This is a genomic window from Knoellia tibetensis (assembly GCF_048606415.1).
Lineage (GTDB): Bacteria > Actinomycetota > Actinomycetes > Actinomycetales > Dermatophilaceae > Knoellia > Knoellia tibetensis.
In genome coordinates, this window is the sequence record NZ_JBMBWF010000003.1 from 223,075 (window position 1) to 280,436 (window position 57,362).

The 57,362-nt window shown below is 72.6% G+C and carries 48 protein-coding genes (2 of these 48 only partly in view); 18 read left to right on the plus strand and 30 right to left on the minus strand.

What is annotated here, in order from left to right; genetic code table 11:
- Positions 1-75, minus strand: the 5' end (the start) of a protein-coding gene (acnA, locus tag ACOJV7_RS14850) for an aconitate hydratase AcnA (RefSeq protein WP_420190995.1). 2,520 nt of this gene lie to the left of the window's left edge; 75 of the gene's 2,595 nt are visible here — the first part of the coding sequence; the start codon lies at positions 73-75; its stop codon lies beyond the left edge, outside the window.
- An 80-nt stretch (positions 76-155) separates the two neighbouring features.
- Between acnA and ACOJV7_RS14855 the strand changes: the two genes are divergently transcribed.
- Positions 156-791 carry a GntR family transcriptional regulator gene (locus tag ACOJV7_RS14855; protein ID WP_420190996.1) on the plus strand — a complete coding sequence of 212 codons (636 nt, stop codon included), beginning with the start codon at positions 156-158 and terminating at the stop codon, positions 789-791.
- On the opposite strand, the gene ACOJV7_RS14860 is transcribed toward ACOJV7_RS14855, so the two are convergent.
- On the minus strand, positions 785-1,498 hold the full coding sequence (locus ACOJV7_RS14860; protein ID WP_420190997.1) for a transporter substrate-binding domain-containing protein: 714 nt from the start codon (positions 1,496-1,498) through the stop codon (positions 785-787). The two genes, ACOJV7_RS14855 and ACOJV7_RS14860, sit on opposite strands and share 7 nt — an antisense overlap.
- Positions 1,495-2,052: a hypothetical protein gene (locus tag ACOJV7_RS14865; protein WP_420190998.1), complete on the minus strand. Its 558-nt coding sequence runs from the start codon at positions 2,050-2,052 to the stop codon at positions 1,495-1,497. Before ACOJV7_RS14865 ends, ACOJV7_RS14860 begins: the two co-directional genes overlap by 4 nt.
- 156 nt (positions 2,053-2,208) lie before the next feature.
- On the opposite strand from ACOJV7_RS14865, the gene ACOJV7_RS14870 reads away from it, so the two are divergent.
- Positions 2,209-3,456, plus strand: a complete 1,248-nt coding sequence (locus ACOJV7_RS14870) for a hypothetical protein (RefSeq protein WP_420190999.1) — start codon at positions 2,209-2,211, stop codon at positions 3,454-3,456.
- Positions 3,457-3,496: 40 nt separating this feature from the next.
- On the opposite strand, the gene ACOJV7_RS14875 is transcribed toward ACOJV7_RS14870, so the two are convergent.
- Positions 3,497-3,823: a hypothetical protein gene (locus tag ACOJV7_RS14875; RefSeq protein WP_420191000.1), complete on the minus strand. Its 327-nt coding sequence runs from the start codon at positions 3,821-3,823 to the stop codon at positions 3,497-3,499.
- A gap of 65 nt (positions 3,824-3,888) precedes the next feature.
- Here ACOJV7_RS14875 and ACOJV7_RS14880 point away from each other — a divergent pair, with 65 nt between their 5' ends.
- Both ACOJV7_RS14880 and ACOJV7_RS14885 read left to right on the plus strand, forming a co-directional pair.
- A complete protein-coding gene (locus tag ACOJV7_RS14880) occupies positions 3,889-4,317 on the plus strand; it encodes a hypothetical protein (protein WP_420191001.1) in 429 nt (142 codons plus the stop codon).
- 1 nt (position 4,318) lies between these two features.
- Positions 4,319-4,753 carry a YbaB/EbfC family nucleoid-associated protein gene (locus ACOJV7_RS14885; RefSeq protein WP_420191002.1) on the plus strand — a complete coding sequence of 145 codons (435 nt, stop codon included), beginning with the start codon at positions 4,319-4,321 and terminating at the stop codon, positions 4,751-4,753.
- Between the two features lie 87 nt (positions 4,754-4,840).
- Here the strand turns inward: ACOJV7_RS14885 and ligA are convergent, their stop codons facing one another.
- The 7 genes from ligA to ACOJV7_RS14920 form a co-directional block, all read right to left on the minus strand.
- A complete protein-coding gene (ligA, locus tag ACOJV7_RS14890; RefSeq protein ID WP_420191003.1) occupies positions 4,841-7,012 on the minus strand; it encodes an NAD-dependent DNA ligase LigA in 2,172 nt (723 codons plus the stop codon).
- Positions 7,013-7,074: 62 nt separating this feature from the next.
- Positions 7,075-8,415, minus strand: a complete 1,341-nt coding sequence (locus ACOJV7_RS14895) for a nucleotide disphospho-sugar-binding domain-containing protein (RefSeq protein WP_420191004.1) — start codon at positions 8,413-8,415, stop codon at positions 7,075-7,077.
- Positions 8,412-10,316 carry a glycosyltransferase gene (locus tag ACOJV7_RS14900; RefSeq protein WP_420191005.1) on the minus strand — a complete coding sequence of 635 codons (1,905 nt, stop codon included), beginning with the start codon at positions 10,314-10,316 and terminating at the stop codon, positions 8,412-8,414. Before ACOJV7_RS14900 ends, ACOJV7_RS14895 begins: the two co-directional genes overlap by 4 nt.
- A 99-nt stretch (positions 10,317-10,415) precedes the next feature.
- Complete coding sequence (gene xdhC, locus ACOJV7_RS14905) at positions 10,416-11,258, minus strand: xanthine dehydrogenase accessory protein XdhC (protein ID WP_420191006.1); 843 nt, start codon at positions 11,256-11,258, stop codon at positions 10,416-10,418.
- 2 nt (positions 11,259-11,260) lie between these two features.
- Positions 11,261-13,705, minus strand: a complete 2,445-nt coding sequence (gene xdhB, locus ACOJV7_RS14910) for a xanthine dehydrogenase molybdopterin binding subunit (protein ID WP_420191007.1) — start codon at positions 13,703-13,705, stop codon at positions 11,261-11,263.
- A complete protein-coding gene (locus ACOJV7_RS14915; protein WP_420191008.1) occupies positions 13,702-15,222 on the minus strand; it encodes a xanthine dehydrogenase small subunit in 1,521 nt (506 codons plus the stop codon). The genes xdhB and ACOJV7_RS14915 overlap by 4 nt, the downstream gene beginning before the upstream one ends.
- A 62-nt stretch (positions 15,223-15,284) precedes the next feature.
- Entirely contained in the window at positions 15,285-15,752 is a 468-nt protein-coding gene (locus ACOJV7_RS14920; RefSeq protein ID WP_420191009.1) for a DinB family protein, read from the minus strand.
- Positions 15,753-15,843: 91 nt separating this feature from the next.
- Here ACOJV7_RS14920 and ACOJV7_RS14925 point away from each other — a divergent pair, with 91 nt between their 5' ends.
- Complete coding sequence (locus ACOJV7_RS14925; protein ID WP_420191010.1) at positions 15,844-17,355, plus strand: long-chain-fatty-acid--CoA ligase; 1,512 nt, start codon at positions 15,844-15,846, stop codon at positions 17,353-17,355.
- A gap of 105 nt (positions 17,356-17,460) precedes the next feature.
- Here ACOJV7_RS14925 and ACOJV7_RS14930 read toward each other — a convergent pair whose 3' ends face one another.
- The 3 genes from ACOJV7_RS14930 to ACOJV7_RS14940 are packed head-to-tail and all read right to left on the minus strand — an operon-like array spanning position 17,461 to position 20,107.
- Positions 17,461-18,468, minus strand: a complete 1,008-nt coding sequence (locus ACOJV7_RS14930; RefSeq protein ID WP_420191011.1) for a DMT family transporter — start codon at positions 18,466-18,468, stop codon at positions 17,461-17,463.
- Positions 18,468-19,469 carry a uroporphyrinogen decarboxylase/cobalamine-independent methonine synthase family protein gene (locus tag ACOJV7_RS14935; RefSeq protein WP_420191012.1) on the minus strand — a complete coding sequence of 334 codons (1,002 nt, stop codon included), beginning with the start codon at positions 19,467-19,469 and terminating at the stop codon, positions 18,468-18,470. The genes ACOJV7_RS14930 and ACOJV7_RS14935 overlap by 1 nt, the downstream gene beginning before the upstream one ends.
- Positions 19,466-20,107 carry a pyridoxamine 5'-phosphate oxidase family protein gene (locus ACOJV7_RS14940; RefSeq protein WP_420191013.1) on the minus strand — a complete coding sequence of 214 codons (642 nt, stop codon included), beginning with the start codon at positions 20,105-20,107 and terminating at the stop codon, positions 19,466-19,468. The genes ACOJV7_RS14935 and ACOJV7_RS14940 overlap by 4 nt, the downstream gene beginning before the upstream one ends.
- A 79-nt stretch (positions 20,108-20,186) precedes the next feature.
- Here ACOJV7_RS14940 and pdxR point away from each other — a divergent pair, with 79 nt between their 5' ends.
- Both pdxR and ACOJV7_RS14950 read left to right on the plus strand, forming a co-directional pair.
- Positions 20,187-21,605, plus strand: a complete 1,419-nt coding sequence (gene pdxR, locus ACOJV7_RS14945) for a MocR-like pyridoxine biosynthesis transcription factor PdxR (RefSeq protein WP_420191014.1) — start codon at positions 20,187-20,189, stop codon at positions 21,603-21,605.
- A gap of 240 nt (positions 21,606-21,845) precedes the next feature.
- On the plus strand, positions 21,846-22,694 hold the full coding sequence (locus tag ACOJV7_RS14950; protein ID WP_420191015.1) for a hypothetical protein: 849 nt from the start codon (positions 21,846-21,848) through the stop codon (positions 22,692-22,694).
- Here the strand turns inward: ACOJV7_RS14950 and mnmA are convergent.
- From mnmA to ACOJV7_RS14970, 4 genes are all read right to left on the minus strand, one after another.
- Positions 22,679-23,803 (minus strand): tRNA 2-thiouridine(34) synthase MnmA, encoded by a 1,125-nt coding sequence (gene mnmA / locus ACOJV7_RS14955; protein WP_420191016.1) that lies wholly within the window; start codon positions 23,801-23,803, stop codon positions 22,679-22,681. The genes ACOJV7_RS14950 and mnmA overlap by 16 nt on opposite strands.
- A complete protein-coding gene (locus tag ACOJV7_RS14960; protein WP_420191079.1) occupies positions 23,803-24,951 on the minus strand; it encodes a cysteine desulfurase family protein in 1,149 nt (382 codons plus the stop codon). Before ACOJV7_RS14960 ends, mnmA begins: the two co-directional genes overlap by 1 nt.
- 156 nt (positions 24,952-25,107) lie before the next feature.
- On the minus strand, positions 25,108-26,064 hold the full coding sequence (locus ACOJV7_RS14965) for an electron transfer flavoprotein subunit alpha/FixB family protein (protein ID WP_420191017.1): 957 nt from the start codon (positions 26,062-26,064) through the stop codon (positions 25,108-25,110).
- A 13-nt stretch (positions 26,065-26,077) separates the two neighbouring features.
- On the minus strand, positions 26,078-26,869 hold the full coding sequence (locus ACOJV7_RS14970) for an electron transfer flavoprotein subunit beta/FixA family protein (RefSeq protein ID WP_420191018.1): 792 nt from the start codon (positions 26,867-26,869) through the stop codon (positions 26,078-26,080).
- Positions 26,870-27,092: 223 nt separating this feature from the next.
- On the opposite strand from ACOJV7_RS14970, the gene ACOJV7_RS14975 reads away from it, so the two are divergent.
- Complete coding sequence (locus tag ACOJV7_RS14975; RefSeq protein WP_420191019.1) at positions 27,093-27,710, plus strand: HAD family hydrolase; 618 nt, start codon at positions 27,093-27,095, stop codon at positions 27,708-27,710.
- 83 nt (positions 27,711-27,793) lie between these two features.
- On the opposite strand, the gene ACOJV7_RS14980 is transcribed toward ACOJV7_RS14975, so the two are convergent.
- Entirely contained in the window at positions 27,794-28,597 is an 804-nt protein-coding gene (locus tag ACOJV7_RS14980; protein WP_420191020.1) for an enoyl-CoA hydratase/isomerase family protein, read from the minus strand.
- Entirely contained in the window at positions 28,597-29,121 is a 525-nt protein-coding gene (locus ACOJV7_RS14985) for a T3SS (YopN, CesT) and YbjN peptide-binding chaperone 1 (protein ID WP_420191021.1), read from the minus strand. Before ACOJV7_RS14985 ends, ACOJV7_RS14980 begins: the two co-directional genes overlap by 1 nt.
- 87 nt (positions 29,122-29,208) lie before the next feature.
- Between ACOJV7_RS14985 and glgX the strand changes: the two genes are divergently transcribed.
- The 3 genes from glgX to ACOJV7_RS15000 all read left to right on the plus strand — a co-directional run bounded on the left by glgX (position 29,209) and on the right by ACOJV7_RS15000 (position 36,357).
- A complete protein-coding gene (glgX, locus tag ACOJV7_RS14990; RefSeq protein ID WP_420191022.1) occupies positions 29,209-31,374 on the plus strand; it encodes a glycogen debranching protein GlgX in 2,166 nt (721 codons plus the stop codon).
- 90 nt (positions 31,375-31,464) lie between these two features.
- Positions 31,465-35,904: an FtsK/SpoIIIE domain-containing protein gene (locus tag ACOJV7_RS14995; protein ID WP_420191023.1), complete on the plus strand. Its 4,440-nt coding sequence runs from the start codon at positions 31,465-31,467 to the stop codon at positions 35,902-35,904.
- Positions 35,905-36,108: 204 nt separating this feature from the next.
- Entirely contained in the window at positions 36,109-36,357 is a 249-nt protein-coding gene (locus ACOJV7_RS15000) for a WhiB family transcriptional regulator (protein ID WP_035905910.1), read from the plus strand.
- 87 nt (positions 36,358-36,444) lie between these two features.
- On the opposite strand, the gene ACOJV7_RS15005 is transcribed toward ACOJV7_RS15000, so the two are convergent.
- Positions 36,445-37,926 (minus strand): sensor histidine kinase, encoded by a 1,482-nt coding sequence (locus tag ACOJV7_RS15005; protein WP_420191024.1) that lies wholly within the window; start codon positions 37,924-37,926, stop codon positions 36,445-36,447.
- 25 nt (positions 37,927-37,951) lie between these two features.
- Positions 37,952-42,850 (minus strand): NAD-glutamate dehydrogenase, encoded by a 4,899-nt coding sequence (locus ACOJV7_RS15010; protein WP_420191025.1) that lies wholly within the window; start codon positions 42,848-42,850, stop codon positions 37,952-37,954.
- A gap of 179 nt (positions 42,851-43,029) precedes the next feature.
- Between ACOJV7_RS15010 and ACOJV7_RS15015 the strand changes: the two genes are divergently transcribed.
- The 3 genes from ACOJV7_RS15015 to ACOJV7_RS15025 all read left to right on the plus strand — a co-directional run bounded on the left by ACOJV7_RS15015 (position 43,030) and on the right by ACOJV7_RS15025 (position 44,399).
- Positions 43,030-43,317: a hypothetical protein gene (locus ACOJV7_RS15015; RefSeq protein WP_420191026.1), complete on the plus strand. Its 288-nt coding sequence runs from the start codon at positions 43,030-43,032 to the stop codon at positions 43,315-43,317.
- Complete coding sequence (locus ACOJV7_RS15020; protein WP_420191027.1) at positions 43,314-43,838, plus strand: hypothetical protein; 525 nt, start codon at positions 43,314-43,316, stop codon at positions 43,836-43,838. The genes ACOJV7_RS15015 and ACOJV7_RS15020 overlap by 4 nt, the downstream gene beginning before the upstream one ends.
- Positions 43,839-43,910: 72 nt before the next feature.
- Positions 43,911-44,399 carry a DUF2505 domain-containing protein gene (locus ACOJV7_RS15025; protein WP_420191028.1) on the plus strand — a complete coding sequence of 163 codons (489 nt, stop codon included), beginning with the start codon at positions 43,911-43,913 and terminating at the stop codon, positions 44,397-44,399.
- 51 nt (positions 44,400-44,450) lie between these two features.
- Here ACOJV7_RS15025 and pruA read toward each other — a convergent pair whose 3' ends face one another.
- From pruA to ACOJV7_RS15050, 5 genes are all read right to left on the minus strand, one after another.
- The gene (gene pruA / locus ACOJV7_RS15030; RefSeq protein WP_420191029.1) at positions 44,451-46,082 is read right to left on the minus strand and encodes an L-glutamate gamma-semialdehyde dehydrogenase; all 1,632 of its coding nucleotides are present in this window, start codon (positions 46,080-46,082) and stop codon (positions 44,451-44,453) included.
- A gap of 266 nt (positions 46,083-46,348) precedes the next feature.
- The gene (locus ACOJV7_RS15035; protein ID WP_420191030.1) at positions 46,349-46,768 is read right to left on the minus strand and encodes a DUF6912 family protein; all 420 of its coding nucleotides are present in this window, start codon (positions 46,766-46,768) and stop codon (positions 46,349-46,351) included.
- Positions 46,769-46,779: 11 nt separating this feature from the next.
- On the minus strand, positions 46,780-48,210 hold the full coding sequence (locus ACOJV7_RS15040; RefSeq protein WP_420191031.1) for a WS/DGAT/MGAT family O-acyltransferase: 1,431 nt from the start codon (positions 48,208-48,210) through the stop codon (positions 46,780-46,782).
- A 109-nt stretch (positions 48,211-48,319) separates the two neighbouring features.
- Positions 48,320-49,780, minus strand: coding sequence for a CpaE/TadZ family protein (locus ACOJV7_RS15045; protein WP_420191032.1), 1,461 nt, complete (start codon positions 49,778-49,780; stop codon positions 48,320-48,322).
- Positions 49,777-50,454, minus strand: a complete 678-nt coding sequence (locus tag ACOJV7_RS15050; protein ID WP_420191033.1) for a CpaB family protein — start codon at positions 50,452-50,454, stop codon at positions 49,777-49,779. Before ACOJV7_RS15050 ends, ACOJV7_RS15045 begins: the two co-directional genes overlap by 4 nt.
- A gap of 247 nt (positions 50,455-50,701) precedes the next feature.
- Between ACOJV7_RS15050 and ACOJV7_RS15055 the strand changes: the two genes are divergently transcribed.
- The gene (locus ACOJV7_RS15055; RefSeq protein WP_420191034.1) at positions 50,702-50,914 is read left to right on the plus strand and encodes a helix-turn-helix domain-containing protein; all 213 of its coding nucleotides are present in this window, start codon (positions 50,702-50,704) and stop codon (positions 50,912-50,914) included.
- Between the two features lie 9 nt (positions 50,915-50,923).
- Here ACOJV7_RS15055 and ACOJV7_RS15060 read toward each other — a convergent pair whose 3' ends face one another.
- Positions 50,924-51,466: a hypothetical protein gene (locus ACOJV7_RS15060; protein WP_420191035.1), complete on the minus strand. Its 543-nt coding sequence runs from the start codon at positions 51,464-51,466 to the stop codon at positions 50,924-50,926.
- Between the two features lie 73 nt (positions 51,467-51,539).
- On the opposite strand from ACOJV7_RS15060, the gene ACOJV7_RS15065 reads away from it, so the two are divergent.
- Entirely contained in the window at positions 51,540-52,463 is a 924-nt protein-coding gene (locus tag ACOJV7_RS15065) for a LysM peptidoglycan-binding domain-containing protein (RefSeq protein WP_420191036.1), read from the plus strand.
- Complete coding sequence (locus ACOJV7_RS15070) at positions 52,460-53,038, plus strand: Rv3235 family protein (protein ID WP_420191037.1); 579 nt, start codon at positions 52,460-52,462, stop codon at positions 53,036-53,038. Before ACOJV7_RS15065 ends, ACOJV7_RS15070 begins: the two co-directional genes overlap by 4 nt.
- A gap of 90 nt (positions 53,039-53,128) precedes the next feature.
- Here the strand turns inward: ACOJV7_RS15070 and secA are convergent, their stop codons facing one another.
- The gene (gene secA / locus ACOJV7_RS15075; RefSeq protein WP_420191038.1) at positions 53,129-56,014 is read right to left on the minus strand and encodes a preprotein translocase subunit SecA; all 2,886 of its coding nucleotides are present in this window, start codon (positions 56,012-56,014) and stop codon (positions 53,129-53,131) included.
- Between the two features lie 182 nt (positions 56,015-56,196).
- Between secA and ACOJV7_RS15080 the strand changes: the two genes are divergently transcribed.
- Complete coding sequence (locus tag ACOJV7_RS15080) at positions 56,197-57,324, plus strand: GNAT family N-acetyltransferase (protein WP_420191039.1); 1,128 nt, start codon at positions 56,197-56,199, stop codon at positions 57,322-57,324.
- Here ACOJV7_RS15080 and ACOJV7_RS15085 read toward each other — a convergent pair.
- Positions 57,321-57,362, minus strand: the 3' end of a protein-coding gene (locus ACOJV7_RS15085) for a winged helix-turn-helix domain-containing protein (protein WP_420191040.1). Its footprint extends 1,161 nt past the window's final position; only the last 42 of its 1,203 coding nucleotides appear in the window; its start codon lies beyond the right edge, outside the window; its stop codon occupies positions 57,321-57,323. The genes ACOJV7_RS15080 and ACOJV7_RS15085 overlap by 4 nt on opposite strands.

Sequence of the window (57,362 nt, forward strand, 5' to 3'; positions counted from 1 at the left end):
GAGGTCGACGAATGCGAGCTCCCGGCCGTCATGCGACAGCCGCGAGGTCCACGAGTCGGGCGCCGTCATCGTCATCCCGCCAGCATGACGGTTATAACCTCGGCACCACAAGTCGCGTCCTTGTGCGCCTCACATGCTGGGATATCGTTATAACCATGACGAAGAGCGAAGCCGCGTACGCCGTGCTGCGCGAGCGCATCCTCGCCGGCGACCTCGCTCCCGGCCGGGTGCTCCAGCAGCGCGAGCTCGCCGTCGAGCTGGGCATCTCGACCACTCCGTTGCGCGAGGCGCTGCGTCGGCTGCTCACCGAGGGGCTCGTCGAGCTCGACTCCCACAGGGACGCGCGGATCCCCGAGCTGCGTGCGGAGCAGGCCCGCGACCTGCTCGAGCTCCGCTCGGCGCTCGACCCTCTCGCCGCCTCCCTCGCCGCCGAGAGGCGCACCTCCGACGACCTCGCCCGGATGCGCGCGGCCCTTGATGAGCTCGAACCGCTCGCGCAGGACCCCGACGCCGAGCACCTCGCGGCGCACCGCGCCTTCCACCGCGCCATCCACGCCGCGTCACACAACGCCCTGCTGGTCGCCTCGCTCGAGCAGCTCTGGGACCAGTCGGACCGCTACCGCCGGTTCGCGCTCTCCGACGGCGAGGGACCGCTCCCCCACAAGGCCGAGGAGCACCGTGCCCTCGTCGACGCCATCGCCGACCGCGACGCCGAGACTGCGGCGTCCGTCATGCGCGCGCACATCGGCACGAGCCTGGGCGCGCGGGCGGTGCGACGGCTGGGTCAGTGACCGCCGGCGGGAGCAGCGAGTCCCGGGTCCTGCCCGTGGCGGGCCAGCGCCTCCGCCACCCATTCGCTGTCGATGAGCTCGTCGACGACCTCCCGCACCCACGCGACGGTCGCGTCCTCGTGGCGGCGTGACACGGCCACCGCTTGCGGGATCTGCATGAACGCGCCGTCGAGCACGCGCAGCCCGGGGTGGGCGGCGACGTAGGCGGCGATCGGCTGCGCCACTCCGGCGGCGACCTCGAGCCCTTGCTCCTCGAAGACGTCGACGCCGTCGGCGCCGCGCACGATCTCGGCCGACGTGATCTCGCGGGTGAGGTGGAGGTCGTAGGCCGATCCCGTCTTGACCCCGATCCGTATGCCGTCCCGGTCCACCTCGTCGGCCGAGCGCAGCGGCGAGTCGTCGCGGACGGCATACGCGCCCTCGATGAGGACGTAGGGCGAGGTGAAGGCGAGCTCCTCCGCGCGGACCGGGTCGACCGCGAGGAAGCAGACGTCGGCCTCGCCGTCGCGCACGGCGTCGACCGACTTGCGCGCGGCGTCCCAGAGGACGAGCTCGACGGGGATCCCGAGCCGGCGGCCGAGCTCGTGCGCGATGTCGACGCTGATGCCCGCCGGCGACTCGGAGGAGCCATTGGTGAGCACCGCGTTGCCGAGGTTGATCGAGGCGCGCAGCGCGCCGGTCGGGGCGAGGTCGAGGGGGCCGGTCACGTCCCGATGCTCTCATCCGCGAGCGCCAGGGCGGTCGGCTCGTCGCGGACGATCTCGGGACGCCGGGTGGCCCAGTGCGCGAGCACGGCCCGCGTGCCGTCCCAGTCGGCCTCGCCACGCGGGACGCGGGCCACGAGACCCGCGTCCCCGGCGAGCACCTCGAACCGCTCGGGACGACTGGCGGCGTTGACCGGTCCGCCCTGCGGAACCCAGCGGACCTGCGTGACGCGGGCGAGGTCGAAGCGCCCTCGCGAGAAGGGGGCCTGGACGCCCTCGGCGTCGAGCACGGTGCGGTAGGTGAGGACGACGCGGATCGCCGGCGGGATGGCGACGAGCAGGACCGCCACGACGCCCCAGCCGATGACGGCCCCGAAGACGCCGAGGCCCGACCCACGCACCGGGGCCATCCAGTCCCGCTCGTGCACGGCGAGCGCCACCGGCGTGACGAAGAGGAGCCACGTGGCGGCGAGAAGCGGGGGCCCGAGCCACCTCACCCACGTCGGGGGCCGCACCACGACCGGTGCGGGGAGTCCTCCCCATTGAGCGTCCGTCACCGCCTCAGTATCGTCTGGTCGGCGAGGGGGCGCACACCGAGAGGGTGTGGCCGGAGGGACCCAGAAGAGAGAGCGCGGATGACATTTCACGTCGACACGGAGCAGATCCGGAGTCACGCGACGACGGTCGGGAGCATCCAGAGCAGCCTCGGCCTCATGAGCGACGCCGGAGCACCGGACGCCGAGGCCTACGGCGAGCTGCTCAAGCTCCTCGGCCTGCCGGGCGCCGTGTCGGACTCCGTGGACACGGTGTGGGACGCCATCAACACCTCGCACACGGGCACCGGCCAGGTCGAGTCGGGGCTCGAGCACATGGCCAACCGCTACGACGCCGACGACGACATGGCCGCCTTCATGCTCCGTCCGAGCGTGCCCGTCCTGTCCGCGCCCTCGTCCGGTGGAGGTCATGGTGGCGGTGGCGGTGCGAGCATCCAGCAGGCTCCGTTCGCGGCCGTCCCCGACGAGCGCAGCGCCCTCGCCGGTGCCGGCATCCTCGACAGCGGCTCGTCGGTCATCTCGAACCTCTGCGAGGGCAACTGGGTCGACGCCGCCCTCTCCGGCGTCTCCACCGTCCTCGACGCCGCGGCGACCGCCGCCGACCCCCTCGGCTCGCTCCTCGCCGCAGGCATCGGCTGGGCCATCGACCACCTCAACCCCATCAAGGACTGGTTCGACGACGTCACGGGCAACCCCGAGTCGGTCTCGGCCAAGGCCGAGAGCTGGGACAACATCGCCCAGGGCCTCGACTCGCTGCCCCAGACCTGGCGGCACTCGCTCAACTCGCTCTCGTGGATGACGGGCGACGCCATCTCGTCCTACAAGGCGCAGGCAGACGTGCGCATCACCACCCTGCGCCGGCTCAAGGGCAGCAGCGACGGTGCGGCCGCGGCGATGGACCGGGTGGCCTTCATCGTCACCTTCGTCCACAACTTCCTGCGCGACGTCCTCGCCTCGCTCGTCGGCGCGATCCTCAGCTGGGTCGCCGAGACCGTGCTCTCGCTCGGCACGCTCATCCCGTGGGTCATCAGCCAGATCGGCACCCGCATCGCGTCGGTCGTCGGCAAGTGCTCGCGCTACATCACCGGCCTCACGAGGTCGGGCACGCAGCTCGCGTCACTGCTGCGTTCGCTCAAGGGCTTCGGCGACGACATCCTGCGGCTGCTCAACAGGATCACGCCGAACCCCAACCTCTACACGCCGAGGCACGCAGGAGCGCCGGGCGCCCCCGTCCCCGTCGGCCCGTGGCGACCGCCGGACGGCTGGACACCGCCACGGGGGCAGCACGCCAACACGCCGTGGGACAACCTCGCCGACATCCCGCCGAACCTGCCGTGGCGCGACGGGGCCGTCAACTCGACCAACGAGTCTGTCAAGAACGCCACTCCGGACCCCGAGGAGGACTGACGCCACGGGGCGACGAGCCTCAGTCAGCGGTCAGCGGACGTCAGTGGCTGAGGATGTAGGCGAGGTCGCGGATCGGCAGGTAGGACAGCATCGCGATGACGGCGACCCAGATGGCGTAGCGGACGGCGAGCCCGGTCGTCGTGCGGCGCTCGGGGACGGGCGCGCGGAACGCCGAGAACCACCGGTGCTGCGCCATGAACGTCCAACGCCCGTTGGGCTTCCGCTCGAACGGCAGCCAGGCGTTGCCTGCCTGCACCGCCCGCACGGCGTGGAAGGCGAAGGGGAGGGCGAAGAGCGCCCACACCGTCCCGAAGAGCGCGAGAGAGTACCAGAAGATCGTCAGCGATCCCCCCGGAGCCGGCTCCATGCACGGACCTCTCGTGTCGACGACCTCCGGCGGACCTCCCGCCGCGCTGATGTCAGGATGATGCCATGAGCTCCGACGACATCGCGCAGCAGATCCTTGCGCGGATCCAGGCCCAGACGACGGAGGCCCAGGAGCGGCCCGCCCAGGTCGAGCGCTGGCGCGACGAGGTGCTGGTCACGACCGGGCGTGGGACCGCCGCCGCCGGCCGGGTCGTCGCCGAGGTCGACCTGCAGGGCGTGCTCACCGGGCTGGCCGTGAGCGACATCGTCGCCGCGCGAGGTGGCCGCGTGGCCGGGCCCGCGGTGCTCGCCGCCATCACGGCGGCGCACGAGGACGTCAAGGCCAAGGTCGGCGCCTCGTCCGCACGGATGTGGGGAGCGGACACCCCGACGACGAACGCGCTGGCCGCCGAGGTCCGCGCCGACAACCCCTCGCTCCACCCCTCCGACGACACTCCTCCCGCGGCCCGCCCGCGCACCGAAGGGACCTGGTGACGTGACGAACCTCGACCCGCACCTCTTCGAGGACACGCCCCTCGCCTCCGGCGACCTCGCCCGCCTCATGGAGCAGGCCCAGGCGGCCTTCCGCTGGCGCGCCGAGGTCGACCGGCTCACCGGAAGCGGCGAGGCCGACGGCGTGTCCGCGTCGGTGACCGGCGGCGGCGCGGTCTCCCAGCTCGACGTGAGCGACGCGGCCTGCGCGGACGGCGGCGAGGAGCTGAGCCGACGCGTCATCGCCGCGGTGCGCGCCGCGCAGGACGACCTCGCCGAGCAGATCCGGCGGTCCGCAACGCTGACCTTCGGCGAGGACTCGGCGCAGGCCCGCACGGTGACCGAGGGCAGCCTGCAGCGCTTCGGCCGCTCGGCCTCGGTCATCGAGACCGACTTCGGCGACTCCGTCCAGTGGGGCGACGGGCGCGACCGCCGCTGACACCACCTGCCGCCCCGACCGGGGTGCGACAGCGAACTCACCCGGCCGGGACGCCCCAACGTCCTGCGCGGCCGGAGGCGGGTCGCCTCAGCCCTCGCCCGGCTCGTCCGCCGGCTCCGCAGCACCGGTCTCGAGCAGGGTGACGAACCCGGCCTCGTCGAGGATCGTCAGCCCGAGGTCGCGCGCCCTGGTCTCCTTGGACCCGGCGCCGGGGCCGACGACGACGTAGTCGGTCTTCTTCGACACCGAGCCCGACGCCTTGCCGCCCCGGCCGAGGATCGCCTCCTTGGCCTCGTCGCGGCTGAACCCCTCGAGCGATCCGGTGACGACGACGGTGAGCCCGGCGAGGGTCTGCTCGACCGACTCGTCGCGCTCGTCCTCCATGCGGACGCCGTCGGCGGCCCACTGGTCGACGATCGCGCAGTGCCACTCGTTGCCCTCGCGGTCGAACCAGTCGCGCACCGACTCGGCGATGACGCCGCCGACGCCCTCGACGCCCGAGAGCTCCTCGACGCTCGCCGCGCGGATCGCCGCCATCGAGCCGAAGTGCTGTGCGAGGGCACGGGCGGCGGTCGGTCCGACGTGCCGGATGGAGAGCCCGACGAGGACGCGCCACAGCGGCTGCGACTTCGCCGACTCGAGGTTGGCGACGAGCTTGGCGCCGTTGGCCGAGAGCACGCGCCCGTCCACCACCGACTCCGGCGGGTCGGTCTTCTTCGCCGCCCGGGTGTAGAGCGGCACCCGTGCGATGTCCTTTGCGCCGAGCCCGAAGAGGGTCGACTCGTCGGTGAGCACCCCCGACTCGAGCAGCGCGACCGAGCCCTCCCAGCCGAGCGCCTCGATGTCGAAGGCGCCCCGACCGGCGAGGCCCGAGAGCCGCTCGCGCAGCTGGGCCGGGCACGAGCGGCTGTTGGGACAGCGGATGTCCTTGTCGCCCTCCTTCTCGGGGGCGAGCGGCGTGTCGCAGGCCGGGCACTCGGTCGGCATGACGAACTCGCGCTCGCTGCCGTCGCGCAGGTCGACGACCGGGCCGAGGATCTCGGGGATGACGTCGCCCGCCTTGCGCAGGACGACGGTGTCTCCGATGAGCACGCCCTTGCGGACGACCTCGGTGGCGTTGTGCAGCGTCGCGCGCTCGACGGTCGAGCCGGCGACGACGACCGGCTCCATGACGCCGAACGGCGTGACCCGCCCGGTCCGTCCGACGTTGACCTGGATGTCCAGGAGCGTGGTGTTGACCTCCTCGGGAGGGTACTTGTAGGCGATCGCCCACCGCGGGGCGCGCGAGGTCGCACCGAGCTGGCGCTGCACGGCGATCTCGTCCACCTTGACCACGACGCCGTCGATCTCGTGCTCGACGTCGTGGCGGTGCTCCCCCGTCGAGACGATGAAGGCGTTGACCTCCTCGATCGTGTCGACGACGCGGTAGTGGCTCGAGACCGGCATACCCCACGCGCGCAGCGCGTCGTAGGCCTCACTCTGACGGGTGAGCTCGAAGCCCTCGCGCCTGCCGAGGCCGTGGACGAGCATCCGCAGGTCGCGGGTCGCCGTGACCCGCGGGTCCTTCTGGCGTAGCGACCCGGCGGCGGTGTTGCGCGGGTTGGCGTAGGGCGGCTTGCCCGCCTCGACGAGCTGGGCGTTGAGCTCGCCGAACGCCTCGATCGGGAAGTAGACCTCCCCGCGCACCTCGACGAGGTCGGGCACGGGGTGGTCGTCGGTCCCCTTGAGCTCGGTCGGTATGCCGTGCACCGTGCGGACGTTGAGCGTCACGTCCTCGCCGGTGCGGCCGTCGCCGCGGGTGAGGGCCCGGGTGAGACGGCCCTTCTCGTAGAGCAGGTTGACCGCGAGGCCGTCGATCTTGAGCTCGCACAGGTAGTGGAAGCGGGTGCCGGCGTCACGCGTGACCCGCGCGTTCCACTCGGTCATCTCCGCGGGCGAGAAGGCGTTGTCGAGGCTGAGCATCCGCTCCAGGTGGTCGACCGCCTGGAAGTCGGTGGAGAAGATCGCGCCGCCGACGGACTGCGTCGGGCTTTCGGGCGTGCGCAGCGAGGGGAACTCCTCCTCGAGCGCGTTGAGTCGCTTCATGAGCGCGTCGTACTCGCCGTCGCTGATCGTCGGCGCGTCCTTGACGTGGTAGGCGAACTGGTGGGCGGCCGCCTGCTCGGCAAGGTCGGTCCACTCGTGGCGGGCCTCCTCGGGCACCTCTGCGGCGGGCTCGCCGTTCACCTCGATCTCGTCGGTCACGTCGCTCTCGCTCACGCGCCCATCCTGCCGCAGGACACCGACAGGCGCGGTCCGTGACTGGCGGTCGTTCCCCGAGGTCAGCGACCCGTCGTCGCGACGACGTCGGCCGCCGGACCGGCCGCCCCTGTCACGGCTCGGTACGCGCGCTGAGCACCAGGCGTGCGGTTGAGGTCCGCCGACAGCCGCGAGAGCCGCGACGCCGCCTCCGGGGCGAGGTGGAGCAGGCGACGGGCGGCGTGGCGCAGATCGTCGACGGTGGCGCCGTTGGGGTCATGGGCCTCCCCCAGCCCGGCCTCCTCGAGCGCCGCCGCTCCCGCGAACTGGTCCGTCGAGAGCGGCAGGAGCAGCATCGGCACCCCGGCCGCCATCGCCTCCGTCACGCTGTTGTTGCCCCCGTGCGACACCGCGAGCGCGGCCCGGCCGAGCAGGGTCACCTGCGGGAGCTCCGGGCGCACGAGCCACGACGGCGGGAGGGGTCCGAGCTCCTCGCGAGGAGTCGACCCGGATGCGAGGGCGACCCGGACGTCGAGGCCGGCGAGCGCCTCGGCGATGCGTGCCAGCACGTCGCCTCGGACCGAGAGGAAGCTGCCGAGGCTGACGTAGGCCACCGGCGCGTCGTCCCGGGCCAGCCAGTCCTCGACCTCCGCGTCGGGCTCCTCGGTCCGCACCGACGAGCCGAGGAAGGCGTGGTGGGGCAGCAGGGCAGTGCGCTCCGGCGGGTGGAGCTCGGCCGGGTAGTTGAGGAGCAGCACGTCGCCGGTCTCGGCGAACGCGTCCTCGCTGGCTGTCGCCGACGGATCGAGGGCCGACAGGACCGCGTTCCACTGGTCGGTGAACGCGTCGCGCACGATCTCGCACCGGCGACGGAGGTGGGCGAGGGCGTCGAGGTCGGGCTGCAGCCGGTTGGGCCACGCCGGTGGGAGGCCGTAGACCTCGTCACCCACCGTGAGGGCGGAGGGATGCCCGAGCACGACGTCCGCGTGGCTCACCCCGGTGCCCGAGAGGCCGAGGCGGGCGCCGAAGGCGAGGTGGTCGACGACGACGTGGTCGGGGCCGACGCGCTCGACGACATCGCGGACGTCGCGGGCCACCCTCAGCGGCTCCCACAGGAGGTCGTTGCCGCGGGCGTCGGCCTGGAAGGTGAGGGTCGGCACGGCCCCGCGCCGCGTCGCCTCGAAGAACCCGCGCAGGGCGTCGTCCTCACCGCGAGGCTGGTCCTCTGCCCGGATCACCCCGGGGTTGGAGCCCCGGCCGAGCCGGAGGTCCTCGCGCTCGAACCCGAACCGGCGCACGATCGCGTCCGTGGCGGGACCGGTGGCGACGACGACGCGATCCCCGGCGTCGGCCCACGCGGTGGCGAGCGTCGCCAGTGGCAGCAGGTGCGAGGCGTAGTCGGGGCTGATGACGAGCAGCGTCACGGCGCGACCTTGGCATAGACACCGGCGAGCGACGCAGCCATCGTCGCGATGCCGAAGTCGCGGGCGACGGCGTCCCGCACCTTCTCGGCACGCACCGGGGCGTCCGGTGACGAGGCCAGGTCCAGCGCGGACCCGACGGCCTCGGCGAGCAGAGCCGGCGACGTCGTGTCGACGAGCAGCCCGGTCACGCCGTCCTCGACGTAGGTCGCCGGACCGCCGTCGTGCGGCGCGACGACGACCAGGCCCGACGCCAGGGCCTCGAGGATGGCGATGCCGAACTCCTCCTTGAGGCTCGCCGAGACATAGACACCGCCCGGGGCGCTGAGCCCGGGGCGGCCGAACCGCACCGCGGCGAGCCACGCGGCGACGACGCCGTTCGGACGGTGGCCGGCGAGCAGCAGTCCCCGTTCGGCGGCTGTGCCGCGGGGCAGGACCTCGTCGATGCGGTCGAGCTGCTCGGCCTCGTCGCTCGAGGGGTCACCGAGGTCTCCGCCGACGACGAGCAGGTTGCACCGCTGAGCGGCCGGCGAGCTCGCCCAGGCCTCGACGAGCGTGGCCATGCCCTTGACGCGGTGCAGCCGGCCGACCGTGACCGCGAGGGGCAGGTCGCGACGCTCGGGCGGGAGCTGACCGAGGAGGTCGTCGAGCTCGATGAGCGCCCGGCGCACCGGTCCACCGACCTCCTCCTCCGACACACCCGCGACACCGTCGGCGGCCGCCGCCACCTCGGCGACGGCCCGGTCGAGAGGCTCGAGGTCGATGCCCTCCGGGACGACGACCACCGACTGCTCGTCCGGGTCGACGTGGAGCAGCGTGCGCAGGTCGTGCTCGAACCGGGGGCGGGGGAACGCGACGAGGCCCGCCGCTCCGGCGGCGAGGTCGCGCAGCAGCCGGACCCTGAAGACGAGGTGCTCGACGTGGTCGGCGTCGCCGAAGGTCGCGCGGGTGAGGGCACCCGAGGCCTCGCGGGCGGCGATGAGCGCGTGCGGATCGGGCGCGAGCGTGAGCACGGTGGGGATGCCGAGCTCGAGCGCCACCTCGGCAGCGGCCCACGAGCCCACGTCGGCCATCCGCAGGTGGAGCACGTCGACCGGCCCCGCGGCCCGCAGGGCGCGACGCAGCCCAAGACGGACCTCGCCGTGCAGCGGCCAGGCGTCGGCCGCGGACCGGACCGGCCCCGTCAGCGGGACCCCGAGGTAGTGGTGCCCCGGCGCCGAGACGTCGTCGGGCACACCCGCATCGTCACCGTGGCGCCGCGACAGCGTGAGCACCCGCTCGACCCGGGGGTCGGCGGCGAGGGCGTCGCCGAGGTGCACGAGCAGGGTGGCGATGCCGCCGGTGTCTCCTTTGCCGCTCTGCAGGAGGCTGCCGTCGACGTCGGCGTGGAGGAAGAGCTGGGCGACCGTGAGGCCGGACCGATCGCCGTCCGAACGCGTCGGCGGCCACGTGTCGTCGCGCCGCACGGGTCCTTCGACCGACCAGCCGTCCTCGGCCTCACCGAAGCCCCAGGCCTCGAGCGTCGACTCGGCGAGCACGCCCCCGAAGCCGCCCTCACGGAGCAGCTCGTGCAGCGGTTCCACGGCGTCCGCCAGCGGCCGGCCCGAGCGCAGCGCCCACGCGGCGTGCTCGCGCAGGTGGCCGACCCGCGAGTGCAGCAGCGGCACCACGAGCGCAGAGGCGAGGGCAGGTCCCCCGGCCCCGGCTGCATGCACGGCGACGATCGCGGTCACCTGGTCGGTCTCGTCGCCGATGGCGTCGGCGAGCGCGGGCACCGCCGCCTCCGCGTCACCGGTGACGGCCCGCGACACCTCGTCGACGAGCCCGAGCGCGTCGAGGATCGAGGGCGCCGCTCGGACCTCGTCGAGCATGGAGAGCGTCGGCCCGGTGCAGGTGGTGGTCACGGCCCCATGCTAGGGGAAACATTGGACAAACCTTGTACAGGCCTTCGGGCTCTTCGACGTATGCCGCGTGGCCGGCATACCTTTCACCTCACGTCACGCTCAGCGCGAGGTGCGGGACTCCTCGGGAGCCGAGGGAGCCCGGTCTCGACTCCACCGGAGGAGGAGGTCGGCGGCCACCCCCACGGCGATCGTCGCCGGCTCCTTGCCGACAAGGCCGGGCAGGCCGATCGGTGTCGTGACACGGGCAAGGTCGTCGTCGCCGAACCCGCCCTCGGTCGCGAGGCGGTGGCGCAGCCGGGCCCATTTGGCGCGCGAGCCGATGAGTCCGATCTCACCGATGCCGCTGGTCCGCAGGGCGGCGTCGACGATCGCGGCGTCCTCGGCATGGTCGTGGGTCATGACGAGGACGTGGGCGCCGGCCGGCAGCTCGCCGAGGACGAGCTCGGGCAGGACCGGCACCCGGTGGACGTGGACCCGCGCGTCGGCGTCGGCAAGCGGCGCGAGCGCCTCCTCGGTGAGGGCCTCGGGGCGGGTGTCGACGAGGTGGAGGTCGAGATCGTGCCGGGCGAGGATGCGGGCGAGCTCGTGACCGACGTGCCCCACCCCGAAGATCGCGACGACGGGAGGGACTCCCACAGGCTCGAGCAGGACGTTCACCTCCCCACCACAGCACTGCATGCCGTGCTCGAACGGCGCCTTGTCCGACAGCGACGACGTGAACGACTCGGGCGAGCGCCGACCCTCCGTGAGCATCTCGCGTGCCCGGGCGACGGCGACCCCCTCGAGGTTGCCGCCGCCGATGGTGTCCCAGGACCGCGTGCGGCCCACGACCATCTTGGCGCCGGCCTCGCGTGGTGCGTGGCCGCGCACCGACGCCACGGTGACGAGGACGCCCGGCTCCCGGTTCGTCCGGAGCTGCTCGAGGGCTCGGAGCCAGCGCACGGTCAGGCCTGCGCGAGGTCGTCGACGGCGGCCTCGGACTCGGGGCGCCGGAGGGGCGCGTCGGGGTCGGGCAGCGGCGGGGTCGGCCCGGCCCCCGGGTCCACGCCGCCGTCGGGCTCGGCACCGGCACGGGCCTCCTGCAGCGCCCAGAAGACCGCCTCCGGGGTGGCGGGACTCGGGAGGTCGACGCTCGTCCCCGGAGGGCCGAAGGCGGCGCACGCCTGGCGCAGGGCCTCCCTCACCGACAGGGCGAGCATGAGCGGCGGCTCGCCGACGGCCTTCGAGCCGTAGACCGCGCCCTCCTCGTGGGCGCGCTCGAGCAGCGCGACGTTGAGCACCTCCGGCAGGTCGGCGATGCTCGGGAGCTTGTAGGTGCTCGCCGAGGAGGTCGCGAGCCGTCCGCGCTGCCCCCCGTCGCCGGTGTCCCAGCGCAGGTCCTCGAGGGTGAGCCAGCCGGCGCCCTGGACGAACCCGCCCTCGATCTGGCCGATGTCGACGAGCGGCGAGAGGCTGTCGCCGACGTCGTGGACGATGTCGACCCGCAGGGTGCGATGCATCCCGGTGAAGGCGTCGACCTCCACCTCGGTCGCGGCGACGCCGTGGGCGAAGTACTTGAAGGGGCTGCCGCGCATGACGGTCGAGTCCCAGTGCAGACCCTCGGTCCGGTAGTAGCCGGCGGCGGAGAGCTGGACGCGCGCGAAGTAGGCCGTGTGCACGAGATCGGCCCAGGTGAGCGTCTCGTCGGTCCCCGCCGCCGAGACGACCCCGTCGACGACGGCGACGTCCTGGGCGGGCACCCCGAGCCGCTCCCCCGCGACGACGACGAGCCGCTCGAGGATCTGCTCGCACGCGTCCTTGACCGCGCCGCCGTTGAGGTCGGCGCCCGACGACGCCGCGGTGGCGGACGTGTTGGGCACCTTGTCCGTGCGCGTCGGCGCGAGCCGCACCGTGCGCAGCGGCACCCCGAGGGTCGTGGCCGCGACCTGGAGCATCTTCGTGTGCAGCCCCTGGCCCATCTCGGTGCCGCCGTGGTTCACGAGGACCGACCCGTCCTTGTAGACGTGGACGAGGGCGCCGGCCTGGTTGAAGGCGGTGAGGTTGAACGAGATCCCGAACTTCACCGGGGTGAGGGCCAGGCCCCGCCTCGCGTGCTCGTGGGTGGCGTTGAACTCCTCGACCTCGGCGCGGCGGCGGTCGAGCTCGGCGTCGACCGTCACCTGCTCCCACGCCCGTTCGAGGCGTTCCGACTGGGTGATGACCTGGCCGTAGTGGGTGGTCTGGCCGTCGGCATAGAAGTTGCGGCGCCGCACCTCGTGCGGCGCGATGCCGAGCAGGGGCGCACACCGGCCCAGGATGTCCTCGACGACGAGCATTCCCTGCGGTCCGCCGAAGCCGCGGAAGGCGGTCTGCGACGTCTTGTGGGTCCGGGCCACGCGCCCGGTGACCCTCATGTCGGGGATCCAGTAGGCGTTGTCGACGTGGCACAGGGCCCGGGCGAGCACCGGCTCGGACAGGTCGAGGCTCCAGCCGCCGTCGGAGGTGAGGGTCGCGTCGAGCGCGAGGAGGTGGCCCTCGTCGTCGAAGCCGACCCGCCACCGCGCGTGGAACCCGTGGCGCTTGCCCGACATCGTGAGGTCCTGGGTCCGGTTGAGCCGCAGGCGGACCGGCCGTCCGGTGAGCCGCGCGCCGAGCGCGGCGACGGCCGCGAACCCGTGCGGCTGCATCTCCTTGCCGCCGAACCCGCCGCCCATCCGCAGGCACTGCACCGTGACCTCGGAGCTCTGCAGCCCGAGCACGTGGGCGACGATCTCCTGCGTCTCGGTCGGGTGCTGGGTGCTGCTCTCGACGAAGACCCGTCCGTCGTCCTCGACCCGTGCAAGGGCGGCATGGGTCTCGAGGTAGAAGTGCTCCTGGCCCGCCATCTCGGTCTCGCCGTGGAAGACGTGCGCCGCGCCCGCCAGGGCCGTCTGCGCGTCACCGCGCTGCACCGTCGGCTGCGCTCCCTGGAAGCTCTCGGCGGCGATGGCCTCCGCGAGGGTGAGGGTGGACGGGAGCACGTCGTAGTCGACCTCGACCGCGAGGGCACCACGGCGGGCGGCCTCCGCACTCTCGCCGAGGACCCAGCAGACGGCGTGGCCGTGGAAGCAGACCTCGGTCGGGAAGAGCGGCTCGTCGCCCTTGGTGCCGGCGTCGTTGGTGCCCGGCACGTCCTCGGCGGTGAGCACACGGACGACGCCGGGGACCTCCAGGGCGGGTGCGGTCCGCAGCGCCGTGACGAGGGCGTGCGCGTGCGGCGCCTGGACCGGCCACGCGTGGAGCACGCCCTTGGTCCGGGGGTGCAGGTCGTCGGTGTAGAGCGCCCGGCCGGTGACGTGCAGGTCGGCGGACTCGTGTGGCAGCGGGCGTCCGACGACCGCGCCGTCGGGGCGCTCCGAGAGGCGGCTCACGGCCGGCCGTCCGCGTTCGGGGACCGGCCGGCATACAACCGCAGGAGCGACTGGCCGAGCATCGCGCTGCGGTAACGGGCGCTCGCGCGATGGTCCGAGAGCGGCGTCCCCTCGGTGGCGAGCACGGCGGCGGCCTCGTCGACCGTGGCGCGCGTCCACGGCTTGCCGGTGAGCGCCGCCTCCGTGCGCAGGGCCCGCAGCGGGGTGGGCGCCACCCCGCCGAGGCCGATCCGCACGCGCGCCACCTCCCCGTCGACGAGGTCCAGGGCAACGGCGACCGCGACGCTGGAGATGTCGTCGACGCGGCGCTTGGCCACCTTGTGGAACGCGCTGATACCCGCCAAGGGCAACGGGACCCGCACCTCACGAATGAGCTCACCGGGCCGGCGGACGCTCATTCGGTAGCCGGTGAAGTAGTCGGAGAGAGTCACGACCCGCTCCCCCTCGGCGCTCGTGAGCACCAGCGCCGCGTCGAGGGCGAGGAGGGCGGGCGCGGCGTCCCCGATGGGTGACGCGGTGCCGAGGTTGCCGCCGAACGTGGCGCCGTTGCGGATGAGGGGCGAGGCGAACTGCGGGAAGAGCTGCGTCAGCAGCGGCACCCGGCCGGCGAGCCCACGCTCGACCTCGGTGAGTGTGAGCCCGGCGCCGATCCGGACCTCGGACTCGCCCACCTCGAGACCGCGCAGCTCGGGCAGCCGGTCGACGGCGACGAGCAGCGGTGGCCGCGCGCCCTTGAGGTTGACGTCGACCCCGAGGTCGGTGGAGCCGGCGAGGAGGACCGCGTCCGGGCGGGCAGCCAGGAGCTCCAGCGCCTCTGCCAGGTCGGCAGGCCGCAGGAGCTCGGCTCCGTCGGCGTGGAGGTGAGTGTGTCGCGCGGGGGTCGGGGCCGAGCGGCGCCGCGCGGCCAGCGGGTCGGACGCATCGGGGGCGCCGAGGGCCCAGGCCGCGTCGCGGATCGGCCGGTAGCCCGTGCAGCGGCACAAGTTGCCCGAGATCGCGTGCAGGTCGAAGCCGTTGGGGCCGCAGGAGACGGCGCCCTCGACGGTCGAGCCCACTCCCTCGCCGGCGCCGGTGTCGCCGCTGTCCTGGCTGACCTCGGCGACGCGGTCGGGACGATAGAACTCGGCGGCCATCGCGCAGATGAACCCCGGTGTGCAGTAGCCGCACTGCGAGCCGCCGCGCTCGGCCAGCTCGCGCTGGACGGGGTGCAGCCGACCGGGTTCGCCGAGCCCTTCGACGGTGACGACCTCCTGGCCGTCGAGGGCGGCGACCGGGACGAGGCAGGAGTTGATCGCGACCCAGTCGGTTCCCGTCCCCTCGGCGGACGGGCGGGCGACGAGGACTGCGCACGCGCCGCACTCCCCCTCCGCGCACCCCTCCTTGGCGCCGGTGAGGCCCCGGTCGCGCAGCCAGTCGAGCGTCGTCGTGTGCGGCGTGGCGTGGTCGCCCAGCGGCACCGGCGTGCCGTTGACGGTGAGGGAGGCCGCCCCGGCCTCCGTGGGCGCCGTGGTCGTCATGATCGCCGATCCTAGTTCGCGACGCCGGTCCGGACCCCGGCTTCGCCACGCACCCCAGTCGGTCAGCGTGCCTCGGTGTCGGAGAGGAGCACGTCCCGCGTCACCTCGAGCTGGCCGAGGTGCTGGGCGAGCTCCTCGTAGACGTGGAGCAGGACGTCACCCTGCGTCGCGTATGCCGTGCCGTCCCGGTCCGTGGGCGGGTTGACCGGCGCTTCGGTCGGGTTGCAGGCGAGCACGTCCTCGTGGAGACGGGTCCGCCCGGCCTCGAGCAGCGCGAGCGCCTCCTCGACCGTCCCGCTCGCCGTGAACTCGGCGTCGCGGTCACGCGGCACGACGATGCCGCGGTTGACCGTGCGGCCCCAGCGGCCCATGACGCCGACGACGTGCGCGACGAGGGCGAACGCCGAGTTCGATCCCGCGAAGCCGGGGGCGACCGCGTTGACCCGGGAGTCGCCCAGCTCACGGGTGAGGACGGCATACGCGTCGAGGGCGGCGTCGCAGAAGTCGAGGTAGGAGTCGCGGGTGATCACGCTCAGGAGTCTTTCAGGCTGCGCTCTCCCCACGCGACGGTGCGGCGGACCACAATGGCCGACGACCCCGTCACGGCAAAGGAGCCAGCCCATGGGCAGCGCAGAGTCCAACCTCGTATCGCACCTCGTCCGCACCGCCACGTCGAGCCCGGACCGCCCGGCGCTCAAGGTCGAAGGGCAGGACGTCACCTACGGCCAGCTCCATGGCATGGCGGCGAAGCTCGCAGGAGCGTTGCGCGCCAACGGGATCGAGCCCGGAGACCGGGTCGCGCTCATCCTGCCGAACGTGCCGGCGTTCCCCGTCGCGTTCTTCGGGACCCTCCTCGCGGGCGGTGTCGTCGTCCCCATGAACCCGCTGCTCAAGGCGGGCGAGATCGACTTCTTCTTCACGAACTCCGGCGCCAAGGTCGCCTTCGTCTGGCCCGACTTCGTCGACGAGGCGACCAAGGGCGCCGCCAACTCGGGCACGACCATCGTCCCGTGCGGTCCGTTGGGCCCGGTCGAGGGCTCGTTCGAGGGCGGCGAGCCGATCGCCGAGCCCACCGAGCGCGAGGGCGACGACACCGCGATCATCCTCTACACGTCCGGCACGACCGGCCGGCCCAAGGGCGCCGAGCTCACCCACGACAACGTCTCGCTCAACGCGATGCGCTGCGCCGAGGTCATCCAGCAGATCACCCCCGACGACGTCATCATGGGCTGCCTGCCCCTCTTCCACGTCTTCGGGCTCGTCGTCGGGCTCAACGCCGCCGTCCGGGTCGGCGCCTCGCTCGCGCTCATCCCGCGCTTCGACCCGGCGGCCGCCATCAAGGTCATCGGCGACGAGAAGGTCACCGTCATGCAGGGCGTCCCCACGATGTATGCCGCGATCCTCAACCACCCCGACTCCGACTCGCTCGACGCCTCGTCGCTGCGCACCTGCGCCTCCGGTGGCTCGGCGATGCCGCTCGAGGTGATGAAGGCCTTCGAGGAGAAGTTCGGCTGCGTCATCCTCGAGGGCTACGGCCTGTCCGAGACCTCGCCGGTCGCGTCGTTCAACATGCCCGACCGCGAGCGCAAGCCCGGCACCATCGGCCTGGCCATCCCCGGCTGCGAGATGCGCATCGTCGACCTCGACGGCGAGGAGGTGGCCAACGGAGAGGTGGGCGAGATCGTCATCCGCGGCGACAACGTCATGAAGGGCTACTGGGACAACCCGCAGGCGACGGCCGAGGCCATCCCCGACGGCTGGTTCCGCACCGGCGACCTCGCGACCCGTGACGACGAGGGCTACTTCACCATCGTCGACCGCAAGAAGGACATGATCCTGCGCGGCGGGATGAACGTCTACCCGCGCGAGGTCGAGGAGGTCATCTACCAGCACCCCGACGTCCTCGAGGTCGCCGTCGTCGCCATCCCCGACGACCTCCTCGGCGAGCAGGTCGGTGCCGGGGTCGCGCTTCGCGAGGGATCGACGGCGACGCCGGAGGACATCATCGCCTTCACCAAGGAGCGGATCGCCGCCTACAAGTACCCCCGCCAGGTGTGGCTGCTCGACGAGCTCCCCAAGGGTCCGACGGGCAAGATCCTCCGGCGCGAGGTCAAGGCCCCGAGCACGACCTGACGAGCGTCCCGGGCGAGGTCCGCCCGCGCCGGGTGTCGGGGATCCGGGGCCACGATCACGTGCGTGGCCCCGGATCTCCGACACCGGAGGGCGGCAGGCTGCGGGTCAGGCGGGCCGACCGGCCGGTGCCACCTCCGGTTGCGGCGTCGCCACCCGTCGCGCCGGGGCGTTGATGACGGCAGCCGCCGCGAGGACGATGACGAACCCGACGACCTCCCACACGCCGAGCGCCTCACCGAGGACGAGCACGCCGAGCAGCACCGAGACGATGGGGATGAGGTACGTGATCGTCGAGCCGACGACCGGCCCGGCGCCGCGGACGACGTCGAACTGGAGGATGTAGGCCGCACCGGTGCCGACGATGCCGAGCGCGAGGATGCAGAGCAGCGGCAGCCACGCCCACCCGCCGCCGTCGCTGCCCGCCTCGATCGTCGACGTGCCGAGCCGCGCGGTGTCGTAGGCCCAGATCGACCCAATGCCGCCCGGCTGCAGCGCTCCCCAGACGAGGGTCACCGGCAGCATGAGCAGGCATCCCATGAGGAGGGTCGCCGCCGGTTGGCTCAGCCCGCCGAGGTCGGCGCGCGCGAGGAAGCGGCGGTTGTAGGTCCAGCCCAGGCCGTAGCAGACGCCGCCGGCCAGGGCCATGCCGAAGCCGACGAGGTCGGGCCGGGCCGAGGTCCACGGCTGCATGATCGTCACGACACCGAGGAAGCCGATGACGACCGCGACGACCTTGGGGCGGGTCGCACGGGCACCGGGCAGGAAGGCCATGGTCGCGAGCACGGTGGCTATCGGCGTCGTGGCGTTGCCGATGCCGGCGAGGGCCGAGCTGACGCGCGTCTCGGAGAGCGCGAAGAGCGTGAACGGGATCGTCCCGAGCAGCAGGCCGGTGACGACGAGGTGCCCCCACACCCACCGCTCGCGCGGCAGCGAGCCGCCGCGCATCCACAGCAGCGTGAGGATGGTCGCCGCGCCGGTGACGAGGCGCAGCGCCGCGATCTGCACCGCCGAGAGCGACTCGAGCCCGACCTTCATGAGGAGGAAGCTCGAGCCCCAGATGAGGACGAGCGCGAGATACTTCGCCTGCCACGGGACCCTGGGCGCGGGTGACATCAGTCCTGCTCCTTCTCGGTGAGCTCGCGGGCGGTGGCGACCGCCACCCGTGAAACGTCGACGGCCCCCCGGGGTGTGAGTGCGGGCAGCCCGCAGGCCGGAGTCACGGTGACGTCGGCGAGGGTCGCGGCCGGCAGCCCGACTCGGGCGAACCCGTCGACGACCCGGGCCGTCGCGGTCCGGACGGCGTCGGCGGCGGACGCCGGTGCCGTCGTCGGCACGACCCCCGCCCAGAGCCGGGTCCCGGCCTCGACCACGCCCGCGACCTGCTCCCAGCGCTGCGGGGAGGCCTCGGTGAGGTCGAGCGCGACAGCGGTGACCCCGGTCGACGCGAGCACCTCGACCGGTGCGGCCGGGTGGCACGAGTGCAGGACGACGTCACCGTCGTGCGCCTCGCGCACCTCCCGTATGCCGTTCGCCACCTCGACGCGGTCGACCGCCCGCAGCCGGCCGTAGCCGGAGGCGGTGGGCAGCTCGCCGCGGAGCACGGCGACGACCGACGGCTCGTCGACCTGCACGGTGAGGACGGCGCCGGGCACGAGGCGCTGCACCTCGGCGACGTGCCGGCGCAGCCCCTCGGCGAGCGAGGCGACGAGGTCGCGTCGGGCGCCCTCGTCGGTGATCGAGCGCTCCCCACGGTTGAGCTCGATCGACGCCGCGAGGGTCCAGGGCCCGGCGATCTGGATCTTGAGCGGGCCGGCATACCCGTCGTAGGCCTCGGCGAGCTCGTCGAGGTCCTGGCGCATGAGCGATCGCGCGCGGGCGTGGTCGCGGCCCGGCCGGTCGGTGAAGCGCCAGCCCGACGGCTGGAGGTCGACGGCGAGGTCCGCGAGCAGCACCGCGGACCGGCCGATGACGTCGGATCCCGGCCCGCGGGCGGGCAGCTCTGGGAGGTAGGGCAGGCCGAGGCCGTCGGCGTCGGTGAGCAGGTCGCGCACCGTGACGACGGCCTCGCGTGCGGACTCCCCCGGCCAGGAGCCGACTCCCGATACGTGTGTCACGCGAGAACTCTCGCACCCGCGAAGTCACGCACCGACGCGGGGACCTCGGCCGCGACGGAGGTCGGAGCGGCCTGCGGCGCGAGCGCCACGGTGCGCAGCTCGACGACCCCGTGCCAGGCGTCGGTCTCCTGGTCCGGAGGACTCGCGGTGCCCGTGCGCGTCTTGGCGAGAAACGCGCCCTCGGTGATCGGCAGGGACATGACGAGGGTCTTGGCCATCTCCTGCCGGGTCATCGGGCGCACCTCGGTGGTGCGGCCGGGCAGGATCCGCTCGGACAGGGTGTCGAGGGCGGCCGCGCGCTCGTCGTCGGGCAGCGGGGAGAGGTGCCCGTGCACGACGGCCGAGCGGTAGTTCGCCGAGGAGTCGAAGGTCGTGTGGCCCACCACGAGCGCGTCGACGGCGATGACCGCGAGGGCGGCTGGAGCGCCCGCGGCGACATGGCGCAAAGCGCCCGCACCGGTGCTGCCGTGGAGCAGGATGCGGTCGCCCTGCCGCGCGAAGAGCATCGGCACGACCCACGGCCGGCCGTCGACGACCGTGCTGAGGGTGCCGGCGAGCACGTCGTCGAGGATGGCGTCGAGGACGGCGCGCTCGGTGCTGCCGCGCTCCTTGTGCCGGTGCAGGGCGAGATGGCTCATGCGCACTATCGTCGGCGAGAAGTGGACCTCTATCCAGAACCACTATCACCAATGGTGCAGGACCAGTATGGTGCCGGGCATGCCCCGCTCCGCCCGCTCGGTCGACCTGCCGCTCGTCCTCGACGACGGCGACCGCCCGCTTCGCCACCGGATCGCCGACGCCCTCGTCACCCAGCTGCGGGAGGGACGCCTGCGCCCGGGCGACCCGCTCCCCTCGACACGCGTCCTCGCCTCCGAGCTCCGGGTCTCGCGCGGTCCGGTCGTCGCGGCCTACGACGAGCTCGCGTCGGCCGGCTTCATCGAGACGCGCGCCGGCTCGGGGGCCGCGATCGCCCCGGGTGCCGACCGGGCGGCCCGCGCCGGCGCCCTCTCGTCGGTCGAGCCGATGGCTCCCTGTCGCCCTGCACCCTCCCGGCCTGCGCGCGCCGAGGTGCGGCACGACCTGCGTCCGGGCCGGCCCGACATCGGCTTCCTCGACCGCACCGCCTGGCGGCGGGCGTGGCGGCACGCGGCTTCGCTCGTGCCGACGAACGACCTCGACAGCGGCCCGGCGCACACCCGTCTGCGGACGGTCCTCGCCGACCACATCCGACGCAGCCGGGGCATCGCCGTCGACCCCGACGACCTCCTCGTCACCCCCGGTGTGAGCGCGACCGTCCAGGCGCTCCCCGAGGCGCTCGGCCTGCGCGGCCGCAGTGTCGCCGTCGAGGACCCTGGCTACGTCGAGGCGTGGACGGCGTTCTCCGACAGTGGATGCCGCGTGCGGGCCCTGCCTGTCGACGACGACGGTCTCGACCCGGCGATGCTGCGCCGCACCGACGCCGCCGTCTACGTCACGCCCTCGCACCAGTACCCCCTCGGCGCGCGCATGCCGGTCGTGCGACGGACCGCGCTGCTCGACTGGGCGAGGAGCGCCGACGCGGTCGTCATCGAGGATGACTACGACGGCGAGTTCCGCTACGACGTCTCTCCGCTGCCCGCCCTGCGGTCGCTCGAAGGCGCCGACGACCACGTCCTCTACATGGGGACGGCGTCCAAGATCCTCGTGCCGACCCTGCGCGTCTCGTGGCTCGCGCCGCCACGCCATCTGCGCGACCGGATCCGGACCGAGCTCGAGCGGCGGGGGCTGCTCGTCAACGAGATGACCGGCGAGGCGGTCGCGGAGTTCATCGCCAGCGGGTCGCTCGCAGCCCACCACGCCCGCGCCGCCCGGACCTACGCCGCCCGCCGCGCCCGGCTCGTCGACGCCCTCTCCCACCACCTCCCCCACCACCGGCTCAGCGGCGTCGACGCCGGCCTCCACCTCGTCCTCCTCCTCGGCGACGACGTCGACGACCACGAGGTCGCGATGTCGCTGCTGCGCCACGGCGTCGCGGTCAACCCGCTCTCGGCCTACGCCGTCGAGTCGCACCGGCGCGGTCTCGTCATCGGGTATGCCGGCCTGCCCGAGTCCCGCGCCGACCTCGCCGTCCGGGCCCTCGCCCGCGGTCTCACCTGACCTTCCGGGCCGGCAACGTCCGCAGCTGTGGTTGCTCCACCGTCACCCTGCCGGACGCAACAATTCCCCAGCCCTTGCGTCCGCAACTGTGGTTGCTCCACCGTCACCCGGCCGGACGCAACGAGCCTGGCCATGCGCAGCGGGGTCGCAGCGGAACCGCAGCGGTTCGGCAGCGGCGGGGTCCACCGTGGTGAGGACCGACCGACACCGGGCCGGCCGGCATACGGAAAGGATCCCGTCATGGCAACGGACCACGGCTCCACCTCCCCCGGCGCGCACCCGACGCGCCGCAGCCTCGTCACCGGCCTCGCCGGTGGCGCGGCCCTCGGCCTCACCGGTCTCACGGTCGCCGGCGCCGGCGCCGCCGCGGCGCACGGGACGATCACGAGCTATCCGGGCGTCGGTGGCGTGCCGACCTTCTACATCAACCTCAGCGACCTCACGTCCTTCGGCTACCGCCCGAGCTTCCACGACCAGATGGGGCAGTGGATGGACTTCTGGGCCGCGAACGTGCCCGACTCCTTCGGCGCCGCCTACCGGGTGGGCTGTCTCGGCGTGCACTACGACGGCCGCGTCACCTCGGCGCACAACAACGGCGTCGGGTTCGACCTCACGCACATCTACACGAAGACGGCCAGTGGCAGCCCGGTGCGCCGGTTCTATGCCCGCCGCGACATCTGGATGGACTGGGCCGAGGCGGACAAGGCACCCGAGCGGCGCCGCTACTGGGCGACGGCGGCGTCGGTGCACCGCTACTTCCGCGACGTCCTCACCTACGGCTCACACCCGAGCGACCACAGCAACCACATCCACCTCGACAACGAGGTGGCCGGTCCGTCGACGGTGAGCTTCAGCACCGGCTCCGCGGCCCAGGTGCGTGCCGCTCAGGAGATCTGCCGGTGGGTCTGGGGGCTGCCGACGACGCTCGACAGCGTGTGGGGTTCGGAGACGGCCAGCCACACGAGCCGGGTCATCGCCGCGGCGGGCGGCTCGGGCAGCCTCACGAGCGCACCGCGCACCAACTGGCTCCTCTTCACCCGCGCCTCGATGCGTGAGGGCTACGGGACCCAGAACTACCCGGCGCCCTGAGCAACCCGCTGGCGGGAGGTCGCGGCGATCGTCGCCGACCCGACGACCCGGGTGCCCTCGTAGAGCACGACCGACTGGCCGGGCGCGACACCCCGCAGCCTCGTGTCGAGCCGCACGTGGACCACCTCGGGGTCGGTGTCGTCGACGCGGGCCCACGCCGCGACCTCCTCACCGTGCGCCCGCACCTGCGCGCCCACCCGGACCTCCGAGGTCGGCGCGGGCCCGCACCAGCGGGCGTGGTCGGCGGTGAGCAGGTCCACCCCGAGGAGGTCCGAGGTGCCGATGAGGACGCGGTTGGTCGGTGCGTCGACGCCGACGACGTAGCGCGGGTCGCCGTCGACGGCCGAGCGATCGAGCCCGAGCCCGCGACGCTGTCCGATGGTGAAGCCGTAGGCCCCCTGGTGGGTGCCGACGACCTCGCCGCTCCCGGCGTCGACGATCTCGCCGGGCTGCTCACCGAGGCGCTTGGTCAGCCAGCCGCGGGTGTCGCCGTCGGCAATGAAGCAGATGTCGTAGGAGTCGGGCTTCTTCGCGACCGAGAACCCGCGCGCGGCAGCCTCCTCGCGGATCCGGGGCTTCGTCGTGTCGCCGAGGGGGAAGAACGCACGCGAGAGCTGGTCGGCGTCGAGCACCCCGAGGACGTAGGACTGGTCCTTGTCGGCGTCGACGCCCCGGTGGAGCTCGCGCACGACCCCGCCGTCCGCCGCGACCCGCTCGACGACCTGCGCGTAGTGCCCCGTCGCCACCGCGTCGAACCCGAGCGCCAGCGCCTTGTCGAGTAGCGCCGCGAACTTGATGGACTCGTTGCACCGCAGGCACGGGTTCGGGGTCCGCCCCGCCCGGTACTCCGCGACGAAGTCGTCCATGACGTCGCGCTGGAACCGCTCGGCCATGTCCCACACGTAGAACGGGATGCCGAGCCGGTCGGCGACCCGGCGCGCGTCACCGGCGTCCTCGATGGTGCAGCAGCCACGGGCCGACTCGCGCAGCGTCGCCGCCGATCGTGACAGCGCGAGATGCACGCCGACGACCTCGTGCCCGGCGTCGAGCATGCGGGCCGCGGCGACGGCCGAGTCGACTCCCCCGCTCATGGCGGCGACGACCCGCATCAGGCCGCCCCGCTGGCGCGACGGGCGCGCTCGACGACGGCCGGGAGGGCCGCGAGGAAGGCGTCGACGTCGGACTCCGTGGACGTGTGACCGAGGGTGAGCCTCAGCGCCCCACGCGCCTGCACATCGGGGTAGCCCATCGCAAGGAGCACATGGCTCGGCTGCGGCACGCCCGCCTGGCAGGCGGACCCCGTGGAGCACTCGACCCCGGCGGCGTCGAGGAGGTAGAGCAGCGAGTCGCCCTCGCATCCCGGCACGAGGAGGTGCGCGTTGCCGGGGAGGCGCCCGGTCGCGTCGCCCTCGGTCCAGCAGCCGCTCACGGTGATGCCGAGGTCGAGTCCGAGCGCGCCCGCGACGAGCCGGTCGCGCAGGGCCGTGAGCCTTGCCGCCGCAGTCTCGCGCTCGCCCACCGCCTCGGTGAGCGCCACGGCGAACGCGCGTATGCCGGCCGCGTCGAGCGTGCCCGAGCGCACGTGCCGCTCCTGCCCACCGCCGTGGACGAGGGGCACGAGCGCGGCGTCGCGACGCGCGAGCAGCGCCCCGACTCCGACGGGACCACCCACCTTGTGCGCCGAGACGGTCATGAGGTCGGCGCCACACTGCGCGAAGTCGACGGGGAGCTGGCCGACGGCCTGCACCGCGTCGGTGTGGAAGGGCACGCCCGCCTCGCGCGCGACGGCCGCGAGCTCCGCCACGGGCTGGACGGTGCCGACCTCGTTGTTGGCCCACATGACGCTGACGAGCGCCACCGAGTCGGGGTCGGTGCCGTCGAGAACCGCACCGAGGTCGTCGACGGAGATGTGGCCGCAGCGGTCGGGCTCGAGCCACGTGACCTCGGCGCCCTGCCGCCGCGCGAGGTGCTGGACCGGGTCGAGCACGGCGTGGTGCTCGACGCCGCTGGCCACGAGGCGGGAGGCGCCCACGGACCGGTGGCGGGCGGCATACGAGCCCTTGACGGCAAGGTTGTCCGCCTCGGTCCCCCCGGAGGTGAAGACGACCTCGGACGGGCGCGCGCCGAGGGCGTCGGCGATCTGCTCGCGCGACTCCTCGACGACGGCGCGGGCCGCACGCCCCGAGGTGTGCAGCGACGACGGGTTGCCGCCCCGCTCGGCCTGCTCGGTCCACGCCTCGCGCGCCGATGCCCGCATGGGGGTCGTCGCGGCATGGTCCAGATACGCGCTCACGAGCAAATCCTACGTTCGTCCCAGCTTTTGCTCCCCATGCGGAAACGTTGAGGGTCCGGAGGGAAACGTTCCCTCCGGACCCTCAACGTCGCCTCCTGATGGGGCGTTCGCGGCTGCGGGTCAGCCCTTGGCCTTCTTGACGGCCTCGGTCGCCTGCGGCAGGACGGTGAAGAGGTCACCGACGACACCGAAGTCGACGAGCTCGAAGATCGGGGCCTCCTCGTCCTTGTTGACCGCGACGATCGTCTTGGACGTCTGCATGCCGGCCCGGTGCTGGATGGCCCCGGAGATGCCCGCGGCGACGTAGAGCTGCGGCGAGACCTGCTTGCCGGTCTGGCCGACCTGGTTGCTGTGCGGGTACCAGCCGGCGTCGACGGCGGCGCGCGAGGCACCCACCGCGGCGCCGAGGCTGTCGGCGAACTGCTCGACCGGGCCGAAGTCGCCACCGGTGCCGCGACCACCGGAGACGACGATCGCCGCCTCGGTGAGCTCGGGACGGCCGGTGGCGGCCTTGGGCTTGGACTCGACGATCCGGACGGCCTTGGCGGCGTCGGAGAGGGTGACGTCGACCTTCTCGACCTCACCGGCGGCCGGGGCCGCCTCGATGGCGACCGAGTTCGGCTTGACCGCCACGATGGCGGTGCCCTTGGTCACGGTCGACGTCACGGAGTAGGAGCCGGCGAAGACCGACTGCGTGGTCTCGACTCCCTCTCCACCGGGCTTGACGTCGACGGCGTCGGTGATGACGCCGGACTCGGTGCGGATCGCGAGGCGGGCGGCGATCTCCTTGCCGGCCGCGTTGCTCGGGATGAGCACGGCGAGCGGGGAGGTCTTCTCGACGACCGCGGTAAGGATCTCGACCTGGGGGGCGACGAGGTACTCGAGGGCGTCGGCAGTGTCGTAGACGTAGACCTTGTGGGCGCCGTACTTGGCGAGGGTGACCTGCGCGGTCTCGGCGTTGGGGCCGACGTAGACCGCGGAGGGCTCGCCGAGGCGGCGGGCGAGGGTCAGGAGCTCGGCGGTCGCCTTGCGGATCTTGCCGCCGGCGTGGTCGACGAGGACGAGAACTTCAGCCATGGGTGCGTACTCCTCAGAGGAACTTCTGGGCGGACAGGAACTCGGCGAGCTTGGTGCCACCGTCGCCCTCGTCGGTGACGAGCTGGCCCTGCTCACGCGGCGGGCGCTTGGCGAACGACGTCACCTTGGTCCACGCGGCGTCGAGACCGACCTGGCCGGCGTCGACACCGAGGTCCGCGAGGGTCCACGTCTCGACCGGCTTCTTCTTGGCGGCCATGATCCCCTTGAAGGAGGGGTAGCGGGGCTCGTTGATCTGGTCGGTGACCGAGACCAGGGCCGGCAGAGTCGACTCGATCGTCTCGGAGGCGGCGTCGCCGTCGCGGCGGATCGAGACCTTGTCGCCGTCGATCGTCAGCTCGGAGGCGTAGGTGACCTGCGGGAGGCCGAGGCGCTCGGCGAGCATCGCGGGCACGACGCCCATGACGCCGTCCGTCGAGGACATGCCGGTGAGGACGAGCTGCGGGGTCTCCCCGCCGGCAGCCTTCTTCACGGCCTCGGCGAGGATGAGCGAGGTGGCGGCGGCGTCGGAGCCGTGGATGGCCTCGTCGCTCACGTGCACGGCCTTGTCGGCGCCCATCTGCAGCGCCTTCTTGACGGCGGCGACGGCCTGCTCCGGACCCACGGTGACGACGGTGACCTCGCCCTCGCCTGCCTCGGCGAGCTTGAGCGCCTCCTCGACGGCGTACTCGTCGAGCTCCGACAGGAGACCCTCGACGCCCTCTCGGTCGGTCGTGTTGTCGGCCTCGTTGAAGGTCCGGTCGGACTGTGCGTCGGGCACGTACTTGACGCAGACGACGATGTTCATGCGTGCCTCGTCCTCTTCTCTGGGGTGGCGTGCGGACCGAGAGCTGGTCCACGTCCGAGCGTATGCCGGGTCCTCCCCGACCGAAGAATCCTCACGGCGTGATCGTGGGCACAGCCCGACCGCGGACTGCGGGCAGATTGCCCGGCCCCCAAAGCCCCACCCGGCGCCGCGAGTAGGAGACGATCGACCGGTCAGGTACCCGAAGAAGCCGGGAGGCGAGACGGTGATCACCGCGTTGCTCCTCGACCTCGACGGGGTGCTGCGGATCTGGGACTCCGCCCACACCCCCGCGGTCGAGACGGCATACGGGCTGCCTGCGGGCGCTCTCAGCGCGGCGGCCGCGGCCCACGACGGGCTGGACCGGGCGCTCACCGGGGACCTCGACGACCGCGCGTGGCGCGACGCGGTGGCCGACGAGATCGTGAGCGGCCACGGGGAACAGGCGCGGCCCGCCGTCGAGGAGTGGATGAGCCCGTCCGGGACCGTCGACACCGAGGCCCTCTCCGTCGTGCGCCGGGCCCGGTCGCGGGTGCAGGTCATCCTCCTCGTCAACGCGACGAGCCGGCTCGAGGAGGACCTCGAGCGTCTCGGCCTCACCGACGAGGTCGACGGCTGGGTGTGCAGCGCCGACATCGGCCTCGCCAAGCCCGACCCCGACGTCTTCAGCCAGGCGGCGCTGCGCACGCAGCTTCTGTTCAGCCAGATGGCCTACGTCGACACGTCGCGCGCGAGCATCGCGTCGGCCGAGATCCTCGGGATCCGCGCACACCTCTACCAGGGCGTCGACGGACTCCAGACCTTCGTGGAGGAGATCGTCGAGTCCACGAAGGTGCACTGCTGACGCAGCCTGCCGGCACCCGGACACACACGTGCCCGGGATCGCCCGCCAGGACGCCCCGGGCACGTTGCGAGCCCGTCGGTGGCTCAGGCTCCCTCGAAGGTCGCCTTGCCCGGTCCGTTCTCGATGAACGAGCGCATGCCGGTGCCACGGTCCTTCGTCGCGAAGACCGAGGCGAAGAGCAGTCGCTCGATCTCGAGCCCGCTCTGGAGGTCGACCTCGAGGCCGGAGTCGATCGCCTCCTTGGCCGCGCGGATCGCGTAGGCCGGCCCGCCGGCATACCGCTTCATCATGTCCTTGGCGGCCGCGAGGACCGCCTCCGAACCACGCTCCCCCGGGTCGACGACCGCGTCGACGAGGCCGATCGCTAGCGCCTCGTCGGCGTCGACGAAGCGGCCGGTGAAGATGAGGTCCTTGGCCTTGGCGGGACCGACGAGGCGGGCGAGCCGCTGGGTGCCGCCGGCGCCGGGGATGACGCCGAGGAGCACCTCGGGCTGGCCGAGCTTCGCGTTGCTCGCGGCGATGCGGAAGTCGCACGCCAGCGTGACCTCGCACCCGCCGCCGAGGGCGTAGCCGGTGATCGCGGCGACCGTCGGCTTCGGGATCCGCGCGAGCGCGCGGGTGAAGTCCTGGAAGAGGTGCGAGTAGTCGACCATGTCCGTGTAGGACCAGTCGGCCATCTGCTTGATGTCGACGCCGGCGGCGAAGACCTTCTCCCCGCCGTAGACGACGACGGCGAAGACGTCCTTGCGCTCGGTCGCCTCCTCGGCGGCGGCGATGATGCCGCGCTGCACGTCGGCGTCGAGCGCGTTCATCGGCGGACGGTCGAGCCGGATGACGCCGATGCCGTCCTCGACCTCGAGCCGCACGACCTCGGCCGCCGACGACATCAGCTGCCCTGCCCGGGGGTCGAGCCGTTGGCGTCGGGGCCGGGCTGGCCGCCGTCCTGGTCGGCCTGCGTCTGGGAGCCCTGGCCGGGCTCGAGGCCGAGCGCGCGCTCGTGCCACAGCTGCACCGCCGAGAGGATGATCGACGTGCTCACCTGCACGAGCGTGGCGACATCGGCGCCCTGGACGACGAGGTGCTCGCTCGTGACGACGAGGGTGTTGTTGGCGACGCCGGTCTTGACGCAGTTGAGCGAGAGGTTGACCTCGTTGCACGTCGCGGACACCTTCTCGGCGTCGCTCGCGACCTCCTCGGGCAGCGTCCACTGGCCGAAGACGCGCATGACGGGCAGGTCACCCTCGGTGACGCGCACGAAGATCGTCTGGTCGTTGGCCTGGTAGGCCACGTCGCCGTCGGTGTCGATGTTGGGCTGGGCGCCGGCGTCGACGAGGACGTCGAGGACGCGACCGCGCAGGGGGTGCTCGTTCGCCGGCGGCGGGAAGTTCGGGAGGGAGGTGGGATCACTCATGGGTCCACCTTGTCACGGCGCGCCGACGACTCGCGCGGGAGGACGGGACGCTGCGGGCGGACGGGTGGCGTCAATAGGCTGCCGGGCATGACGCCTGTGACGTCCGCTGCCGCCGCCCCCTCGCTGCGGGTCGCACCCGACCTGCCCCCGGCCCCGGGCGTCACCCTCCACGACGGCGGGATCGAGGTCTGTGTCTATGCCGGCCACGCCGACTCCGTCGAGCTCTGCCTCTTCGACACCGGCGACGCCGAGGGCACGAGCGAGCGCCGCGTGCCGCTCGTCGACCACGCCCACGGGTGGTGGTTCGGGTTCGTGCCGGACGTCGGGGTGGGCCAGCGCTACGGCTTCCGCGTCGGCGGCGCGTGGGACCCCGAGCAGGGCATGCGGCACAACCCGGCCCAGCTGCTCATGGACCCCTACGCCCGCGCCATCGAGGGCGAGGTCCGGTGGGGTCCGTCGGTCTTCGGCCACGTCGTCGACGACGAGGGCTGGTCCGGCGACGGGACCGCGCCCTCGGACACGGACTCTGCTGCGGCCATGCCGCGATCGGTCGTCGTCGACCCGTCCTTCGACTGGGGCGACGACGCGCCCCCGGCCACGACGCGTAGCGAGACGATCATCTACGAGACGCACGTCGTCAACCTCACCAAGACCCTCCCGGGAGTGCCCGAGGAGCTGCGCGGCACGTATGCCGGTCTCGCCCACCCCACGACCGTCGACCACCTCCTCGGGCTCGGCGTCACGGCGGTCGAGCTCCTGCCCGTGCACGCGTTCGCCTCGGAGCCGTTCCTCGTCCGCAAGGGGCTGGCCAACCACTGGGGCTACAACACCCTCGGGTTCTTCGCCCCGCACGCGCCCTACGCCGCGGCCACCGACCCGCAGGGGGCCGTCGACGAGTTCAAGGGCATGGTCAAGCTGCTCCACGGCGCCGGCCTCGAGGTGATCCTCGACGTCGTCTACAACCACACCGCCGAGGCCGACGGCACCGGTCCGACGCTCTCCTTCCGCGGCCTCGACAACCGCGCCTACTACCGCCTCGACGAGCGCGGCCGCGACATCGACGTCACCGGCACGGGCAACACCCTCGACCTGCGCCACCCCGTGATGTGCCGCCTCGCGCTCGACTCCCTGCGCTACTGGGTGCAGGAGTGCCACGTCGACGGCTTCCGGTTCGACCTCGCCGTCGCCCTCGGCCGCGGGCGCACCGACGAGTTCGACCCCGACCACCCCTTCCTCGTCGGCCTGCGCACCGACCCCGTCCTCTCGCGCACCAAGCTCATCGTCGAGCCGTGGGACGTCGGTCTCCACGGCTGGCGCACCGGCCAGTTCCCGCCGCCCTTCTCGGAGTGGAACGACCGCTTCCGCGACTCCGTGCGCGACTTCTGGCTCGGCGACCACCGGTCGTCGGGCCCCGGGCAGGTGGCGCACGGCGTGCAGGACCTCGCCACGCGGCTCGCCGGCTCGCGCGACCTCTTCGGGACCCGCGACCGCGGCCCGACGGCATCGGTGAACTTCGTCGCCGCCCACGACGGGTTCACGCTCGCCGACCTCACGGCATACGACGAGAAGCACAACGAGGCCAACGGCGAGGAGAACCGGGACGGTTCGAACGGCAACCGCTCGTGGAACCACGGCGTCGAGGGCCCGACCGACGACGAGCAGGTGCTGACGCTGCGGCGCCGGTCGATGCGCAACCTGCTCGGGACACTCCTGCTCTCCTCGGGGATCCCGATGGTCAACGCCGGCGACGAGCTGGGTCGCAGCCAGGGCGGCAACAACAACCCCTACAACCAGGACAACCCGACCACGTGGTTCGACTGGGACCTGGAGCCGTGGCAGGAGGACCTGCTCGCGACGACGCGGCACCTCACCGCCATCCGCCGCGAGCACCCGGCGCTGCGCGCGCGAACCTGGGCGGAGGGCAAGGAGGTTCACGCCGACGGGTCGATCGACCTCGCCTGGTACGCCGCCGACGGGGAGGCGATGCGCGACTGGTCGGACCCCGGCCAGCGGACGCTCCAGATGCTCGTCAACGGCGCGTGGCTCGGCCACGAGTCCGTGCTCGTCGTCCTGCACGGCGGTCGCGAGGAGCAGCAGGTGACGCTGCCGAAGGCACCGGGCCTGTCTGCCTACCGCCTCCTCTGGGACAGCGTGTGGGAGCGGCCGGAGAACACCGAGTCGACGCCGGCCGGCGAGCAGCTCGCCATGGCGCCGTTGAGCATGCGCGCGTATGCCGTGACCGACCCGACCTGAACGATCTCGCCTTCGCGTCGGCGCGCGGGTCGGAGGCGGTGCTGTGGAAAAGCCGGCGGCGGATTCACCGGTTCTTCCTAGCCTCTCGGCATGGAGACCGCCGTCGAGCTCGACCTCACCGTCCTCCTGCCCACCCGCCGTGGCGACGCCCTCGACGTCCGGGTCGCCGTGCCCGCGGGTACGACGCTCGGGGAGGTCCTGCCGCTGCTCGCCGAGACCCTCGGGACGCAGATCGACCGCGTCACCTCGCGCGGGGTCGAGGTGGACCCGACCTCGGTCGTCGGCCTGCCGCCGCTGCTCCACGGCGCGACCCTGGTCGTTGGCGAGCCTCCCCGTTCCGCCCCCTGCCGAGCCACTCCGACCGACCTCGTCGTCGTCGCCGGTCCTGACGCCGGTTGGCGCCACCCCCTGCCGGTCGACGGGCTCGTCGTCGGTCGCTCGGCCGGGCTCGGCCTGAGCCTCGACGACGACCGGATCAGTCGGCGTCATGTGTCGATCGCTCCTTCTGACAACGGTTTTCGCATCGCCGACCTCGGCTCGACCAACGGCACTCGCTGTGGGGACGTCACCCTGACCTCGGAGTCGGAGGTGGCCGTCGTCGACGGCAGCGACCTCGTGGCGGTGGGGTCGTCGCTCCTCCGCCTCGACCGCGCGGGAAGCGCCTGTGCACCGACCCGGCCCGATGGGTCAGGCCGGCTGGCGGTCAACCGTGCGCCGCGTACGCTTCCGCCCGAGGTCGCCGCGACCGTCCGGGCTCCGTCCTCGCCGAGCCCGCCGCGGCGCGTGCGGATCCCGTGGCTGGCAGCCCTGCTTCCCCTGCCCTTCGCGGCCCTGCTGGCCCTCGTCGTCGGTCCGCAGATGCTCGCCTTTGCGCTGCTCTCGCCGCTCATGGTCGTCGGGTCGGTCGTCAGCGACCGGTTCGGCTCGCGTCGCGACCACGCGCGCGAGGTCGAGGCCCACGAGGTTCTGCTGGCCCGTCGGCAGGAGGAGCTGAACCGCCTCCTGGCCCTCGAACGGCGCCAGCGCTGGCACGCCGCGCCCGACGCGGCCACCGTTCTCACCATCGCGAGCGGGCCGGGCACGCGGGTGTGGGAACGGCGCCCCACCGCCCCCGACTTCGGCCGCCTGCGGGTCGGCGTCGGGGAGCTGCCCTCGCGGACCGGGTGGGTCCCACCCAACGGTGAGGTCGAGCACCCGCCCCTGAGAGACGTTCCCGTCGAGGTGGACCTCGAGCGCGTGGGAGGGCTGGGGATCGCCGGACCTGCATCAGAGGTCGAGGCCGTGCTCCGGCACCTCGTCGGTCAGCTCGCCACGTTGCACTCCCCACGCGACCTCGAGCTCGTCGTGCCCGTTGCGGGTCGGGACGCCCCGCTGAGGTGGGCCGGGTGGCTGCCGCACACGACGGCATACGGGCCGGTCGAGAGGTGCGTCGACGTTCTCCGTGAGGTGGTGGCGGCGCGCGAGGAGGAGCGCGAGCGCGGCACGTCCGCGACCGCGCCGCGGGTCGTCGTCGTCCTGTCCGCCGCGGACGACGCCGACCCGGAGCTCCTCGACCTCCTCGAGCGCGGCCGCGACCTCGGTGTGCGCTGTCTCGTCGGGGCCAGGCACGTCGGGGCGCTTCCTGGCTCGTGCCACGCAGTCGTCGGACTCGGGCAGGGCGTCGACGGGTCGGCACGGCTCGACGTCGACGCGGTCGATCCGGTGCCCGGCTTCGTCCCGGACCTCGTGGGGCCGTGGTGGGGCGAGCGCATCGGCCGCGCTCTGGCGCCGCTCGTCGACGTGTCCGGTGGCCGCGAGACCCTTCCGGACGACGTCGACCTCCTCGACCTCGTCGGCTGGCTCGATGCCCGTGCAGTCAGGTCTGGGTCCCTCGGTGTGGCCGACGACGTCGTGCGCCACTGGCGCTCCGGCAGCGGCCGACCCGTGGCGCGGCTCGGGCGCCGGGTGGGTGGGGAGTGGACCATCGACCTCGCGAGCGACGGCCCCCACCTCCTCGTGGGCGGTACGACGGGTTCGGGGAAGTCCGAGCTCCTGCGCACGCTCGTCACCTCGCTCGCCCTCGAGTGCTCCCCTGAGGACGTCTCCTTCGTCCTCGTCGACTACAAGGGCGGGTCGGCGTTCGGTGAGTGCGCCGACCTTCCCCACACCGTCGGCTCCGTGACCAACCTCGACGAAGGGCTCGCAGCACGCGCCCTCCTGAGCCTCGGCGCCGAGATCACCCGGCGGGAGCGGCTGCTCGCCGAGTCCGGCGCCCGTGACTTCGAGGAACACCGCCGCCTGGCGGGCTCGGGGTCGGGGAGCCCGCTCCCCCGGCTCGTCATCGTTGTCGACGAGTTCCGGCTCCTCGCCGAGGATCTGCCCGACTTCGTCGACGGCGTCGTCGGCCTCGCCGCCGTCGGTCGCTCGCTCGGCGTCCACCTCGTCCTGGCAACGCAGCGACCGGCCGGTGCGGTGACGCCCGACATCGCGGCCAACGTCAACCTGCGCATCGCCATGCGTGTGCGCGACGCGGCCGACTCCCACGACGTCGTCGGCGCGCCCGACGCGGCGCGACTCTCGCCCGGCACACCCGGTCGCGGCCTCGCCCGTGGCGGTGACGGCGCGCTCGTCGAGTTCCAGGCCGCCCGCGTGGGCGCCGCGACCGCCCAGGGTGGGGCTCGGGTCACCGTGCTCAGCCCCGACGGTGAGCCGACTCGGCTCGTCGTGTCGGGTTCGGGCGTTGCGACAGGGCCTCCGGTCGAAGGCGAACGTGCCGTGTGTGACGGGCTTGGCTCAGGACTCGGCGCGCTCGTCAGGTTGCTGCGTGCAGCCGCGACCTCGGCGGGGGTTCCTGCACCCCACCGCCCGTGGCTGCCGCCGTTGAGTGAGGTCCTCGAGCTCGCGCACGTCGGACCGCAGGGCGTGGGGCTCGTGGACCTGCCGCTCGAGCAGGGGCAGACCGTCCTCACCCACGCACCCGATGGGCACTGGCTCGTCGTCGGCGGGCCGCGCTCCGGGCGGACGGCGGCCCTACGTACGGTGCTCGCCGCTCACCTCGCGGGTCCGGGGACGCGGCACGCGTGGGTCGTCGACACGACCGGCGAGCTCGCGGACCTCGAGGCCTTGCCGCAGGTGGGAGCCGTGGTGCGTGCGGACGACGGTTCGCGCGTCCGCCGCCTCCTCGATCGGCTCCGTGCCCGGGCAGATGCCGAGGGTCCGACGGCCTCGGGGCTGCTCCTCGTCGACGGCTGGGACCGGCTCGACGCCGCGTCGGGCCTGGGGCTGGGCGGGCTGCAGGACGACCTCCTCGACCTGCTCCGTGCCGGCGACACAACCCTGTGCGCCGTCGTCGCCGGGGACCGCACGGCGCTCTCGAGCCGGCTCGGCTCGGTCGTCACCGAGACCCTGCTGCTCCCCCTCGCCGACCCTGCCGACGCGACGTATGCCGGCCTCTCCCGCCGCGACCTTCCCTCGAGCCGGGTGCCCGGCCGGGCGCTGCGGCTCCGCGACCGGGCGGAGGTGCAGCTCGCGCGGCGTGACCCCATGGCCGAGGCGCTCCTCGCCGTGGCGCGGGAGACCTCCGCGCGCAAGGACTCCGCGTCCGGCGCCACCCCACCGGTCGACCTTGGACCGGAGGCACGTGACCTGCTGCCCTTCGCCGTGCCGACCCTGCCCACCCGCGTCGACCGTGCCGAGCTCGCCGCGCTGGTGCGTCCGTCGGCCGGGCCGGAGGCACTGGCGATCGGTCTCTCGGCGGACACCGGCGGCGTCGCCCTGCTCGACCCAGCGCGCGAGGGGCGACGGATCCTCGTCGCCGGCCACCCACGCACCGGCCGCTCGACGACCCTCGCGAGCATCGGCGCCGCGGCGGTCGAAGCGGGGCGCGTCGTCGCCGTCGTCGAAGGGCCCGCCGGGTCGGTGGCAACCGCCGTCAGGGCAGCCGCGGAAGACACCGGCGCGACGAACGGCGCCGACGCAGGCCCCCAGTCGCCTGCGGACGAGGCCGTGCGCGTCGTGCGTGTCGACCCGTGGCGCCCCGAACCCCTCGTCGAGGCACGACGCACCCACCCCGACCTCGTTGTCCTCGTCGACGACGCCGACCGCATCGAGGGCACGCCTGTCGAGGCAGCACTGCTCGAGCTGACCGCCCTCGTGGACCGAGACGGCGGCCTCGTCGTCGCCGCCTGTGCCACGCCCTCGGTGGCTGCGCAGTTCCGAGGCGTCGTCCCGGCGGTGGCCCGGGCGCAGACCGGCCTGCTCCTCGCACCCCGGGCCCCGGGAGACGGCGAGGCCTTCGGCATCCGGGCACCGCGCGGCTTCGCTCCGGGGCCGGGACGCGCGCTGCTGGTGAGCGGCCGAGAAGCCGTCGAGCTCCAGGTCGCCCTCGCCCCGCCCACGAACAAGGCCTCGTCGGACCCGGCCTCGTCGCGCCCGGCCTCGCCCCCGGCGTCCCCGAGGTCCCCGAGGTCCCCGGCCACGGGCAAACCCGCGGCCGCACCCACACCCCCGCCCGCGCCGGAACGTCCCCGGCCAGCCACACGTTGCGCCTGACAGAGGCCGCTGGAGACGCAGCCGATGTCGGAGACTCTGCGGATTTTGACCCTGTCCAAATTGGGTAGGGGGGTCTAGACTGACACTTCGGACGTCTGCGTGTTGACGTCCAGTGGTTTGCAAGGGCGCAACCTCATTGTTGGCCCTGCTCCACCCTCCGCTAGCGGCCAGCACCACTGAACTCCACGGACAGGAGCACCACCCATGGATTGGCGCGACCGCGCTGCTTGCCTCGATGAGGATCCCGAGCTGTTCTTCCCCATCGGGAACACCGGCCCGGCGATCATGCAGATCGAGGAGGCCAAGGCAGTCTGCCGTCGCTGCGAAGTTGTCGACACCTGCCTCAAGTGGGCGCTCGAGTCCGGACAGGACGCCGGCGTCTGGGGCGGACTCTCCGAGGACGAGCGCCGCGCTCTCAAGCGTCGCAACGCCCGCGCCCGCCGCGCAGGCTGACCGCAGCACGGACACGACGGCCCCGCCACCCGCGGGGCCGTTTGCTTTGCCCGCGCACCGGTTGGCACGGGTCCCCGAGTCCCCCGGTCAGCGGGTCAGCGGACGCAGCCGGGCGGTGAACGCCACCCGGGTGCCGTGAGGCGACGCCGGCTCCCAGCGGATCCGCCCCTGGAGGTCCTGCACGAGCGAGGTGACGATGCGCGTCCCGAGACCCGCGAGGACGGGCCGGAACCCGGCGGGCAGACCCGTCCCGTCGTCGGTGATCGTCACGGTGAGGCCGTCGACGCCCGGCTCGATCTCGGCGCGGTCGACGTGGACGAGGATCGTCCCGCCACGCGAGGCGAGCCCGTGCTCTACGGCGTTCTGGACGAGCTCGGACACGATCATGGCGAGCGACGTGGCGTCCTCGGCCCGCATCCGGCCGAACGAACCGGTGAGCGAGGACTCGACGCGGTGCTCGGTGACGGCGACGTCGACGACGGCACGCAGCCCGCGCAGGGCGATCTCGTCGAAGTTCACCGTCTCGTCGATGCCCTGGCTCAAGGTCTCGTGCACGAGCGCGATCGTGCCCACGCGCCGCACCGCCTCGTCGAGGGCGTTGCGTGCCGTCTGGTCCGGGACCCGGCGTGACTGCAGGCGCAGCAGAGCCGCCACCGTCTGCAGGTTGTTCTTCACGCGGTGGTGGATCTCGCGGATCGTCGCGTCCTTGGTGATGAGCTCCTGCTCGCGCCGCCGCAGCTCGCTCACGTCCCGCAACAGCAGCAGGGCGCTCGTGCGGGAGCCGTTGTGCGTGAGCGGGATCGCCCGCAGGCTCACGCTCGCCGACTGCGTCGAGACCTCGGTCCACCACGGCGCCCGGCCGGTGATGACGACGGCCAGCGACTCGTCGACGGTCGACCCTGACGCCTGGAGCAGGTCGGCCACGACGGTCGCGAGCACCTCGCCGATGACGTCGCCACGGTGGCCGAGCCGGTGGATCGCGCTGATCGCGTTGGGGCTGGCATAGAGCACGGTGCCCTCGAGGTCGAGGTGCACGACGCCGTCACCGACGCGCGGCGCCCCACGTCGCGCACCCGTCGGCGCCGCCGTGCTCGGGAACTCCCCCGCGGCGATCATCGTCGTCATCGACTCGGCGAGCAGCCGGTAGGTCAGCTCGAGCCGGCTCGGGGTGCGCCCGGTGACGACGTTGCTGTGCTTGGTGATGACGGCGAGCGACCGCCCCTCGCGCACGACCGGGATCGCCTGCTCGCGCACCGCGGTCTCGCCCTGGCTCTCGGGCTCGCGCCCGTTGACGATCCGCCGGTGCCGGTAGGCCTCGGAGAGGATCGGCTCACGCCAGCGTCCCGACGTCCGCCCGACGATGTCGTCGTAGAAGACCATCGGCCCGGTGTTGGGACGCACGTGCGCCACCGCCCGCCAGCCGTCGAGGCCGGTGGGCACCCAGAGCACGAGGTCCGCGAACGAGAGGTCCGCGATGAGCTGCCAGTCGCCCACGACGAGGTGGACCCATTCGATGTCGTGGTCCCCGAGGGTCGTCGAGGCCCGGAGGGATTCGGCGAGGGTGCTCACCCGGCGAGCCTAGGGCGTGACCTCGTCAGCCCCCCTGCCGGACCACGGACCGGAGCGTCCGCAGGGCCACCGAGAGTGCCGCGATGTTGGGCTTCTCGAGCGACCGTATGCCGGCCAGCTGGTTGCCGACCCGCTCCACCGCCCCGTCGCCTGCCTCGTTCCACGCCTCGATCCGCTCGTCCGCGGTGACGACGCTGTCGCCGTCGAGGTCCTTGGCGAACTCGAAGGCGTTGCGCGTGAAGGACTCGAGGACCGAGTAGAGGTCGTCGCGCAGGGCGCCGCGAGCGAGGGCGTCCCACCGGTCGTCGCGCGGCAGGCCGGCGACCCGGTTGAGCATCCCGTCGATACCGAACCGCTCGGACAGCCGGAAGTAGACCTCGGCCACCTCGTGGGCCGTGTGGTCGACGTCCGAGGCGATCTCGACGACGTCGAGCAGCGAGTAGCTGTCGAGCAGCGAGGCGGCACGGGCGGCGAGCTCGCTCGGCACGCCGGCCTCCTCCCACGCCGCCGTCTGCGCGAGCACCCGCTCCCGCTCGCCGCCCTGGAGCAGCTCGGGGATGCGCGGCACGAGGTCGGCGACGACGGGGGCGAAGCGCTCGACCTCGGTCGTGATGTCGAGACCACTGGGCCGGGCCGCGAGCAGCCAGCGCACCGCGCGGTCGAGGAGGCGGCGGAACTCGAGGTAGAGCCCGGTCTGCACCTTCGTCGGCAGCTCGTTGTCGAGCGCCTCGACCGCCTTGACGTAGCCGCGCAGGTCGAAGACCTCACGGCACACGATGAAGGCACGGGCCACCTGGTCGGGGGTGCAGGTCACCTCCTCCTGCGCCCGGAAGGCGAAGGTGATGCCGCCCCGGTTCACCATCGAGTTGACGACGGAGTTCGTGATGATCTCGCGGCGCAGCGGGTGCTCACCCAGCTCCGCGGCATACGGCTCCCGCAGTGCCTTGGGGAAGTAGTGGGCGAGGGTCGCCGCGAAGTACGGGTCGTCGGGCAGGTCGCTCGCGAGGATGTCCTTCTTGAGCGCGAGCTTGGCGTAGGCGACGAGCACGGAGAACTCGGGCGACTTGAGCCCGAGCCCCTCGGACGCACGCTTGGCCATCTCCGCGTCGGTCGGGAGGAACTCGAGCGACCGGTCGAGCTCGCCGCGCCCCTCGAGCCAGCCCATGAGGCGCTGGTGGACCGGCACCATCGAGAGGTCCTGCGCGCGGGCGTTCCCGAGCAGGACGTTCTGCTCGTAGTTGTCACGCAGCACGTGCTCGGCGACGTCGTCGGTCATCGACGCGAGGAGGGTGTTGCGCTCCTCGATCGTGAGGTCGCCGCGGCGCACGACGTCGCCGAGGAGGATCTTGATGTTGACCTCGTGGTCGGAGGTGTCGACGCCGGCGCTGTTGTCGATGGCGTCGGTGTTGACCCGGACGCCCGACAGCGAGGCCTCGATGCGCCCGAGCTGCGACAGCCCGAGGTTGCCGCCCTCGCCGACGACCCTGACCCGCAGCTCGTTGCCGTTGACGCGGATCGCGTCGTTGGCGCGGTCGCCGATCGAGAGGTGGTCCTCGCTCGTCGCCTTGACGTAGGTGCCGATGCCGCCGTTCCACAGCAGGTCGACCGGTGCGAGAAGGATCGCGTGGATGAGCTCCGTCGGGGTCATCGTCGTAACGCCGTCGTCGAGGCCGAGGGCCGCACGCATCTCGGGCGTGACGGTGACCGACTTGAGCGAGCGCGAGAAGACGCCGCCGCCGGCCGAGATGAGCGAGCGGTCGTAGTCGTCCCACGACGAGCGCGGCAGCTCGAAGAGGCGCTTGCGCTCCCGGAAGGACTCCGCGGCAACCGGTTCGGGGTCGATGAAGACGTGGCGGTGGTCGAACGCCGCGACGAGACGGATGTGCTCGGAGAGCAGCATGCCGTTGCCGAAGACGTCGCCGCTCATGTCGCCGACGCCGACCGCGGTGAAGTCCTCGGTCTGGGTGTCGACGTCCATCTCGCGGAAGTGCCGCTTGACCGACTCCCACGCGCCACGAGCCGTGATGCCCATCGCCTTGTGGTCGTACCCGGCCGAGCCGCCGGACGCGAAGGCGTCGTCGAGCCAGAAGCCGTAGGACTGGGCGACGCCGTTGGCGATGTCGGAGAAGGTCGCGGTGCCCTTGTCGGCCGCGACGACGAGGTAGGGGTCGTCGCCGTCGTGGCGCACGACGCGCTCCGGCGGGACGATCTCGGAGCCGACCCGGTTGTCGGTGATGTCGAGCAGGCCGGAGATGAAGGTCCGGTAGGCCGACTGCCCCTCCTCGAGCCACGCCTCGCGCGAGACCGCGGGGTCCGGCAGCTTCTTGGCATAGAAGCCACCCTTGGAACCGGTGGGCACGATGACGGCGTTCTTGACCATCTGCGCCTTGACGAGACCGAGGATCTCGGTGCGGAAGTCCTCGCGCCGGTCGCTCCAGCGCAGACCGCCGCGCGCGACCGACCCGAAGCGGAGGTGCACGCCCTCGACCTGCGGGCTGTAGACCCAGATCTCGTATGCCGGCCGCGGCGCCGGGAGGTCGGGGATCGCCGTCGGGTCGAGCTTGAGCGAGACGTAGGCCCGCGGCCCGCCGTCCGCGGTCGGCTGGAAGAAGTTCGTGCGGAGGGTCGCGCTCATCACGGCGAGGAAGGAGCGGATGATCCGGTCCTCGTCGAGCGAGCTGACGTCGTCGAGCGCCGCGGTGATCCGCCCCGCGATCTCGTCCTGCCGCTCCTGACGCTGCTCGCTCTCGTCGTCGCCGAACGCGTCCGGGTCGAAGCGGGCCTCGAAGAAGGCGACGAGGTCGGCCGCGATCGACGGGTTCCCGACGAGCGCGTCCTCGAAGTAGGACTGGCTGAAGGTCGCCTGCGTCTGCCGCAGGTACTTCGCCACCGTCCGCAGCACGACGACCTGCCGCCACGTGAGACGCGCGGCGAGGACGAGCTGGTTGAAGCCGTCGGACTCGGCCCGTCCGTCCCACACGGCGAGGACGGCACCCTCGAAGAGGTCACGCAGGTCCTCGTGAGCGATGTCGGACCAGACCTTCTCGTCCTGCACCCGCAGCCCGAAGTCGTAGACGTGCAGCTGGGAGCCGTCGGACCGGCTCACCTCGTAGGGCTGCTCGTCGACGACCTCGACCCCCATGTCGGTGAAGATCGGGAGGATGTCGGTGAGCGACAGCGGGTCGACGCGGAAGAGCTTGAAGCGGCGCAGGCTCTCCGGCGAGTCCGCGGGACGGTAGAGCGCGACGCTCGTGCGGCGCTCGGCACTCAGCCCGTCGAGGTGGTGCAGGTCGGCGACGCCCTGGACGACCGAGAAGGTCTCCTCGTATGCCGTGGGGAAGCCGCGCCCGAAGCGGTCGAGAAGGCGGTCGCCCTCGACCTCGCCGAGACGGTCGCGCAGACCGTCGCCGAGGCGGTCGGCCCACGTGCGGCTCACCTCGATGAGGCGGCGCTCGAGCTGCTCGCGCTCGCCCTCGTCGAGGTGCCGGACGCGCTGCCCGACGGGCACGCGGACGACGAACTGCAGCCGTGAGAGGGCCCGCTCGCTGACCCGTGCGGTGAACTCGACGCTCTCGCCACCGAAGGTGTCCTTGAGGATCGCGGCCATGCGCGTGCGGACGCCGGTGTTGTAGCGGTCGCGCGGGATGTAGACCTGGCACGAGACGAACCGGCCGAAGTCGTCCTCGCGCAGGAAGAGCTTGGTGCGGCGCCGCTCCTGGAGCTGCGTCACGGCCATCGCCGTCTCGTAGAGGTCCTCGGGCGTCGCCTGGATGAGCTCGTCGCGCGGGTAGGTCTCGAGGACCTCGAGGAGGTCCTTGCCGGTGTGCGAGTCGGGGGCGAGCCCGGACTTCTCGAGAACGGTCTGGACCTTCTCGGCGACGACCGGCAGCCGCAGCACCGACTCGGTGTAGGCCGTCGAGGCGTAGAGGCCGAGGAAGCGCTTCTCCCCCGCCGTGCTGCCGTCGGGGGCGTAGGTGCGGATGCCGACGTAGTCGAGGTAGGTCGGGCGGTGCACCGTCGAGCGGGAGTTCGCCTTGGTGAGGACGAGGACCCCACGCTCTCGCGCCTTGCGGCTCGACTCGGACGAGAGCGGCACGATCTTCTTGTCCGCCGGCGGGTCCTGCTTGAGCACGCCCAGTCCGGTGCCGCCCAGCGGCCGGATGACGTCACCCTCGGCGGTGTCCTCGAGGGCGTACTCCCGGTAGCCGAGGAAGGTGAAGTGGTTGTCGGCCATCCAGCGCAGGAAGGCGGCGGCCTGGCTCACCTCGGCGGGGTCGACACCGCGCGGGGGCGTGCCCTCGAGCTCGGCGGCGATGACGAGGCAGCGGGTGCGCATCGAGGGCCAGTCGGTGACGGCCTCGCGCACGTCGAGCAGGACGCTCTCGAGGACGGCCGTGAGCTCGTCACGCGCGGACTGCTCGCTCTCGCGGTCGACGGTGAGGAGGATCCACGACTCCTCGTGGACGTCGGGCTGGCCTTCGCGGGAGTCCGGCTCGTCGGCGTCGCACGTCTCGAGCAGGTGGCCCGACTCGTCGCGGCGGACCCGGAACTGCGGGTGGATGACGAGGTGGATGTCGATGTCGCGCTGCACGAGCGCCCCGGTGACCGAGTCGACGAGGAAGGGCATGTCGTCGGTGACGACCTGGATGACGGTGCGAGCGCTCGACCAGCCGTCGGTGTCGGTGGTCGGGTTGAAGACCCGCACGGCGGCGGTGCCGGGCGTGCGGCTCTCGGCGAGGTCGAGGTGCGACTTCACCGCACCGGCGAGGGTGCGCGCGGGTCGTGCGCTCAGCTCCTCGTCGGGCACGTGGCGGAAGTAGCGGCCGACGATGGCCTCGCCGTCCGGCCGTGGGTCGAGACCGGCGAAAGCCGAGACGATGGCGTCCAGTGTGGTCGATCGGGGGTGGACCGATGACTCAGTCATGGTGCGCTGCAGATCCTTTGTGTTGCGGCTTCGCCGATGGCCACGGCGGGACACGGCACTGTGTCCAGCACCGAGACTACTCACTTGCCGGACCCTGTGGATGAGGGGTCGGAGGTGGGGCAGGTGAGCACTAGAGTGACGAGGTGCGCAGGCCCTCGGAACCTCCCTCGCTCCCGGAGGTGAGCACCGTCCTCGAAGGCCTGTCGGACAGCCTCATGCGGGTGGAGGACGACCTCCTCGCGAGCCTCGTGGTCATGGGTGAGAGCGACCCGCAGCGGGCCGTCGACGGGTGGGTGGACCAGGTCGTCGACCTCCTCCGCGCGGTCGACGAGGTGGCCGCGCAGCACCGCACGACGCTCGCGCTGGCCCACTCCCGTGCCGGCACGCGAGGCGAAGCCGCTCCCGACGACTCTGCCGTCGACTCCACCTCCACGGCGGCGGAGCCGCTCCGGGGGGACCGGCAATGAGGTCCCTCGTTCCGGGCGACCCGGCCTCGCTCTCGGCGCTCGGGGCCTCCGCCTCCCGTGCCTCACGCGAGCTGGCCGCCGCCTGCGAGGCGAGCGGGACGGCATACGCATCGCTCAAGGACGGGTGGGGCACCTCGACGTCGGTCCGCGTGCGCAAGGAGGGACGTCGTGCTCTCGACGCGCTCGCCGTGGGTGGGCGTCACACCGCGGCGGTCGGCACCGCGATCCAGTCGTATGCCGTGGAGCTGAGCGCGCTGCAGGCGCGCGCCCGCGCCGCGCTCGACGAGGCTGCGGCCGCGGGCATCGTCGTCGAGGACGGCCGGGCTCGGCTGGCGTGGGGCGTCACCGGCGAGGCAGACAGTGCGACGACCCGCGAGCGCACCGACGCGGTCGCGAGGGTGCAGGCCGAGATCGAGGCGGTGGCCGCGCAGCACCGCCGCCGGCGCGACCGGTTCCTGGCCGAGGTCATGGCGTCGACGACCGAGCTCGAGTCAGTCGCCCGCGCCCTGCGCCTCTCCTGACGGACCTCTCCCACGGAAGCCGACGTCGGCGGTGAGAGGATCGGAGGGCCGGACCACGCCAAGGAGGAGCACGTGAAGTTCACCCACCGCGCCGAGTACCCCGCAGCGCCTGACGTCGTGTTCGCGCAGATGTGCGAGCAGGAGTTCCAGGACGCCAAGTGCGACGCGACGACGACCGGCACGTGGAAGGCTGGCGTGTCGAGCACCGGTGACCGCACGGTGATCTCGACCGAGCGCGTCCTGCCGACCGACGGGCTCCCCGACATCGCGAGGTCGTTCGTCGGCGAGACGCTCACGGTCGTCGAGGTGCAGACCTGGGGTCCGGCTGCGGCCGACGGGACGCGCACCGGCGACCTCAACCTCCACGTCAAGGGCGCGCCGATGACCCTCAAGGGGGCGGTCCGCCTGTCCCCCAGCGCCTCCGGCACGGTGCACGAGCTCGCGGGCGAGCTCAAGGCAGGCGTGCCGCTCATCGGCGGCAAGCTCGAGAAGGCCGCCGCCGACCCGCTGCTGCACGCCGCCCGGACCGAGACGGACCTGCTCCGCCGCCGCGTGGGCTGACGGAGCAGGTCCGGTCCGGCCGGGTCGCCGGTGCGCTCGGTGCGTCGCGGGTCAGACGCCCATGTGCGGGTAGGTGTGGTTCTTCGGAGGGACGAACGTCTCCTTGATCGAGCGCGGGCTCGTCCAGCGCAGCAGGTTCTGCGCCGAGCCGGCCTTGTCGTTCGTGCCGGAGGCTCGGCCACCGCCGAAGGGCTGCTGGCCGACGACGGCGCCGGTCGGCTTGTCGTTGACGTAGAAGTTGCCAGCAGCGAAGCGCAGGCGACGGCTGGCGGCGGCGACGGCACGGCGGTCCTGGGCGAGGATCGACCCGGTGAGCGCGTAGGCCGAGGCGGAGTCGATGACGTCCATGATCTGGTCGAACTGGTCGTCCGGGTAGACGTGGACCGAGAGCAGCGGGCCGAAGTACTCGGTCGTGAACATCTCGTCCAGCGGGTCCTCGCCGACCATGATCGTCGGGCGCACGAACCAGCCCTCGGAGTCGTCGTAGGTTCCTCCGGCGATGATCTCGATACCGCTCGTCGACCGGGCCCGGTCGATCGCGGCCTTGTGCTTGGCGAACGCCCGGTCGTCGATGACGGCGCCCATGAAGTTCGAGAGGTCGGTGACGTTGCCCATCGTCAGGCCGTTGGTGAGGGCGACGAGGTCCTTCTCGATGACCTTCCACAGGCTGCGCGGGATGAAGGCGCGCGACGCGGCGGAGCACTTCTGCCCCTGGTACTCGAAGGCGCCGCGGATGAGGGCGGTGCGCACGACGTCGGGGTCGGCGCTGGCGTGGGCGAGGACGAAGTCCTTGCCACCGGTCTCGCCGACGATGCGCGGGTAGTGGCGGTAGGTCGTGAGGTTGGAGCCGATCTCCTGCCACAGGCTCTGGAAGACCCGGGTCGACCCGGTGAAGTGCAGGCCCGCGAACTCCGGGTGCTTGAGGACGACGTCGGAGACCTCGGTGCCGTGACCGCTGACGAGGTTGATGACGCCCGGCGGCATGCCGGCCTCCTCGAGGATCTCGAGGACGAACTGGGCGGCGAGCTGCTGCGTGTGCGACGGCTTCCACACGACGGTGTTGCCCATGAGCGCCGGCGCGGTCGGCAGGTTGCCGGCGATCGCGGTGAAGTTGAACGGCGTGACCGCGTAGACGAAGCCCTCGAGCGAGCGGTAGTCGGTGCGGTTCCAGATGCCGGGGGCGTTGGCCGGCGGCTGCTCCTCGAGGATGTGGCGCGCGAAGTGGACGTTGTAGCGCCAGAAGTCGATGAGCTCGCAGGCGCTGTCGATCTCGGCCTGGTATGCCGTCTTGCTCTGTCCCAGCATCGTGGCGGCGTTGACCTTGGCTCGCCACGGGCCGGCGAGGAGGTCCGCTGCCTTGAGCAGGATGGCCGCACGGTCGTCGAAGGCCATGTCGCGCCACTCCGGCGCGGCGGCGTTGGCCGCGTCGACGGCCGCGAGCGCGTCGTCCTTCGTGGCGTCACGGATGGTGCCGAGGACCGAGGCGTGGTCGTGCGGCTGGCGGACGTCGATCTCGGTTCCGTCACCGACGACCCGCTCGCCGTTGATCGTGTGCGGCAGCTCCCACTTCGTGCTGCCGACCTCGGCGAGCGCCACCTCGAGGGCGGCGCGCTCGGGGCTGCCGGGCGCGTAGTCGCGGACCGGCTCGTTGACCGGGGCAGGGACGTGGGTCACAGCGTCCATCGGGGTCTTCCTCGATTCGTGGGGTGCAGGGGGTCAGCCCATCGTCCCACGGTGCGCGACCAGCCGTGTCCGCCCCCGGGCTCGCCTGCGTCCGCCGCTCCGCCGCCCTGGCCCCCACAGCTGCGGACGTTGCGTATGCCGGCCTGCTCGCGTCCGCCGCTCTGCCGCCCTGGCCCCCACAGCTGCGGACGTTGCGTATGCCGGCCTGCTTGCGTCCGCAGGTCTGCCGCCCTGGCCCCCACAGCTGCGGACGCTGTGTGGCTGGGCTACTCCGGGCGGACGAGGGCGATGACGTCGTCGAGCTCGGTGACGTCGTACCAGAGGAGGTCGGCGACCTCCCCGCCGGGCTCCTCGTCGATGTGGAACGAGGCGATCCGCGGCAGCGCGACGACGCTGTCGAGCTCGACGGCCGTGCCGTCCTCGCTCGTCGCGTTGACGACGGCGGCGTCGACGTCCGCGGATGCGACGACCCTCCGCTCTCCCCGCGTCACGAGCGCGGCGGCGTCGGCCGCGGCGGCCGACCACGCGGCATACTCGCGTTCCTCGTCGTCGCTGCCGAGGCCCGGGCGGGCGCTCGGGGCGACCGCCGTGTGCGCGGTGACCGGCGCCGGCCCGACCTCGCCGGTGCGGCGCAGGGTGTCGAGCGCGCCGGCGTCGAGAGGCAGGTAGACGCGAACCAGGGGCATGGCGGGTCCTTTCAGCGGGCTCGGCTGCGCGGAGCGTCGAGGAGCTCCTGCAGGGCGTCGACGATCGACTGGCCGAGGACGTCGGTGTCGGGCAGGGCGTCGCGGTCGGCATAGAGGCCGTAGTAGACACCGCCGTCGTAGGACGTGAGACCGATCGAGAGCGCCTTCGTCGGACCGAGCGGCATGACGGGGTAGGTCGAGGCCATCTGCGCACCGGCGATGTAGAGCGGGTGCTGCGGTCCCGGCACGTTGGTGATGGCGACGTTGAAAAGCCGCCGCGAGACCGCGCCTCCGAGCCGCGCGGCGAGCGTGTGCATCGTCGGCGGCGCGAAGCCGCCCAGTCCCGAGAGCGTGTCGGCGTCGACGGCCCGGCCGGCCTCCATCTGCTGGCGCATGGCGAACGCGATCTGGTGCAGCCGCATCGACGCCCCGGGCTCGCCGACGGGCAGGTCGACGAAGCACGCGGTGAGATGGCGTCCGGGCGCCATCTCGTTCTCGGCGTCGTGCGTGCTCACCGGCACCATCGCCCGGATCGTCGTCGAGCCGTGGACGCTCTCGCCACGGGTCATGAGCCACGTGCGGAACGCACCGGTCACCGTCGCGAGGATGACGTCGTTGATCGAGACGTCGTCGGCGAAGGCGCCCTTGGTGAGGCGAGACCGGACCTTCTTGTAGTCGTCGAGGTCCGTACCCACCATGACGAACCGGCGGGCGCGTCCGACGCGGGCGTTGAGCGGCGACTCGGGCGCCGGACTCGTCGAGGCACGCGCGACGGCCGAGACGACCTCGCCGGCGGCCCCGAGGACGCGACCGGCGGTCTCCTTGACGTCGGTGATGCCGGACTGGACGGTCTCGACGAGCTGGCCGGGAGCGCGGACGGTGTCGGCAAGCGCGCTGACGATGAGCTCGGTGTGCGACGGCTCGCGGCTCGGGCGCCACGTGTCGTCGACGCTCTCGGTGCTCGGCGTCTCGGAGTCCTCGAGGATGAGGTGGGCGATGTCCACGGCGTTGACTCCGTCGACGAGGGCCTGGTGGGTCTTGGTGATGATGGCGAACCGGTCGTCGGCCAGCCCCTCGACGAGGTAGACCTCCCAGAGCGGGCGGCTCCGGTCGAGCTGACGGGGCTGGATGCGCGCGATGAGCTCCTCGAGCTGCTCGTCGCCACCGGGTCGGGGCAGGGCCGAACGCCGCACGTGGTAGGTGACGTCGAACCGCTCGTCGTCGATCCAGACCGGGTTCGCCAGCCGGCCGGGGACGAACCGGACCCGCTGCCGGTAGCGCGGGACGTAGGCGATGCGGCGGGAGATGATGCCGACGAGCCGGTCGTAGTCGAACCCCTCGTCCGGGGCGTCGAAGACCATGACCGACCCCACGTGCATCGGCGTCGACGAGTTCTCGAGCGCGAGGAAGCTGCTGTCGAGGGTGCTCATCCGGTCGGCCACGGGCCCATCGTGTCAGATGCGGGCAGCCGGGTCGTGAGGCCACGAGGGGTGTGGGGGTCGTCATGACCTCACCGCCATGACGCTGCGGCCGGGATGTCGCTGCTCCCCCTCAGGCCGAGCGGCGGGTGCGCCTGCCCAGTCGCACGCGGCCCCGGCGGCCGGCACGGGTGTCGGGTGCGGCGTGCTCGGGGCAGACGGCGTCGACCACCCTGGCGACCGCGTCGGCGACGATCCCGGAACCGGACTGCTCGACGAGGCTGCGGCCGGCGAGCAGAGCGGCATCGCACTCGTCCGGCGCCCACGGCACGAAGTGCGGGTCCTCGAGCCCGGCGAACCGGCCGAGCACGTCGGTGATCGCCCGTTCCGGCGCGGACCCCGTGGCCGACGAGCGCACCTTGTTGACGACGACGACCGGCTGCGGCGACGGCACGACGCCGACGTCCTGCACCGCGCGCACGAGCCGCTGGAGCCCGATCGGGTCGGCGGACCCCACGACGACGAGGTCGTCGGCGCACTCCAGCGCGGTGAGGGTCGTCGCGTTGCGCCGAGGTGCGGCGGTGTCGTAGCTCAGCTCCTCGTCGTCCTCGATGGCGAACCCGCAGTCCACGACGACGTGCTCGACGAGGGTGCGCGACTTCTCGAGGACGTCCTCGACCGCCGCCGCCCGCAGCTCGGGCCACCGCTCGGGCTTCGGTATGCCTGTGAGCACTCGCAGACCCGGCGTCACCTCGGGTGCCACGCGCGACAGCGACGCCCGGTCGAGGGCGCCCTGCTCCGAGGCACGGGCGGCCGCGGCGACTCCCGGCGCCTCGTCGATGAGCGCGAGCGCCTGGGCGACGCTCGCGCCCCACGTGTCGAGGTCGACGAGCAGGGTGCTCACGCCGCGCGCGGCGAGGGTGGCGGCCATCGTCAGGGCGAGGGTGGTGCGGCCGGGAGCGCCCGTCGGACCCCAGACGGCCGTGATGCGGGCGCGTCGTGGTGCACCGGCCGCCGCGTCACCGGGCTCGTCGGGGTGGTGGCCGTCGGTGCGCCCACCGCTCCGCCGGAGCCGGTCGGTGCCATCGCCGCTGGAGAGCGACCCGCCCGGACCGACAGTGCCGTCGAGCCACGCGGCGAGCTCGTCGTCACCCAGTGGTGCCGTCCCGGCTCCAGCCGCGCGCTGACCGCCGCCGCCACGGCTGCCCCCGCCCGGCACCGCACCACCCGACACGGCACCACCCTCGGCGAGGTCGACGAGCGTCCGGGCCACCTCGTCGGGATCGGTGCCCGGACGCAGCAGGACCCGCACCCCGAGCTGACGCAGCCGCGCCTCCCCCGCGTCGTCGCCGGACACGACGAGCCCCGCCACCCGCACGCCGTGGCCGGCGAGGTGGCGCAGCGCGTCGCGGTCGAGCCCTCTGAAGTCCGGGGACACGACGGCGAGGTCGGCCACGCCGGAGGCGCCGGTCGACAGGAGCTCGGCAACGTCCGCGCAGCGGCGCACGACGTCCAGCCCGGACGCGCTCTCGAGCGCCGACACGAGCTCCTGTTCGTGGTGGTGCGAGACCGCGGTGACGACCCCGACCGTCATGACGTCGGTGCCGCGATCGCGCCGGGAACGGCCACGAGCGTGATCTTGGCGCCGAGGTCGACGTCGCCGACGAGCGACTGGACGGTCTCCTTCGGGACCATGACCTGCACGGGCCTCGTGTCTCCGGAGGCGCCCATCATCCCGTCGTCCTTGGACAGAGCGACGACGGTGACGCCCTCGAGCGTGAGCTCGGGACCCTCGAACGTCTCGGCCCCGACGCTGCCCTTGGCCGGGGCTGCGGGTCGGTTGACGTAGACGTCGACGACCGAGCCGGGCTGCAGCGTCGAGGCTGACGTCGCGTCGACCTGGAGCGCGAGCGGCTGGCTCGTCGCCCGGTCCCGCGGACCCACGGCCGATGCGGGGATGAGCTCGCCAGCGCGCACCTCCCGCAGGACCACCTGCTCGGCCGGCAGGCCACCCGCCGCACTCACGTAGTCGGTGCCGGCGTCACCGAGCTGGACGTCGACCCGCACGACGTCGTCCGGAGTGAGCGGCTGGCCGGCCATGAGACCGGACTTCGCGGCATACATCGGCACGCGGTCGTCGGCACGGCTCATGACGTAGGCACCGATCGCGGTGGAGGCCAGCACGAGCAGCACGCCGATGACGAGGCGGCTGTCGCGCCATGAGGGCCTGCGCAGGCGCTGGGCGGTGGGCGTGGAGGTCTCGCTCATCAAGGTCTCCGGATCGTCGAGCACGGCGGTCGGGCAGGTATGAGGGATCGCCATGCACCTCCCCCGCGACAGATTCTGTCCCACGCAGCGACCGGGCGCGCGACAAGACGTCCGCGCCTGTGGACAACTCATCGGCACGCCGACGACGCCGTGGTGTCGTGTGGACGAGCGCCGCAGCGGTCGGGATCCTGCGTGGCAGACTGGACCGACCACCTCGCCCCCTGCCGACCACCCGAGGAGCACGCCCGTGGCCAAGCGGTTCATCGCGCTCACCGAGGTGTCCGAGATCCTCGACATCTCCTCGGCGCAGGCCTACGCCCTCGTGCGTTCCGGTGAGCTCCCCGCGATCAAGGTCGGCGGGCGTGGCCAGTGGCGGGTGGAGACCTCGGAGCTCGAGAACTACATCCAGCGGATGTACTCGCAGACCCGCGACTTCGTCCGCGCCCAGGGCGAGGGCTGAGCCCGCCGGTCAGCGCGCCTCGACGAGGACGACAGCCCCGAACGGCACCGTATGCCGTCCGCGCACATTCTCGGCGCGGCGGTCCTCCCCCAGCGCGTGCTCGGCCAGGTCGAGGAAGTCCGCACCCACGGCGTCGATGGTGCCCGTGACGACCTGACCGCTCGCGTCGGTGAGGGCGACGTGGGCGCGGTCGCGCGATAGGCCACGCAGGGCGTAGCCCAGCGCGAAACGGCGAGCCGTCCTCGCGTCCGAGGCGCGCGGCCCGAGCCCGAGCACCCCGACGACGCCACCCACGGGCACGACGGCCTCCCGACCGGTCACGAGACGGAGCAGGAGCCAGTCCGCGCCGAGGTCGAGCAGCTCGCCCTCGACCTGGGCGCCGGTGACGAGCCGTAGCCGGACGGTCGCACCGACGACGGCGGCGAACCGTGCGCCGAGCTCGACCGAGGCGCGCTCGCGACGGGTGCGGTCGGCGACCTCGGAGTCGCGCTCTCGACGCTCCTCGGCGCTGAGCTGTGCCTCGAGGTCGTCGAAGAGCCGCTCCCACCGCATGGGCCGGAGCCTAGGCGCTCCGGCACCCGCCTTCCCGTTGCGACACCGTTCGACATCATCTATCGTCAAAAACATGCAAACGGCATCAAACGACCTCAAAGACGCATCAACGACCGCGGCGATCGTCGTCACCCGGACGGCACGGGTCCTCGCCGTGGGCCTCCTTGCCCTTGCCGTCGTCGTCTCGATGATGTGGGTGCTGTGGCTCGCCTGGCTCTCGGCGTGGGCCCGGGTCGGCTCCCCGGGACCCGCCTCGACGCCCGAGCTCCTCACCCTCGGCGCCGCGTCGGCCGCCATCGCGATCGCCGCCTGGCTCTGCCTCGGAGCCGCCCTCGAGGTCCTCTCCCACCTGCCCGGTCGGACGGGCGCCCTCGCCGGACGCTGGTCCGACCGGCTCACCCCAGCGCTGGCACGGCGGGTCGCGGCCTTCGTGCTCGGCATCGGTGTCGGTGTCGCCGGCGGGCCGAGCCAGGCCGTGGGCGCCTCGCGTGACCTCGACACCGCGGTGAGCACGTCGACCGCTCCGGCGCCCGGGTTCCAACCCACCCGGACGACGGTCGAGCGCGCGGCTCCCACCCCCGGCTTCCGGCCGACCAGCCCGGCCGAGGGCGCCCAGCAGGCTCCCGCCCCCGGGTTCCAGCCGACAGCGCAGCCCGGCACCCGGCCGGCCTCGGCAGACGCTGCGGCACCCCCGCCCACCCCCGGCTTCACGCCGTCGGCGCCCCGCGTGCGCAAGCAGGCCGACCCGACCCTCCTCGGCTCCCGCGCCTCGGGCGTCGACCGCTCCGATGTCTACGCAGTGGTCGTCCACCGCGGCGACACCCTCTGGTCCATCGCCGCCGCCCATCTCGGCCCGGACGCCGACGATGCCGAGGTCGCCCGCGCGTGGCCGCGGTGGTTCGAGGCCAACCGTGACGTCATCGGCCACGACCCCGACCTCCTCCTCCCCGGTCAGGTGCTGCGCGTCCCGGACCCGAGCGCGAGCGCCGTCCGATGACCCGCGCGACGAGCAGCCACCTCCGGCCCGTGGCCGTCCACGCCCCGGGCCACCGCCCGCCGGCCATCCCGCTCGTCGAGGCGATGCAGCGCTCGGCCGACGCCCTCGGTCACCCCCGCTACATCCAGGACGCCCTCGCCGTCGACCTCGCGGCGGCGAGCGACGAGCAGGTCTTCGGTCCCCAGAGCACGGCCCGGGCGGACCTGCCCGACCCGGAGCCGTGGGCGGCGCAGATCGCGCAGGCCATCGTCGAGGTGATGTCGGGACTGCGTCCCGCCGCCCAGGTCGTGCGGTGGACCACCCCGCAGGTGTATGCCGTCGTCGCCCGTCGCGGCGCCCTCGCCGCCCGTCGCCGGGCGTCCGGTGCGCGTGACGGGTCGGGCGGCACGACGGATGACGGGTCGCGCCGCCGCCTTGGCCGCGCCGTCGTGCGCTCGGTGCGCGTGTGCGAGCCCGCCGACGGCGTCGCCGAGTGCAGCGTCGTCGTCAGCGAGGGCGCGAGGGTGCGCGCCATGGCGGTGCGGCTCAGCGGTCTCGACGGCCGGTGGCGGGTCGAGGCGCTCCAGATCGGCTGACCGAAGCAGGGGCAAAGGACGAGGTCCCGCCTCCACACCCGTGGACGCGGGACCTCGTCTGTTGCGTCTGGCTCAGATGCTGCGTCTGGTTCAGACGCTCTTGCCGTGGCACATCTTGAACTTCTTGCCGGACCCGCACGGGCACGCCGCGTTCTTCGGCGTCGAGGCCAGCTGCTCGGGCGTGAGGCCACCGCTGCCGTTGCTGCTCGCGTGCGAGGCGACGTCACGCTCGACGACCTCACCGGACTCCGAGGGCGCGGTGTAGTGCAGCTGCGCGGGCTGGCGGGGCCGCTCGACACCGACACCGGCGACCTCGACGTGCGGCGCCGCGAGGGCGTCCTGCGTCTCGGGCGCCTGCGTGCCGTCACCCTCCGAACCCGCGAGCCCACCGAACATGTCGGAGAACTGCTGGGGTGCGGTCGCGACCTCGGGCGTCGTCGGCTGGTCGACCTGGACGTCGACGTGGAAGACGAGACCGACGGCCTCCTCCTTGACCGACTCGTTCATGGCCTGCCAGAGCTGGAAGCCCTCGCGCTGATACTCGACGAGCGGGTCGCGCTGGGCCATGGCGCGCAGGCCGATGCCCTCCTGGAGGTAGTCCATCTCGTAGAGGTGCTCGCGCCACTTGCGGTCGAGGACCGAGAGCATGACGCGGCGCTCGACCTCGCGCATGACCTCGCTGCCGAGCGCGGCCTCGCGCGCGTCATAGGCGTGGTGCGCGTCGGAGAGGATCTCCTCCTTGAGCGTCTCGGCGCGCAGGCCCGAGCGACCGCCGGCCGCCTCGACGACCTGCTCCTGCGTGATCGAGATGGGGTAGAGCGCCTTGATCGCGGTCCACAGCCGGTCGAGGTCCCAGTCCTCCGGGAAGCCCTCGGCCGTCTCGGAGTCGACGTAGCCCGAGACCACGTCGGTGACGAAGAAGCGCATCTGCTCGTGGAGGTCCTCGCCCTCGAGGACCCGGCGGCGCTCGTCGTAGATGACCGTGCGCTGGCGGTTGAGGACGTCGTCGTACTTGAGGACGTTCTTGCGAATCTCGAAGTTCTGCGCCTCGACCTGGGTCTGCGCGGACTGGATCGAACGCGAGACCATCTTGGACTCGATGGGCGTCTCGTCGTCCATGCCGGTCGAGCTCATGACGCGGTCGACCATGCCGGCGTTGAAGAGCCGCATGAGGTGGTCCTGCAGCGACAGGTAGAACCGGGACTCGCCGGGGTCACCCTGACGGCCGGAGCGACCGCGCAGCTGGTTGTCGATGCGGCGCGACTCGTGGCGCTCGGTGCCGAGGACATAGAGACCACCGAGCTCGGTGACCTCCTCGTGCTCGGTCCTGACCCGGGCCTCGGCGTCGGCGAGCGCGGCGTCCCACGCGGCCTCGTACTCGTCGGGGGTCTCGACGGGGTCGAGCCCGCGGTCCTTGAGCGCGGCGACGGCCATGAACTCGGGGTTGCCACCGAGCATGATGTCGGTGCCTCGACCGGCCATGTTCGTCGCGACGGTGACGGCGCCCTTGAGGCCGGCGTCGGCGACGATCGCGGCCTCGCGCTCGTGGTGCTTGGCGTTGAGGACGGCGTGCTTGACGCCACGACGGCGCAGCTGCTCGGAGAGGTACTCGCTCTTCTCGACCGAGACCGTGCCGACGAGGACGGGCTGGCCCTTCTCGTGGCGCTCGACGATGTCGTCGACGACGGCGGAGTACTTCGCCTCCTCGGTGCGGTAGACGAGGTCGGCCTGGTCCTTGCGGATCATCGGGCGGTTCGTGCGGATCGGCACGACACCGAGCTTGTAGATCGAGTTGAGCTCGGCGGCCTCGGTCATGGCCGTGCCTGTCATGCCCGAGAGCTTGTCGTACATGCGGAAGTAGTTCTGGAGGGTGATCGTCGCGAGCGTCTGGTTCTCGTTCTGGATCGTCACCCCCTCCTTGGCCTCGATGGCCTGGTGCATGCCCTCGTTGTAGCGGCGGCCCTTGAGGATGCGACCGGTGTGCTCGTCGACGATGAGCACCTCGCCGTCCATGACGACGTAGTCCTTGTCGCGGGTGAAGAGCTCCTTGGCCTTGATCGCGTTGTTGAGGTAGCCGATGAGCGGGGTGTTCGAGGACTCGTAGAGGTTGTCGATGCCGAGGTAGTCCTCGATCTTCTCGATGCCCGGCTCGAGCACGCCGACGGTCTTCTTCTTCTCGTCGACCTCGTAGTCACCACGGCTCGGGATGCCGCGCATCTGGTCGCCGCCCTCACCGCGCTCGAGGTGCTGGACGGCCTTGGCGAACTCGCTGTACCACTTCGTCGGCTGGTCGGCCGGTCCCGAGATGATGAGCGGCGTGCGCGCCTCGTCGATGAGGATCGAGTCGACCTCGTCGACGATGGCGAAGTTGTGGCCTCGTTGGACGAGCTCGTCGGTCGACCAGGCCATGTTGTCGCGCAGGTAGTCGAAGCCGAACTCGTTGTTGGTGCCGTAGGTGATGTCCTTCGCGTACTGCTCGCGCCGCTGGTCCGGCGTCATGTTGGCGAGGATGCAGCCGGTCTCGAGTCCGAGGGCGCGGTGGACGCGGCCCATGAGCTCGGCCTGGTACTCGGCGAGGTAGTCGTTGACCGTGACGACGTGGACGCCCTTGCCCTCGATGGCGTTGAGGTAGGACGGCAGGGTGGCGACGAGGGTCTTGCCCTCACCGGTCTTCATCTCGGCGACGTTGCCCATGTGGAGCGCGGCGCCACCCATGAGCTGGACGTCGAAGTGGCGCTTGCCGAGGGTGCGCTTGCCCGCCTCGCGGACCGCGGCGAACGCCTCGGGAAGGATGTCGTCGAGCGTCTCGCCGTCGGCCAGCCGGGAGCGGAACTCGTCGGTCATGCCGCGCAGCTCGTCGTCGCTCATCGCGACGAAGTCCTCCTCGATCGCGTTGACCTGGTCGGCGATGTTCTCGAGCTTCTTGACGATCCGGCCTTCACCGGCGCGCAGCAGCTTCTCGACGATCTTCACCACGGGTAGGACTCCTCGTTGAACAACAGTGTCACGCTCGGTCGCCCCGTCGACCTCGACGAGACCTGCCAAGGGTAGTCGAGCCACGGGTCGGTGCCGCACCTGATGCGGCCCTCCACCAGCATCCAACGCGGCGGCCCGCTTATTCGGTTCCGACCCCGCACGCCTCCGTGGTCAAATCCCGTATGCCGTTCCCCGACTCCGTGCCCACCCTCACCGACGGCGTCGTGCGCCTGCGAGCCCACTCCGAGGCCGACGTCGACCGCATCGTCGAGCAGTGCACCGACCCCTCGAGCCTGCGCTGGACCCAGGTGCCGCGCAACTACACCCCGGACATGGCGCGCGAGTGGATCACCGACATCGCCAAGGGGTGGGACGGCGACGGCGACCGGCTCTGGGCGATCGAAGAAGTCACCGGGGCCGACGACAATGGGTTCTTCCTGGGCTCGATCGACCTGCGTCCTCGCGGGGCGGGCCGGGCCGAGGTCGGCTACGGCCTACACCCCGACGCCCGAGGCCGCGGCGTCATGGCCCGCGCGCTGCGGCTCGTCTGCCAGTACTGGTTCGACGCCGGCGGCCAGCGGGTCGACTGGCACGCCGAGCGCGGCAACTTCGCCTCGTGGGCCGTCGCCCGCGCGGCCGGCTTCACCTTCATCACGACGTTGCCGGAGCACGTCGCCCACGGCGAGGGCGGCCTCGTCGACGCGTGGTTCGCCAGCCTGAGCCGCGACGACGCGATGGAGGCCCGCGACGAGTGGGTCACTCCCCCGGTGCTCGAGGCGGACGGCATACGGCTGCGTCCGTGGCGCGACGAGGACCGCGCGAGCGTCGAGGAGCCGAACCACCCGTCGCACCACGTGCCCGAGCGCGCGATCCCCACGGCCCTCACCTGGGACGACTGGCTACAGCGACGCCGCCTCTTCATGGCGCGCGGCGCGAGCGTCAACTGGTGCATCGCCGACGCCGCGACCGACACGGCGCTGGGCGAGGCGCTCGTCTTCGTGCACGACGGCACGCTGGCGGGAGGCGACACCGCCGAGCTCGGCTACTACCTCTACCCCGGCGCCCGCGGCCGCGGTGCCGCGAAGACCGCGGCACGCCTCGCGGTGCAGCACGCGTTCGCCCCGCGCGACGAGGGCGGGCTCGGGATGCGCCGGCTCGTCGCCGAGACCGCCGCCGACAACGTGGCGAGCAACGCCGTGCTCGAGTCGGCCGGCTTCACCCGGTGGGGGCACGAGCGGGCGGCGACCGCGCCCGACGGGTCGGTCGGCCCCGCCGACCACTGGGAGCTGCTCGCACCAGAGCGCGACTAGCGGACCACCGCGACGTCGATGTCGGCGAGCCCGAGCAA

Coding starts and splice junctions, on each gene's coding strand:
- ACOJV7_RS15060 (WP_420191035.1), bottom strand. CDS start 51,466: ATGCGGTGGGAGCGGCTCTTCGACGACCTCGAGGCACAGCTCAGCGCC.
- ACOJV7_RS14950 (WP_420191015.1), top strand. CDS start 21,846: ATGGCAACGGACCACGGCTCCACCTCCCCCGGCGCGCACCCGACGCGC.
- ACOJV7_RS15080 (WP_420191039.1), top strand. CDS start 56,197: ATGCCGTTCCCCGACTCCGTGCCCACCCTCACCGACGGCGTCGTGCGC.
- ACOJV7_RS15045 (WP_420191032.1), bottom strand. CDS start 49,780: ATGACGGTCGGGGTCGTCACCGCGGTCTCGCACCACCACGAACAGGAG.
- ACOJV7_RS15035 (WP_420191030.1), bottom strand. CDS start 46,768: ATGCCCCTGGTTCGCGTCTACCTGCCTCTCGACGCCGGCGCGCTCGAC.
- ACOJV7_RS15050 (WP_420191033.1), bottom strand. CDS start 50,454: ATGAGCGAGACCTCCACGCCCACCGCCCAGCGCCTGCGCAGGCCCTCA.
- pruA (WP_420191029.1), bottom strand. CDS start 46,082: ATGGACGCTGTGACCCACGTCCCTGCCCCGGTCAACGAGCCGGTCCGC.
- ACOJV7_RS14940 (WP_420191013.1), bottom strand. CDS start 20,107: ATGAGCCATCTCGCCCTGCACCGGCACAAGGAGCGCGGCAGCACCGAG.
- ACOJV7_RS14995 (WP_420191023.1), top strand. CDS start 31,465: ATGGAGACCGCCGTCGAGCTCGACCTCACCGTCCTCCTGCCCACCCGC.
- ACOJV7_RS14985 (WP_420191021.1), bottom strand. CDS start 29,121: ATGAGTGATCCCACCTCCCTCCCGAACTTCCCGCCGCCGGCGAACGAG.
- ACOJV7_RS14970 (WP_420191018.1), bottom strand. CDS start 26,869: ATGAACATCGTCGTCTGCGTCAAGTACGTGCCCGACGCACAGTCCGAC.
- ACOJV7_RS15000 (WP_035905910.1), top strand. CDS start 36,109: ATGGATTGGCGCGACCGCGCTGCTTGCCTCGATGAGGATCCCGAGCTG.
- glgX (WP_420191022.1), top strand. CDS start 29,209: ATGACGCCTGTGACGTCCGCTGCCGCCGCCCCCTCGCTGCGGGTCGCA.
- ACOJV7_RS14965 (WP_420191017.1), bottom strand. CDS start 26,064: ATGGCTGAAGTTCTCGTCCTCGTCGACCACGCCGGCGGCAAGATCCGC.
- mnmA (WP_420191016.1), bottom strand. CDS start 23,803: ATGCGGGTCGTCGCCGCCATGAGCGGGGGAGTCGACTCGGCCGTCGCC.
- ACOJV7_RS14930 (WP_420191011.1), bottom strand. CDS start 18,468: ATGTCACCCGCGCCCAGGGTCCCGTGGCAGGCGAAGTATCTCGCGCTC.
- ACOJV7_RS15010 (WP_420191025.1), bottom strand. CDS start 42,850: ATGACTGAGTCATCGGTCCACCCCCGATCGACCACACTGGACGCCATC.
- ACOJV7_RS14925 (WP_420191010.1), top strand. CDS start 15,844: ATGGGCAGCGCAGAGTCCAACCTCGTATCGCACCTCGTCCGCACCGCC.
- ACOJV7_RS14875 (WP_420191000.1), bottom strand. CDS start 3,823: ATGGAGCCGGCTCCGGGGGGATCGCTGACGATCTTCTGGTACTCTCTC.
- ACOJV7_RS15065 (WP_420191036.1), top strand. CDS start 51,540: ATGCAAACGGCATCAAACGACCTCAAAGACGCATCAACGACCGCGGCG.
- ACOJV7_RS14980 (WP_420191020.1), bottom strand. CDS start 28,597: ATGTCGTCGGCGGCCGAGGTCGTGCGGCTCGAGGTCGAGGACGGCATC.
- ACOJV7_RS14855 (WP_420190996.1), top strand. CDS start 156: ATGACGAAGAGCGAAGCCGCGTACGCCGTGCTGCGCGAGCGCATCCTC.
- ACOJV7_RS15070 (WP_420191037.1), top strand. CDS start 52,460: ATGACCCGCGCGACGAGCAGCCACCTCCGGCCCGTGGCCGTCCACGCC.
- pdxR (WP_420191014.1), top strand. CDS start 20,187: ATGCCCCGCTCCGCCCGCTCGGTCGACCTGCCGCTCGTCCTCGACGAC.
- ACOJV7_RS14960 (WP_420191079.1), bottom strand. CDS start 24,951: ATGCGGGCATCGGCGCGCGAGGCGTGGACCGAGCAGGCCGAGCGGGGC.
- ACOJV7_RS14880 (WP_420191001.1), top strand. CDS start 3,889: ATGAGCTCCGACGACATCGCGCAGCAGATCCTTGCGCGGATCCAGGCC.
- ACOJV7_RS15020 (WP_420191027.1), top strand. CDS start 43,314: ATGAGGTCCCTCGTTCCGGGCGACCCGGCCTCGCTCTCGGCGCTCGGG.
- ACOJV7_RS14915 (WP_420191008.1), bottom strand. CDS start 15,222: ATGACGACCACGGCGCCCACGGAGGCCGGGGCGGCCTCCCTCACCGTC.
- ACOJV7_RS14870 (WP_420190999.1), top strand. CDS start 2,209: ATGAGCGACGCCGGAGCACCGGACGCCGAGGCCTACGGCGAGCTGCTC.